Below are 44,402 nucleotides of genomic sequence, written 5' to 3'. Positions count from 1 at the left end.
TCGTTGTCAGGCTCGTCGCCGGGCTCGGTCCGTCGCACGCTAGCCTCGGCCACCGACAACGGCGCGTGCTGTGGACCAAGGGGTGTCATGAGCAGGCTGAACACGACCGACCGCCCGTACGACCTCGTGCTCTTCGGGGCCACCGGCTTCGTCGGCACGCTCACCGCGGAGTACCTGGCCGCGCACGCGCCCGACGGGCTGCGGTGGGCGCTGGCCGGGCGCGACGAACTGCGCCTGCACGCGCTGCGCGAGCGGCTGCCCGGGGGCGCCAGGCCCGGGGTGCTGCGGGCGGACGGGGCGAGCGCCGCGTCGATGCGCGAACTCGCCGGGCACGCGCGCGTGGTGGCCACCACGGTGGGCCCCTACGTGCGGCACGGCGACGCGCTGGTCGCGGCCTGCGCCGACCTCGGCACCGACTACCTCGACCTCTGCGGCGAGCCCGAGTTCGTGGACCTCACCTACGTGCGGCACGACGCACGCGCGCGGGAGACCGGCGCCCGGCTGGTGCACGCCGCCGGCTTCGACTCGGTGCCGCACGACCTGGGCGTGTACTTCACGGTGGGACACCTCCCGGAGGGGGTGCCGCTGACCGTCGACGGGTTCGTCACCGTGGACGCCACCTTCTCCGGCGGCACCCTCGCGTCGGCGCTCTCCCAGGTCGCGCGGGTGCGGGCGATGCGGGCCGCCGCGCGGGACCGCGGGCGCCACGAGCCGCGCCTGGTGGGGCGCCGGGCGACGGCACCCGCGAGCGCGCCCCGGTACGCCCCGGAGGTCGGTGCCTGGGCGCTGCCGCTGCCCACCATCGATCCGCAGGTCGTGGTCAGGTCGGCGCGGGCCCTGGAGCGGTACGGGCCCGACTTCCGCTACCGGCACTACGCGGCCGTACGGCGGCTGCCGGTCGCGGCGGGCGGGGTCGCGGCCGTCGGCGGGATCGTCGCGGCGGCCCAACTGCCGCCCGTGCGGCGGTGGTTGTCGGACCGGGTCAGGCCGGGCGAGGGGCCGGACGCCGAGAAGCGGGCCCGCAGCCGGTTCACCGTCAGGTTCGTGGGCGAGGGGGGCGGCAGGCGCGTGTACACGGAGGTCTCCGGCGGCGACCCGGGCTACGGCGAGACGGCCAAGATGTTCGCCGAGGGCGCCCTGTCGCTGGCGCTGGACGACCTTCCCGTGACGGCGGGCCAGGTCACCACGGCGACCGCGATGGGCGACGCGCTGACCGGACGGCTGCGCGACGCGGGCCTCGCCTTCCGGGTCGCGGCGGTCCGCTGACGGTCCGGGTGCGCGGGTCCTCGGCGGCGGCCGGGGTCAGAGGGTCCAGTCGGCCAGGGTGTAGACCATCCCGGCGATCCAGGCGGCGCCCGCCAGGACGCCGAGGACCAGCGCGGCGGTCACGGCGCGCTCGACGGGGCGGGTCGGGTCGGTGAGGGGCTGCGGGGCGCGGTGGGTGGTCATGACCAAGACTCTGCCCCGTGAATCGCGATGCGCACATCCGTACGGGTACTCAGTTCGTCCTGGTGTCCCGCGGACGCCTCCAGGCCCTCGGCGCGCGCCCCGCCGGAGGCGTCCGCGGGGACCGTCCGGTGTCCGCCGGGGCCGCGAACTCCAGCGCGCCGGCGCGCACTTCGATGGAAGACTGGACGGCATGAGATTCCTCCTCGAAGTCACCCTGGACGACGACGCCTCCGACGCCGACCGGGCGGCCGGGCTGGGCCGGATCCTGCGTTACTGGGGCGGGAACCTGCACCGCTACGCACTGCGTGACGGCACGGGCGAGGCCGTGTACGACTCCGCGTACACCGAGGTCGGTCAGTGGCGGGTGAGCGCCTCCTGAAGGGCCCTGCGGCAGAGCGCGTCGGCCCTGCGGGTGGTCTCCGGGAGCCGGTGGCGCGGGGTGACGGCCAGCACCTGGGCGCAGGCGTCGTCGAGGCCGGTGCGGTGGCCGACGGAGACGAAGACCGGCTTGACGCCGTCCTGGGTGCGCAGCACCCGCCCGACCTCCTCGGTGCCCGCGAGGAGCGGTGAGGTGCTGCCGCGCGCGGCGCCGGGATCGTCGTGGTGGAAGGTGAACGGGTTCTTGGCGACGCCGACGGTGGCGAGCCCCGTCAGCACGCCCAGGTGGCTGGCGAGGCCGAACCGGCGCGGGTGGGCCAGGCCGTAGCCGTCGCAGACCACCAGGCCCGGCGGGCACGGCAGGGCGTCGAGGGCGGCCAGCACGGCGGGCAGCTCGCGGAAGGCGAGCAGGCCGGGCACGTAGGGGAACGGCACGGATCCGACGGCGGTGGCCTCCGCGACGACGTCCAGGGTCGCGCCGTCCAGCACCACGGCCGCGGCGGCGACGAGGTCCCGTCCGTCGTCGTAGGCGACGTCGACGCCGGTCACCCGTCCGGTGCCGGGCGGCGGGCCGCTCCCGCCGGCCTCCACCCGGGCCCGCAGCGCGTCCTGGACGGCGCGGGCCTCCTCCTCGGTCACGGGCCAGCCGTCGGGGATCCGCACGGTCACGGTCACGGTCGTCATGGTGGGACGAGCCTACGGTCCGCCCACCGGACGGCGGGCGCGGGGGCCCGGTGGGCGGGCGGTGACCGGGGGCGGCAGGCGGCGACGGGGGCGCGGCGGGCGGTGACGGACGTCACGCCGGTCCGGTGTGCACGCGGGGGCCGGTTCCTGCGTCTCCCCCTGTGCCCGGACCCATCCGCCCGGACAGACGTCCAGTCGTCACGCACGAGGGAGCAAGGCGTTGTCCACAGTCATCGACCAGCCCGTGGAGGCCCGGCTCGTCGCGGCCGCGCCCCGCCTGTCGAGCATCCCGGCCACCCTGCACTACGACCCGAGCGAACCGTTCGCGGTCCGGATGACCTTCCCCGCCCCGGCCACCCTGGAGGGCGTGGACGTCTGCTGGACGTTCGCGCGCGAGCTGCTGGCGGCCGGGCTGAGCGGATCCGAGGGGGACGGCGACGTCCGGGTGCGGCCCTACGGGTGGGAGCGCACGGTGCTGGAGTTCCGGGCGCCCGAGGGCATCGCCGTGGTGCACGTCCGCTCGGAGGAGGTGCGCCGGTTCCTCGCCGCCACCGCCGAACTCGTGCCCACCGGTTACGAGCACCTCCACCTCGGCCTGGACCACGAGCTGGCCGAGCTGATGCGGGACGCCTGCTAGATGGACTGACCCGCGGGGCCGCTCAGGTGGTCGCGCCGACCCGGGGCCGCAGCTCGGCCAGGACGGCGCGCAGGCCCGGTACCGCGGCCGAGGCCCGCGCGGTGAGCGCCTCCCCGCGCGCGGGGTCGCCCGCGGGCAGCAGGTGCCCGGCGAGCGCGAGGGCGGCCAGCGCAGCGTCCCGGTCGGCCACGTCGGCCACCGGCGGCGGCCCGGCGAGCACCTGCCGGACCTCGTCGCTGAGGACCGCCACCGCGGAGCGGCGGGCGAGCGCGTAGGTGACCGACGGGAAGACCCCCAGGACCCGTCTGCGCTCCGCCGTGAGGAAGCCCTCGGCGGTGAGCTGCTCGCGGGCCGCGTCGAGCGTCACGCGCGCGTGCGTGGTCACCCAGCTCCCCCAGCGGTGCGGACGGGACTCGCGCACCAGCTCCAGCAGACCGTCGAGGACCGCGTCCCCGGTCTCGGTGTCCAGGTCGGCGGGGGTCGCGATGCCGTCGTCGTCGACGAGCAGGCCGCGCCGGGACAGCTCGGCCAGGGCGCCGGACCGCACCAGGGGGCCGTCGGTGACCTCGGACCTCCTGATGTCCCAGGCCAGCAGGTAGAGCCGGGCGGACAGCGAGAGCGAGCCGTCGGGCACGGTGCCTCCTTCGCGCGGGGCTTCGGTGATCACGTTAATGCGTTGACAGCCGGGCGGCCCGTTCGTACGTTGGGACCGCTTCTGCTGCCGTCGATCGGAGAAGGACGTTGCTCGTCTGAGGTCCTGAGCCACCGCGTCACACACCACGGGTGTGGGCGCAGCGTGCGACCTCGGCGTTCGAGCCGTCCCGGGCAGCGGAGCCCTTCCCCCGCTCTCCCCGCGCCTCCTCCCAGCCGTCGGTCGCCGGTGTCTCGATACGCGTTTGCCCCTGACCGCATCAAGCAACCGCGAGGCCCGTATGTCTTCTTCCCTCAGCTGTACCTCCCTGTCGTTCGCCTGGCCCGACGGAACCCCCGTCTTCGAGGGCCTCGACGTGACGTTCGGCTCCGGCCGGACCGGACTCGTCGGCGTCAACGGGAGCGGGAAGTCCACCCTGTTGAAACTCGCCGCCGGTGAACTGACCCCGGCCGAAGGGTCCGTGCGCGCCGCGGGCGACGTCGGACATCTCCCGCAGAACGTCACGCTCGACACGCGGATGCGCGTCGACGAGGCGCTCGGCATCGCCGCCCGGCGGGCCGCGCTGCACGCCATCGAGGCGGGCGACGCGGCCGAGGCGCACTTCGAGACGGTCGGCGACGACTGGGACGTGGAGGAGCGCGCCCTCGCCACCCTCGGCGAACTCGGGCTCGGCCACATCGCGTTGGACCGCACCGTCGGCGAGGTGTCGGGCGGCGAGTCGGTGCTGCTGCGGCTCGCCGCGCTGCTGCTGCGCCGTCCGGACGTCCTGCTCCTGGACGAGCCGACCAACAACCTCGACCTGTACGCGCGCCGCCGCCTGTACGCGGCCGTCGCCGCCTGGCCCGGGGTGCTGGTCGTGGTCAGCCACGACCGCGAACTCCTCGACCTCGTCGACCGGATCGCCGACCTGCGCTCCGGGACGGTCCACTGGTACGGCGGCAACTACTCCGCCTACGAGGAGGCGCTCGCCACCGAACAGGAGGCGGCCGAGCGGATGGTGCGGGTCGCCGAGTCGGATCTGCGCAAGCAGCGGCGCGAACTGGCCGACGCCCAGGTCAAACTGGCCCGCCGCAAGCGGTACGGGCAGAAGATGCAGGACCAGAAGCGCGAGCCGAAGATCGTCATGGGGGCGCGCAAACGGGCGGCGCAGGAGTCCGCGGGCAGACACCGCATCCTGCACCAGGAGCGGGTCGCGGAGGCCAGGGAACGGCTCGACGAGGCGGTGGACGCGGTGCGGGACGACGACGAGATCCGCGTCGACCTGCCCAGCACGACGGTGCCGCCCGGCCGTACCGTGCTGACCCTCCTGGACCTCGAACTCGCCCACGGCGCGCGCGTGGCGGGCGGACTCGACCTGCGCGGCCCGGAGCGGATCGCGCTGGTCGGCCGCAACGGCGCGGGCAAGACGACGCTGCTGCGCACGATCGCCGGAGAGCTGAGGCCGGTCTCGGGCGAGGCGCACGCGCACGTGCCGCTGCGGTTCCTGCCGCAGCGGCTCGACGTCCTCGACGACGATCTCTCGGTCGTCGGGAACGTGGCCAGGTTCGCGCCGGACGCCACCCCCAACCGGATCAGGGCCCGGCTCGCCCGGTTCCTGTTCCGGGGCGCGAAGGCCGACCAGAAGGCGGCCACGCTCTCCGGCGGCGAGCGGTTCAGGGCGGCGCTGGCCGCGCTGATGCTGGCCGAGCCCGCACCGCAGTTGCTGATGCTGGACGAGCCGACCAACAACCTCGACATGGCGAGCGTGCGGCAGCTGACGACCGCGCTGGAGGCGTACCAGGGGGCGCTGATCGTGGCCAGCCACGACCTGCCGTTCCTGGAGTCGATCGGCGTCACCCGCTGGCTGCTGCTGGACGGCGAGCTGACGGAGACGGACCCGGCGGAGATCGGATGACCGGGCGCGCCGCCGCGGGCGCGGGGGACGCGGCTGCGGGGGCCGGGGCGCGTCCCGGGACGGACACAGCCTGACAACAGGGCTTCTGTCGCGGTACGTGCGCATTGCATGATGGCGGACCGGGCCCGCGCCACGGGCACCCGGTCCGCCCTCCCGCCGTTACGGAGACCCTCTGGTGCCCAGCAAGAAGGCTCTCGTCCGCCGCCCCGGCCCGCGCCTCGCCGAGGGCCTCGTCACCCATGTCGAACGCCGGGCCGTCGACGTCGGCCTGGCCGTCGAGCAGTGGGAGGCGTACGTCGGGACGCTGCGCGCGCACGGCTGGGAGACCGTCGAGGTCGAGCCGGTGGACGACTGCCCCGACGCCGTCTTCGTCGAGGACACCGTGGTGATGTACCGGAACGTCGCGCTGATCACCCGGCCGGGCGCCGCGTCCCGGCGGCCGGAGACCCTCGGGGTGGAGGAGGCGGTGGCCGGGCTCGGCTGCTCGGTGCACTGGATCTGGGAACCGGCCACCCTGGAGGGCGGCGACGTCCTGAAGGTCGACGACACCCTGTACGTCGGGCGCGGCGGGCGGACGAACGCGGCCGGTGTGCAGCAGCTCAGGGCCGCGTTCGAGCCGCTGGGGGCGCGGGTGGTGACCGTGCCGGTGAGCACGGTGCTGCATCTGAAGTCGGCAGTGACGGCGCTGCCGGACGGTACGGTCGTCGGGCACCCGCCCGTGGTGGACCACCCGTCGCTCTTCCCGCGGTTCCTGCCCGTGCCCGAGGAGTCCGGCGGGCATGTGGTGCTGCTGGGGGACGGCAAGCTGCTGATGGCGGCGAGCGCGCCCAAGACGGCGGAGCTGCTCGCCGACCTCGGTCACGAGCCGGTCCTGGTCGACATCAGCGAGTTCGAGAAACTCGAAGGCTGTGTGACGTGCCTCTCGGTGCGGGTCCGGGAGCTGTACGCCTGACGGGTGGCCGCGTCACTCTTTCAGTCCCGGGACCTGCGGGTCCCGGGACTTTTCGCATGCCGCGGGACCCGGGCTGATCAGCGCTCTTTACAGCACACTTAACCTACGGCAACGTAACCTACGGTTTCGTAGCCTACGATTCCGTAGGTTGCCGGCACCGCTCGCCGGTGAACCCCGTTCCCTTGTTGTTGCGCGTCCCCCTGGAGTCTCCGTGACGATCACTTCTCCCCACCTCGGCAGCCCGGCCGGCTGGACCGACGCCCGGCTCCTGTACGCCCTGGAGGAAGTGGTCGAGAAGGAACTGAACCGGCACCTCGCGGTCACCAAGGACTGGATGCCGCACGACTACGTGCCGTGGAGCGACGGCCGCAACTTCCCGAAGTTCTTCGACGACGGCGAGGCGTGGAGCAAGGAGCAGTCGCCGGTCACCGACATCGGCAAGATCGCTCTGGTCGTCAACCTCCTCACGGAGGACAACCTGCCGAGCTACCACCACGAGATCGCCTCCCTCTTCGGACGCGACGGCGCCTGGGGCACCTGGGTGCACCGCTGGACGGCCGAGGAGGGCCGCCACGGCATAGTGATGCGCGACTACCTGCTCGCCACGCGCGCGGTGGACCCGGACAAGCTCGAAGAGTTCCGGATGGCCCACATGAGCGAGGGCTTCGAGTCCGACAACCGGCACTCGATGCTGCACTCGGTCGCCTACGTGGCGTTCCAGGAGCTGGCCACCCGCATCTCGCACCGCAACACCGGCCACCAGTCGGGCGACCCGGTCTGCGACCGCATGCTGGCCAGGATCGCGACGGACGAGAACCTGCACATGGTCTTCTACCGCAACCTCCTGAAGGCCGCCTTCGAGCTGGCCCCCGACCTGACCATGCAGGCCGTCCGCGACGTCGTCGTGCAGTTCCGGATGCCGGGACACGGCATGCCCGGCTTCGAGCGGGCCGCCGCGCAGATGGCGATCGGCGAGGTCTACAACCTGCGCATCCACCACGACGACGTGATCCAGCCGGTGCTGCGCTTCCTGAAGGTCATGGACATCGACGGGCTCGGCCCCGAGGGCGTCCAGGCGCAGGAGGAGCTCGGCCTGTACATGGGCGGCCTTGACGCCGAGGCGGCCAAGTTCGACGAGAAGCTCGCGGCGCGCAAGGCGCGGATGGCCGCCCGCGGCGCCTGACCCCGTCCCGCCCGCCCGACCCGTCCGGCACCCGCGGGCACGCACCGGTCTCCCGGTGTCCGCGCGGGTGCTCCGCCCCGCAGGCCGACGTGCCCGCGGGGCGGACGGCTGTCCGGGCCCGCCCGGCACCGAGGCGCGGGGCCGCCGGGGTGCCGGGGGCCGCCGGGGGTGCCGTCGGTCATCGGGGCGCCGGTGCCGCCGGAGTGCCGCTGGGCTCCGGGGCGCAGGGCCACCAGGAATGCCGTTGGGCTCCGGGGCCACCAGGAATGCCGTGGGCCTCCGTGGTGCCGGGGCCGCACGGGGGTCGCGCCGGGCGGAGCGTCGGCCGCGATGATCGGATTCAGCGTGAGGCGCGCCGGATCTCCAGCCTCTCCTTCTCCGACAGGCCGCCCCAGACCCCGAAGCGCTCGTCGTTGGCGAGGGCGTGGTCGAGGCAGGCGGGGCGCGTCTCGCACATGCCGCAGATGCGTTTGGCCTCGCGTACCGAGCTGCCCGGCTCGGGGAAGAAGAAGTCCGCTCCGGTCTGCGCGCAGAGTGCCTGTGCCTGCCATGCCGGTGCGGTCGGCGTCATCGTCTCCAGATGCATGCCCTCATCGTGTCGGGCGGTGCGAAACGTTCGATCAACACCGGATCAACGCCGACGTCCGGGCCCCCGGCCACCCGCATGGTGACGCCCGCAGGGACCCCGCGCACGGCGGCGCGCGGCGCTCGGGCCGCGCTTGTCAGTGGGCGGTGGAAGACTCGGGAGTGCACAGGACGGGACCTCTCGAAGGAGGGCGATCATGCTCACCACCCGTTTCGTCGACGGCGCTCCGAACTGGCTCGACGTCGCCACGACCGACCTCGACGGTGCCATTTCCTTCTACGGCGGTCTCTTCGGCTGGGAGTTCCGCTCCGCCGGGCCCGACGCCGGTGGTTACGGCTTCTTCCAGCAGAACGGGAAGACGGCGGCCGGGGGCATGGCCGCCCCCGACCAGATGCCGCCCGCCTGGACCGTCTACTTCCAGAGCGCGGACGCGCAGGCCACGGCCAAGGCGGCCGAGGGGGCGCGCGGCCGGGTCCTCACCCCGCCCATGGACGTGATGGGCCAGGGCCACATGGCCGTCCTCGCCGACCAGGCGGGCGTGCCGTTCGGGATCTGGCAGCCGGGTCAGATCAAGGGGATCGACGTGGCGAACGAACCGAACGCGCTGGCCTGGGTCGAGCTGTACACGCCGGACGTCGCGGCGGCCGCGGCCTTCTACGGCGCGGCGCTGGGTCTGGAGACGTCGGCGGTGCCGTTCCCCGGCTCCACCTACACCTGCGTCAACGCGGCGGGCGCCGGGGAGAACGCGATGTTCGGCGGCATCGTGCCGCTGGCCGACGATCCCGTGGAGGCGGCGGCGGGAGCGTACTGGCTGCCCTACTTCGAGGTCGCCGACACGGACGTCGTCGTCGCCGACACGCGCAACCTGGGCGGCACGGTCCGGGCCCCCGCGACCGACGTCCCGGGCGTCGGCCGGATGGCCAAACTGGCGGACCCGTACGGCGCCCGTTTCGCGGTGATCAGGAGCGAGCGCCCCGGCGGCTAGGGGCGCAGGTCAGCCGTCCAGGTGCTGAGGCGGTGCGGGGGCGCGGCCGGGCGTCGAGGGGGTCATGCGGTCCGGGGGGTTCGGCCGGGCATCGTGAGACGGGGTGAACGGCCGGGTCGGGCGCCGAGGGCTGCGTGTCCCCCGCGACTGCGGCTTGCGGCTGCGGTTACGACTCCGGCCCGCGACTGCGGCTGCGACTCCGGCCTGCGGCTGCGGTCACGCCGACGCGCGGCGGATCAACGTCGTCGGCAGGATCACGCCCGCCGGTGTCCCGGTGTCCGCCCCGTGCGCGGGCGTGGCGCGGTGGTCGAGGCGGCTGAGCAGCAGGCGGGCCATCAGCCTGCCCATCTCCTCGATGTCCTGGCGGACGGTGGTCAGCGGCGGGTCGGTCTGGTCGGCGACCGGCAGCATGTCGTCGAAGCCGATCACGGCCACGTCCTGCGGCACCCGCAGCCCGCGCTCGCGCAGCACCCGCAGGGCGCCCGCCGCGCTGAGGTCGTTGGCGGCGAACACGGCGTTCAGGTCGGGACGGCGGTCGAGCAGCTCCCGCATGGCCCGCTCGCCCCCGGCCGGGGTGAAGTCGCTCTCCTCGACCAGCCGGGGGTCGGCGTCGACGCGGACGTCGCGGAAGCCGTCGAGCCGGTCCGCCGCCGACGTCTGGTCCAGCGGCCCGGTGATGTGCGCGACCCGGGTGCGGCCGAGGCCGACCAGATGGCGCACGGCGGTGCGGGCGCCGTCGCGGTTGTCGCTGTCGACGTACATCACGCCACCGCCGCCGCCCGCACCCTCGCCCCTGTCGGCGGCGTCCGTGTCCCGCGCGGCCGGGTCCCGGTCGCCGTCCTCGCCGTCGCTCCAGTCCGGGCGGCCGCCGAACACCGTCGGCACCCCGGCCCGGCGGATCAGGCCGGGCAGCGGGTCGTCGAGGTGGAGCGAGAAGACGAGCGCGCCGTCGACGTGTCCGCCCGCGAGGTAGCGGCCGACCCGGGCGTGGTCGTCGCGGCCCTCGGTGAGCAGCAGCACGAGCTGGTTGTCGTGCGCGGTCAACTCCTTGCTGATGCCGCGCAGTTGCAGCGCGAAGAAGGGGTCGGCGAAGACTCTGGTCTCCGGTTCGGCGATGACCACGGCGACCGCGTCGTGGCGCCGGGTCACCAGGCTGCGGGCCGCCTGGTTGGGCACGTAGCCGAGTTCGTCCACTGCGCGCCGCACGCGTTCCACGAGCGGTTCCCGGACGCCGTCGCCGCCGTTCACCACGCGGGAGGCGGTGGCACGGGACACCCCGGCACGGGCGGCCACGGCCTCCAGAGTGGGGCGCGGCGCTGTGTCGGTCACTTCGGGGCTCCTCATCGGCGGGGTGCCGATCAGGATAACTCCGGCGAGTGCCGAGGTGAGGGCGCTCTCGGGTGGGTGCGGGGGCCGCGCGGGCGCCGGTCAGTGGTGGTGGGACCCGGCCGCCGGGTCCGGCCCGGCGGCCTCGCCGGCGCCGCTCGCGGCCTGCCCGTGGTGGGGTTCGTGGCCGGGGATGGTGCCGTCCGTCTTCTTCACCAGGAACAGCCCGACCATCCCCATGTCGGAGTGGCTCTGCACATGGCAGTGGTACATCCAGGCCCCGGCGCCGACGCCCTCCCCCGCGATCACCTGGAACCCGAAGGAGTCCGCCGGGCCGACGATCTTGTTGTCGATGACCTGGCTGGGGTCGTCCGGCCCGGTCAGGGTGCCGGTGCGGTTGTCGGCCCAGCGGTGACCGTGCAGATGGAAGGTGTGGTAGTACTCGCCGTGCGTGATCATGACGAACTCGACGCGGTCGCCGACGGTGGCCTCGAAGTCGGGTCCGGTGTGCGCGGGCCGGTTGTTGATCGTCATGTCGTTGAAGACGATCGTGTGGGTGCGGTCCGGCAGGACGTCGCCCTTGCGGCGGACGATCACCGGCCCGTAGAGGCCCTTGCGGATGCCGCCGGTGCCGTGCTCGGTGCCGACGACATGGTCGTGGTAGTGCCAGTACCCCGCGCTGCCCGACCGCCAGGTGCCGTCGGAGCGGCGGCCGGGCACATGGGTGCGCCAGGTGTAGACGCGGGTGCCGCCCGGTTCGACGTCGCTCCCGTTCATCTTCGTGCCGTCGCTGCTGATCTCGTAGTCGAGGCCGTGGACGTGCAGGCTGACGGGGATGTCCATGGTGTTCTCGAACTCGACGTGCAGGGTGTCGCCCTCGTTGAGTTCGATGAGCGGGCCGGGGACCGAGGCCCGGCCCTTCTCGAAGCCGTAGCCCAACTGCCCGTCGGCGAGCTTCTCGGCGTAGAGCCTGATGCGCCGCACCTCTCCGCCGGCCGGAGCGGTCCGTACCGGTCCCGCCGCGCGGGCGGCCTCCGGCGCGAAGGACAACGATGTCGCGACCGCCGCCCCGCCGAGCAGCACACGTCGGTTGAAGCCCCGTCTGTCCATGCGTAACTCCCCACACTGGTAAGGACTTTGCGCAGGCGTACCTGTGACGAACCTGTGCGACGGTACCGGCCACGCGGTCGTTTATCCACACTCAGGACAAAGTTCATGCCATCACGGTCATAGGTATTGGCGAACCGGGCAAAGCCGTCTAGCTTCCTTGGCGTTCGCTGTGACCGGGGAGGTGCCCATGCACTTACGAGGGTTGAGAACGAGGAGAGCCGGGCGACGACGGATCTGGGCGGCCACCGTGACGGCCGGGGTCGTGGCCGCGGGGCTGCTGTCGGGTCCGGCCGCGAGCGCGCGTCCCGCGCCGCTGCCGTCGTCGACAACGATGTCCATCAAGTCGCCGCCGGGCGGCGCGAACGTACGGGTGCTGATCTTCTACGGCTCCGCCGCGGCCGGCGAGGAGTCCCCGGTGGTGAACGCCGGGATCGAGGCCATCGAGCGGATCGGTCTGAGCGGGCCCGCCGAGCAGCGGTTCGACGTGGTCGCCACCGGCGACGCGGCCGTCTTCACGGACGCGACGCGGCTCGGACGCTTCAACGCGATCGTGTTCCTGACCGGCGGCGGGGACGTCCTGGACCCGGAGCAGGAGGCCGGTCTCGAGGCGTACATGGAGGCGGGCGGCGGGTTCCTCGGCGTCCACGACGCGGCGCGCGCGGAGCCGTACTCGGACTGGTTCACCGGTCTGATCGGCGCCCGGCCCACCGGGTCGAGCCCGACGGCGACGCAGCGCGCGGTCGTCGAGGTGGGCGACCGGCTGCATCCGGCGACCAAGGACCTGCCGGTGCAGTGGAAGCGCTCCGACGTGTGGCCGAACTGGGTCAAGAACCCGTCGGGCGACGTGCACACGGTGGCCCGGGTGCGGGAGTCGACGTACAGCCCGGGAGCGAGCGCCAACGGCGCCGACCACCCGGTGAGCTGGTGCCGCGACTACGACGGCGGGCGCTCCTTCTACACCGGGATGGGCGGCACGGTGTCGTCGTACGACGAGACCGACTTCCGGGCCCATCTGCGCGGCGCGCTGCTGTGGACCACCCGGCTGGTGCGGGCCGACTGCAAGGCCACCATCACCGGCAACTACACGGCGCGGCGGCTGACCGAGCCCAACCAGCCCGGCCGCAACGACCAGATCGGGGAACCGCACGGCCTGGTCACCGCGCCCGACGGGCGGGTCCTCTACATCGGCCGGGGCGGCGCCGACTCCTCGCAGCCGGTGGTCACCGACTGGAACGACCCGGACGTCGGCAAGGGCAAGGGCCAGGTCCACGTCTACGACCCGAAGACCGGGAAGGTCACCCTCGCGGGCGAGTTGAGCGTCTTCGGCAACAAGGGCGGCGGCGACGAGCTGGTCAAGGTCGAGGAGGGGCTGCTCGGCATCGAGCTCGACCCGCGCTTCGAGGAGAACGGCTGGGTGTACCTGCACTACACCCCGCACGCGGGTCTCGACCGGGACCGGAGGATCGCCGAACGGCGCGTCTCCCGCTTCACGCTGGACCGGGCCACCGGCAAGCTGGACCTGGGCAGCGAGAAGGTCGTGCTGAAGTGGCCTGTGCAGGTGCACAGTTGCTGCCACGCGGGCGGCGGGATGGCCTGGGACTCGAAGGGCAACCTGTACATCGCGACCGGTGACAACAACTCCAGCGGGTTCAGCGACGGTTACTCGGGCAACAACCCGGCGCCGAACTACAAGGGCGTCTCGTTCGCCGACGCGCGGCGCACCGCGGGCAACACAAACAACCTCAACGGGAAGATCCTGCGCGTCCATCCGGAGCCCGACGGCACGTACACCCTTCCGGCCGGGAACCTGTTCACGGGCCGGGAGACCGACGAGGGCGGCGGCAAGACCCGCGGCGAGATCTACGTGATGGGCGTGCGCAACCCCTCGCGCATCTTCGTGGACCGCACCACGGACGTCCTCTACGCGGGCTGGGTCGGACCGGACGCGGGAGCGCCGTCCACGACCTGGGGTCCGGCCAAGTACGACACGTTCGCCGTCATCACCAAAGCGGGCAACCGGGGTTGGCCGTACTGCATGGGCAACAAGCAGCCCTACCGGGACCGCAATCTGCCCGACCCGTCGAAGCCGCTCGGCTGGTACGACTGCGACCACCCGAAGAACGAGTCGCCCAACAACGACGGTCTGATGAACCTGCCGCCGGTGACGGGCAACAACATCTGGTACTCGCCCCAGGGCGGCGCGCCCGACTACCCGCGCGACGCGAAGGGCGTGCCCTCCTACAAGCAGGAGGAGGCCACCTATCTGCTGCCGTGGCTCAAGGGCGGCGGGCAGGCCGCGATGAACGGGCCGGTCTACCGGTACGACCCGGCGTCCACCAGCGCGTCCAAGTGGCCCGCGTACTGGGACGGCAAGTGGTTCGTCGGCGACTTCTACGACGCCGACCAGCCGCGCAACGCGGTGATCACCGATCCGAAGACGCAGGGCGACGGCGGGCTCCCGATCCACGCGGAGTCGCTGAAGAAGATCGTGCCGGTCGGCAACGACGGCATCAAGAACCTCATGGACTGGAAGTTCGGTCCCGACGGTTCCCTGTACGTCCTCGACTACGGGCGCGGCTTCTTCACCTCGGACGCCAAGTCGGCGCTGTGGCGCGTCACCTACCGGGGCGGCGAACCGACGCCGTCCGCCGCCCAGTTGGCGAGGGGAGGACAGTGATGAGGAGACACAGAGCCCTGACGGCGCTGCTGGCCGGGCTGTTGCTGGTGCTCGGTCTGCCGTCCGCGGCGGGCGCGCGGACCACCGACCGCGCGCAGCCGGCCGCCGCCCAGGTGCTGACCTGGACGGCGGGCGACGACATCACCGCCTACGGGTCGGCACCGGCGACGGCGGTCGCGGGCCAGGCCACGATCGTCTTCGAGAACAGCGCGGCGACCGGCAACACCAGCGGCATGCCGCACACGCTGACGTTCGCGACGACGGACCCGGAGTACAACGGTGACGTCCAGCTGAACATCCTGGCCAACCCGTTCGACGACCAGGGCGGCCGGCACACCGCCGAGGTCACCCTGACCCCGGGCCGGTACTTCTACCACTGCACGATCCCCGGCCACGGGCAGATGCAGGGCGTCCTGACGGTGACCGAACCGGGCGGCGAGGACACCACCGCGCCGGAGACCTCCGCCGAGGTGAAGGGCGTCCAGAACGCGCAGGGCCAGTACGTCGGTTCGGCGAGCGTGGAGATCACCGCGAGCGACCCGGGCGGCTCCGGCGTCGACCGCGTCGAGTACGCGCTGGGCGACGACGCCTGGCAGCCGTACACCACGCCCGTCCCGGTCGACCGGGTCGGGGACCACACGGTCCGCTACCGGGCCACCGACAAGGCGGGCAACGTCTCCGCGGAGAAGAGCGTCGCCTTCACCGTCGTCGCGCCGCCGTCCGACGACACCACGCCGCCGGAGACCTCGGCGACGGTGAGCGGGGAGCGGGACGCGGACGGCGCGTACCTGGACATGGCGACGGTCACCGTGTCGGCCTCCGACACCGGTTCCGGGGTCAACTCCGTGGAGTACGCGCTCGGTTCCGGTGCCTGGCAGCCGTACGGCGCGCCGGTGATGGTGCATCAGGTCGGCACCCACACCGTGCGCTACCGGGCCACCGACAAGGCGGGCAACGTCGCGGCGGAGAAGAGCGTGACCTTCACCGTCGTCGCGCCGCCCGCGCAGGACACCACCCCGCCGGTGACGGGCGTGACGGTGACCGGCACCCGCAACTCCGACGGCGCGTACGTCGGCGGCGCCAAGGTCACCGTGAGCGCCACCGACGAGGGCGGCTCGGGGGTCGCGGGCATCGCGTACTCGCTCGACGGCGGCCCCTATCTGGCCTACGGCGCTCCCGTCGTCGTCGACCGGGTCGGCCCGCACACCGTCGCCTACCGGGCGACCGACAAGGCGGGCAACACCTCCACCGCGCGCACCGTGAGCTTCACGGTGGTGGCGGGTGGCGGCGTGCCCGCGCCCAACTGCCCGGAGTTCGACGAACGGTTGACGGTGATCGTCGGCACGGTCGACTCCGGTGTGCCCAACCGGGTGACCGACAACCGGTGCCGGATCAACGAGTTGATCGAGGACGAGAAGGAGTGGACGTCGCACGCGCTGTTCCTCAAGCACGTGCGGACGGTCCTCGACGCGCTGCTCAAGGAGGGGGTGGTCGACCGTCGCGAGGTGACCGCCGTCCGGCAGGCGGCCCGGGAGTCCGGCATCGGTACGCCGGGCCAGAACGACGGCTACCGCACCCTCTTCGACGGCAGCGCGGCCTCCTTCGCCCGGTGGCAGCAGGTGGGCGGCGGCTCGTTCGCGCCGAACGGCGACGGGTCGATGACCAGCGGCACCACCAGGGACGGCCTGGGCATGCTGTGGTTCCCGGAGCGCAAGTACGGGGACTTCTCGCTGCGCCTCCAGTGGCGCGACGACGCCCCGGGCACCGGCAACGCCAACTCCGGTGTGTTCGTGCGGTTCCCGTACCCCCACGGGCATCCCGAGGAGTCCCGGCCCGAGTGGGCCGCCATCAAGTACGGGCACGAGGTGCAGGTGTTCGACCGGCCCGACGGCGACCTGTACAAGACCGGTTCGATCTACGGGTTCGACCGGGTGGGGCTCGCCGGGGCCGGTGTCACCCAGAAGGGGACCTGGAACGACTACGAGATCCGGGTGGTCGACCAGCACTACGAGGTGTTCCGCAACGGTGTGCTGATCAACGAGTTCGACAACACCGGCGGCCAGGAGTTCAGTCCGCCGCGCGATGACGACCCGGGCACCGACGGCCGCCGGTTCGCCTCCGGCTACCTCGGGCTCCAGGTGCACAGCACCTCGGACGTGGTGTCGTTCCGGGACGTCCGCGTCAAGGAACTGTAGGACACCGCGGGGCAGTTGCCCCGGGGCCGAGGGCCCGTCCGACGACGCTCCGCCGCCCCGCGGGCAGCGGCGGGAGTCGTCGGGCGGGCCCTACGCCTCGTCCTTCCTGGCCCGGCTCGGCTGTACCCGCTTGGGCTCCCCCGGCATCTTGGGGTACTCGGGCGGGTACGGCAGGTCGCCCAGTCCGTGGTCGTGCTCGTCGCGGCGGGCGAGGTCGAGCAGCGCTTCGAGCGAGAAGGCGTGGTCGTCCATGTCGGCGTGCACGTCGCCGAGTTCGGCGAAGCGCGGCGGCATCGTCGCGAGGTCGAAGTCGCGCGGGTGGGCGTCCCCGACCTCCGCCCAGCGCAGCGGTGCCGAGACCGGCGCGTGCGGACGCGGCCGCACCGAGTAGGCGGAGGCGATGGTGCGGTCCCGCGCGGTCTGGTTGTAGTCGACGAAGATGCGCTCGCCGCGCTCCTCCTTCCACCACTTGGTCGTCACCCGGTCCGGCATCCGGCGCTCCAGCTCCCGGGCCACGGCGATGGCCGCGCGGCGCACCTGGGTGAAGGTCCAGTTCGGCTCGATCGGCACGAAGACGTGCAGGCCCCGGCCGCCCGACGTCTTGGGCCAGCCGCGCAGTCCGCCGAACTCGTCGAGGACGGAACGGAGTTCGTGTGCGGCGCGGACGGCGTCGTCGTAGTCGGTGCCGGGCTGCGGGTCGAGGTCGATGCGCAGTTCGTCGGGGCGGTCGACGTCCGCGCGCCGGACCGGCCAGGGGTGGAAGGTGAGGGTGCCGAACTGGGCGGCCCACAGCACGGCCGCCTCCTCGGTGGGGCACATCTCGTCGGCGCTGCGCCCGCTGGGGAAGGTGATGTGGGCGGTGGGGATCCAGTCGGGCATGTTCTTCGGCGCCCGCTTCTGGAAGAAGTTCTCGCCGGTCACCCCCTCGGGATACCGCTCCAGGGTGGTGGGGCGGTCGCGCAGGGCGCGCAGGATGCCGGGGCCGACGGCGATGTAGTACCGGGCGAGGTCCAGCTTGGTGAATCCGCGCTCGGGGAAGAAGACCTTGCCGGGACTGGACAGCCGGACGGTGCGCCCGCCCGCTTCGAGTTCCACCGCTTCGCCCATGCGGCCACGGTAGGACCGGCGGCGGTGACGCGCATGTGCGGCAGCGCCAGCCCCGCGCCCCGCCCCCACCGGTGCTCGACAGGCAGCCGTCCCCGGCCGCTCCTAGAGTCGGTGTATGGATCTCCCGGTGATGCCGCCCGTGAAGCCGATGCTCGCCAAGTCGGTCGCGCGCATCCCGCCGGGCATGCAGTACGAGGCGAAGTGGGACGGGTTCCGGGCGATCGTGTTCCGCGACGGCGCCGACGTCGTCCTGGGCAGCCGCACCGGCAAGCCCCTGACCAGGTACTTCCCGGAGCTGGTGGCGGCCCTGCGGGAGCGGTTGCCGGAGCGCTGCGTGGTGGACGGGGAGATCGTGATCGCCCGGGAGGGGCGGCTCGACTTCGACGCGCTGACCGAGCGGATCCACCCGGCGGAGTCCCGGGTGCGGACGCTGGCCGAGCGCAACCCGTCGTCGTTCGTCGCCTTCGACCTGCTGGCCCTGGCCGACGAGTCGGTCCTTGACGTGGAGCTGGCCGACCGGCGGGCGCTGCTGGAAAGGGCGCTGGCGGGGGTCACGGCGCCGGTGCACCTGGCCCCGGCGACCACCGACGTCGACGTCGCGCACGAGTGGTTCGAGCGGTACGAGGGCGCCGGGCTCGACGGCGTCGTCGCCAAGCCGCTCACCCTGCCCTACCGCCAGGACCAGCGGGCCATGTACAAGATCAAGCACGAGCGCACCGCGGACGTCGTGGTGGCGGGGTACCGGCCGCACAAGAGCGGACCGGTGGTCGGCTCGCTGCTGCTCGGACTGCACGACGACCGGGGCGTCCTCCAGCACGTGGGCGTGTCGGCCGCGTTCACCATGGCCCGGCGCGCGGAACTGGTGGCGGAGCTCGAACCGCTGCGGATGGACGACGTCGGCGGGCATCCGTGGGCGGCCTGGTCCGAGGAGGCGGCGCACGAGTCGGCCCGGCTGCCCGGCGCCCCCAGCCGCTGGTCGGGCAAGAAGGACCTGTCCTGGGTGCCGCTCAGGCCGGAGCGGGTGGCCGAGGTGGCGTACGACCACCTGGAGAACGGCGCGCGGTTCCGGCACACCACCCGCTTCCGCCGCTGGCGCCCGGACCGCACCCCGGAGAGCTGCACCTACGCGCAGCTGGAGGAGCCGGTCCGCTACGACCTCGCGGAGATCCTGGGCACGGCGGAGTGACCCGCCCGCCGCGCTGAGGCGCCCCACCCGCCTCTCCCCCGCCCCGCCGCACCCCGTCACCTGGCCGCTCCGCCGTCCGCGCTGCCGCCGTCGCCCGCGGGCGACGGGAGGGGCGTCGTCCGTGCGGCGGTGTGCTCCTGCGCCGTCCGGGGGACTCGTCCACCCGTTCGGTCGTCTCCGCCGCGCCCTCCGGGGACGGCGGGGGTAGGGCCACCGATGAACTGATGAGCGCACAATCGAACGACACGGACTGGGTGGCAACGGTGGGCATGGGACACAGGGCGCGCGGACGGCACGCGACGACGACGGCGGCGCTGCTGGCCGCGACGGTGACGGTCACGCTGGCGGCGGGGTGCGCGGGCGGTCCGCGCACCCCGGTGGACGACGGCCGGGGCCGCCCGGTCGGCACACCGGCGCTCCCGTCGCCGAACACGCCGACCCCGCAGCGGCCCGCCACCGCGCCCGCGCCGCTCGCCGTGAAGATCGACAACGTGCGGGCGGCCCGCCCGCAGACCGGCCTGCGCGCCGCCGACGTCGTCTACGCCGAGCAGGTCGAGGGCGGTCTGAGCCGTCTGATGGCGGTCTTCGCGACCAAGCTGCCGAAGGTCGTCGGACCGGTGCGCAGCGCCCGCGAGTCGGATCTGGAGCTGCTGCGCCAGTACGACCGGCCGACGCTCGCCTTCTCGGGCGCGCAGCACAAGCTGCTGCCGCTGATCGGCCAGGCGCGGCTGCGGCCCGAGCAGCCCGGCAACGTGGAGGGCGCCTTCTTCCGCAACTCCGACAAGTCGGCCCCGCACAACCTCTACCTGCGTCCGGCCCGGCTGATGCCGACGGCGCCCACGTCGGCCGCGCTGACCAACGGCTTCCGGTTCGGCGCGGCGCCCGACGGGGGCACCCCGCAGACCACGCGGACGGTGCGTTACCCGTCCGCCTCGTTCACCTTCGACTGGTCGGCGGAGCGCGGCCGCTGGCTGGTGTCGACGGACGGTTCGCCGACCGTGACCAGCGACGGGCAGCGGGTCACCCCGGCCACGGTGGTCGTGCAGTACGTGAAGATGCGGTCGTCGCGGTTCCACGACTTCCTCGGCAACACCACGCCATACACCGAGACCGTGGGGTCGGGGACGGCGGACGTGCTGCGCGACGGGCGCGTCTACGGGGTGAAGTGGAAGCGGCCGAGGGCGGCGGACGGGACGGACTTCACGACGGCCGCCGGGCAGCCGGTGAACTTCGCCGACGGCCAGGTGTGGGTGGTGTTCGCGCGGGCGTCCTGACCGGGCTCAGCGCGGTGCGGCGAGGGGCTCCGCGGGGTTGCGGAGCCCCTCGGCCGCGTCCGCGACCCGGCGGATGAGGGCGAAGAACGTCTGCTGTTCGTCGGCGGAGAGCGGGGCCAGGAAGACCTGGTTCATCCGGGCGGTGCGCACGGCCAGCTTGCGGTGGACGCGCCGCCCGTCGTCCGTGAGGCGCAGCAGGAAGCGGCGGCCGTCCGCGGGGTCGCGCACCTTGCCGAGGAGTCCGCGGCGGTCGAGACGGCTGATCACCTCGGCGACGGTGGACCGGTCGAGCCCCACCCGCTCCCCCACGGTCCGCTGGTCGAGGCCGGGTTCGGCGACCAGGGCGTTGAGGACGGCGAACTGCGGCGAGGTGGTCTCCTCCGAGACCATCGTGTTCCACAGCAGGTAGTGCGCCTGCTGGAGCCGCCGGGCCAGGTGCCCGGGGTGGGTGGTGAGGTCCACCGCGGCCATGGTGTGCTCCCGAGGTCGTGGACGGCGGCGCGGCGGCGCGGGGGCGGCGGCGCACCGGGGAGGTCGCGGGTGGAACGCGCCGGGGTCGCGTGGGCGCGTTCGTCGCCGCGTTTCGTCTAGCTGCATTTCGTCGGTGCACGGAACGATACCCGGCCACCGGCGGGCTGTCTGCGGCCTGCGAGCGCTTGGAACCCTTGTCGGTACGCGACCTTGACGGCCGCACCGTCCGGTGGCAGCGTGAAAGAAACTTCACCGAAATGCTCAGTGCCCTGACGGTCTGGGGCCTGGTCCGGGACGAGAGGGGCCTTCGCGGATGGACAAGGTGGTGGCCACGGCCGGTGCGGCGGTGGCCGACGTGCCCGAGGGCGCGTCCCTCGCGGTGGGCGGATTCGGGCTGAGCGGGGTGCCGAACGTCCTGATCGAGGCGCTGCACGCACGGGGCGTCGGCGGACTCTCGGTGGTGTCGAACAACTGCGGGGCGATGGAGTCCGGCCTCGCGGTGCTGCTGGCGGCCGGACGGATCGCCCGGGTCACGGGGTCCTACATCGGGGCGAACAAGGAGTTCGCGCGCCAGTACCTGGCCGGTGAGCTGGAGGTGGAGCTGATCCCGCAGGGCACGCTGGCCGAGCGGCTGCGGGCGGGCGGCGCGGGCATCCCCGCCTTCTACACCCCGGCGGGCGTGGGCACCCAGGTCGCCGACGGCGGGCTGCCGTGGCGCTACGACGGGTCGGGCGGGGTCGCGCTCGCCTCGCCGCCGAAGGAGGTCCGGGCGTTCGACGGCACGGAGTACGTCCTGGAGCGCTCCATCCGCACCGACTTCGCGCTGGTGCGGGCGGCCCGCGGGGACCGGCACGGCAACCTCGTCTTCAACAGGTCCACCCGCAACTTCAACCCGCTCGCGGCGATGGCGGGACGGGTGACGATCGCCGAGGTCGAGGAGCTGGTGGAGCCCGGCGCGATCGACCCGGACGCCGTCCATCTGCCGGGCGTCTTCGTGCAGCGGGTGGTGGCCCTGACCCCGGAGCAGGCCGCCGACAAGCGGATCGAGCGGCGGACGGTGAGCGGCTGATGGCCTGGACGCGGCAGGAGATGGCGGCCCGCGCGGCCCGCGAACTCAGCGACGGGCAGTACGTCAACCTCGGCATCGGCCTGCCGACGCTGATCCCCAACCATCTGCCGCCCGGCGTGGAGGTGGTCCTGGAGTCGGAGAACGGCATCCTGGGCACCGGCCCCTACCCGACCGAGGACCAGGTCGACCCGGATCTGATCAACGCGGGCAAGGAGACCGTCACGGTGCTGCCGGGGGCGTCCTTCTTCGACTCCGCGCTCTCCTTCTCGATGATCAGGGGCGGGCACATCGACGTGGCGGTGCTCGGCGCCATGCAGGTCTCCGCCCGCGGCGACCTGGCGAACTGGGCGGTCCCGGGGAAGCTGGTGACCGGCATCGGCGGGGCGATGGACCTGGTGCACGGGGCCCGCACCGTCATCGTGGTGATGACCCATACCACCAGGGACGGCGCGCCGAAGATCCTGGCCGAGTGCGCGCTGCCGCTGACCGGCAGGGCGTGCGTGGACCGGATCATCACCGACCTGGGCGTCCTGGACGTCACCCCGGACGGCCTGGTCCTGGTGGAGACCGCGCCCGGCGTCACCACCGACGAGATCGCGTCCGCGACGGCCGCCCCGCTCCGCGTCACCGGACCGCCGCCGCCGTGAGGTCCGCCATGGAACGGCTGGACAATGCGGTGCGAACGGCCGTCGCCGTGCGGAACGCCGTGGATGGGCGGGCCGACGGCCGTCCGAAGCGGCCCGAACGGTGGCCGCCGTACGGATCGCCGGCGTCGCCCGATCCGCTCCCGTCGGCGGCCGGTCCTGCCGCGCCCGCCGCGTGCCGTGCCCAGGAACCGGAAGGAAGCCATGCCCCTCACCCAGCAGGACATCGACGCCGAGATCGCGGCCGAGCACGCCGCCTACGCGCGGCGCGTCGCCGACGGCGCCCCGGTCGAGCACCATCCGCGCCGCGACTACGCCCCCTACCGCTCGTCCGCGCTGCGCCATCCGCGGCAGCCGCCGGTCACCATCGACGTGCGGCGGGACCCGGAGCTGGTGGAGCTGCGCTCGCCCGCGTTCGGCGAACGGGACCTCTCCGCGGTCGACGACGACCTCACCCGGCACCACCACGGCGAGCCCATCGGCGAGCGCATCACCGTCTCGGGCCGCCTCCTCGACCGTCAAGGACGTCCCGTCCGGGGCCAGTTGGTGGAGATCTGGCAGGCCAACGCGGCGGGCCGGTACGCCCACCGGCGCGAGCAGCACGACGCGCCCCTCGACCCGAACTTCACCGGGGTCGGCCGCACCCTCACCGGCCCCGACGGCTCGTACCGCTTCACGACCGTGCGGCCCGGTCCCTACCCGTGGCGCAACCACGTGGGCGCGTGGCGGCCCGCGCACATCCACTTCTCGCTGTTCGGCCCGGCGTTCACGCAGCGGCTCGTGACGCAGATGTACTTCCCGAACGACCCGCTGTTCCGCTACGACCCGATCCTCCAGTCGGTCACCGACGACGCGGCGAGGCAGCGGCTGGTCGCGGTGTACGACCACGGCCTCTCGGTACCGGAGTTCTCGCTCGGCTACCGGTGGGACATCGTGCTGGACGGCCCGGACGCCACCTGGATCGAGGAAGGACGCTGATCCGCATGACGACGACCGACCCCGGCGGCCCGGGGACCGCGCTGCCCACGCCGTCGCACACCGTGGGGCCGTTCTACGGGTACGCGCTGCCGTTCCCCGGCGGCGGTGACATCGCGCCCCTCGGCCACCCGGACACCCTCACCCTGCGCGGGTACGTGTACGACGGCGCGGGCGACCCGCTGCCCGACGCCTTCCTCGAACTCTGGGGGCCCGACCCCGCGGGCAACGTGCCGGACGTCGACGGCTCCCTGCGGCGCGACCAGGCGACCGGCGGCCATCTGGGGCGCAACGGCGTGGAGTTCACCGGCTGGGGCCGGGTCCAGACCGACGCCGACGGCCACTGGTACGCGCGGACGCTGCGGCCCGGGGCGCGCGGGCGCAGCGCGCCGTACGTGAGCGTGTGCGTGTTCGCGCGGGGGCTGCTCACGCACCTGTTCACCCGGATCTACCTGCCGGACGACGAGGCCGCGCTCGCCGCCGACCCGCTGCTGTCGCGGCTGCCGGACGCGCGGCGCGACACGCTGGTCGCGGCCCGGGAGAGGGACGGCGTCTACCGTTTCGACATCCGCCTTCAGGGCGAAGGCGAGACGGTCTTCCTGGAGTTCGCATGAGCGCTGACCCGTCAGGTCCCGGCCTGCTCGCCCCCGGCCTGGCCGGATCCCCCGTCGCGGCGGCGACCGGCGACACCGCGCAGCTCCAGGCGCTGCTGGACGCGGAGGCCGCCCTGACCCGGGCGCAGGCCGCGCTGGGTCTCGCCCCGGCCGAGGCCGCGGCGGCGGTGACCGGGGCGGCCGACGCCGGACGGTTCGACGCCGCCTCGCTCGCCCTGCGCGCGCGGGCCGCGGGCAACCCGGTGGTCCCGCTGGTGGCGGACCTGACGGAGGCGGTCGGCCCGGAGTCGGGTCCGTACGTGCACCGGGGCGCCACCAGCCAGGACATCATGGACACGGCGACGATGCTGGTCGCCGTCCGCGCCCTCGGCCCGGTCCTGGCCGACCTCGGCCGCGTCGAGCGGGCGCTCGCCCGGCTGGCCGCGGCGCACCGGGACACGCCCATGCCGGGCCGGACGCTCACCCAGCACGCCGTCCCGACGACGTTCGGGCTCAAGGCGGCCGGGTGGCGGTCCCTGGTGCTCGACGCCCGCGACCGGGTCACCGCGGTCCGGGACGCGCTGCCCGCGCAACTCGGCGGCGCGGCAGGCACGTTGGCCGCGTTCGAGGCGTACGGCGCCGAGGACCCGCCGGCGCTGACGGCCGCCTTCGCGCGGGAGACGGGGCTGCGGGAGCCCGCGCTGCCCTGGCACACCCTGCGCACGCCGGTCGCCGACCTCGCCGGGGCGCTCGCCTTCACGGCCGGGGCGCTGGGGAAGACGGCCGCCGACGTGCTCACCCTCACCAGGACGGAGATCGGCGAGGTCGCCGAGGGCGGCGGTGGCACCTCCTCGGCCATGCCGCACAAGGCGAACCCGGTCGGGTCCACCCTGGTCCTGGCCGCCGCCCGGCGGGCCCCGCAGCTCGCGGCGACGCTGTACGGCGCGCTGGTCGCCGAGGACGAGCGTCCGGCCGGTGCCTGGCACGCCGAGTGGGAGCCGCTGCGCGATCTGCTGCGGCTGGTCGGCGGGGCGGCCGGGTGCGCGGCCGACCTCACCGAGAACCTCCGGGTGGACGCGGACGCCATGCGCGAACACCTCTTCCTCACCCACGGGTTGATCGTGTCGGAGCGGCTCTCCGCCTTCCTCGCCCCGCTCCTGGGCCGGGCCCGCGCCAGGGCGCTGCTGTCGGAACTCGCCGCCCGCACCCGTACCGAGGGCCGCTCGCTGACCGACCTGCTGGCCGAACAACCGGAGTTGTCCGGCGTCGATCTCACCGAGGTCACCGACCCCGCCCGCGCCACCGGCGCCGCCGGGACCCTCACCGACCGTGCCCTGGAGCGACGTTGACCGGGAACCTGCTCGCCCACCGGGACGAGGGCGCCGCCGGGGCGCCCCCGCTGCTGCTCGGCCCCTCGCTGGGCACCTCGTCCGCCCTCTGGGACCGGGTGGCGCCCGAACTGTCGGTCACCCACCGGGTGGTGCGCTGGGACCTGCCGGGCCACGGCGGCTCCCCGGCCGGTCTGATCGGACCCGGCGCCACCGTCGCCGACCTCGCGGACCTGGTGCTCGCGCTCGCCGACGCGCTCGGCGTCGAGCGGTTCGGGTACGCGGGCGTCTCCCTCGGCGGCGCGGTGGGCCTGCACCTCGCGGTCCACCACCCCGGACGGCTGACCTCCCTCACCGCGATCTGCTCCTCCGCGCACTTCGGCGGCGAGGCCCCCTGGCGGGAGCGGGCCGAGCAGGTCAGGCGGGAGGGGCTCGGACGGCTGGTGGAGAGCGCGCAAGCCCGTTGGTTCGCCGGTGACTTCACCGTGCCCGGCCTGCTGCGGGACCACGCGGCGGCCGACCCGGCCGGGTACGCGGCCTGCTGCGACGCGCTCGCCGCCTTCGACCTGCGCGACCGGCTGGACACCGTGCGGACGCCGACCCTGCTGATCGCCGGACGCGAGGACCCCGCGACCCCGCCCGCGCACCTGCGGGAGATCGCCGACGCCGTGCCGGGCGCGGCCCTGGTGGAGATCCCGGGCGCCTCACACCTGGCGCCCGCGCAGTGCCCGGAGGCCGTCGTCGCCGCCCTGCGCGGCCACCTCGACGGGGTGGCCGGGCTCGGCACGCGGGTCAGGCGCGAGGTGCTCGGGGACGAGCGCGTGGACCGGGCGCGGGCCCGGCAGACGCCGTTCACCGCCCGCTTCCAGGACTTCATCTCCCGCTACGCCTGGGGCGAGATCTGGACCGACCCGACGCTGAGCCGCCGCGAGCGCAGCATGATCACGCTGACCGCCCTGGTCGCGCACGGCCACCACGACGAACTGGTCCTGCACGTACGGGCCGCGCTGCGCAACGGCCTCACGCCCGAGGAGATCGGCGCCGTCCTGCTCCAGACGGCCGTGTACTGCGGCGTCCCGGCGGCCAACGCGGCGTTCGCGACGGCCCAGCGGGTACTGGCCGAGGAACTGCGGGAGGACGACGGCGGGTGAGCCGGGGGCGGGGTGCCCGCGGTGCCGGAGGGTCGGGTCCGGGTCTGTCGGCCGCCCGTGTTGCCGGAGGGTCGGGTCCCGGTCCGTCGGCCGCCTGCGGTACCGGACGGTCGGCTCCCGGCCCATCAGCCACCAGCGGTACTGGACGGTCGGGTCCCGGACCGTCCGCCGCCGGCCACGCCGGACGGTCGGGTCCCGGTCCGTCGGTCGCCCGCCGCCCAGGACGCGCCACTCACCGGTCCGCCCTCCGGTGTCAGTCGGTCGGCTCCGTGTCCTCCAGGAGGCGGCGGGCCTGGGCGACCAGGCCGTCCGCGCCGCAGGAGCGGGCCAGGGTGAGGGCGCGGTTGATCTCGGCGACCGAGCGGGAGGCGATGCCGTACTCCAGGCGGGCCGCCGCGTGCTCGTACTGGCACGGTGACGATTCGAGGTAGGTGGCCGCCTGCGCGGCGAGCCGCACCGCGCGGGGTCCGGTCTCCAGGGCGGCGGCGCAGCGCAGTGCCTCGCCGATGGCGGTGTCCGTGCCGAACCGCTCGGCCCTGGCGCGCAGTTCGGTGGTGAGCCGGGCGGCGCGGACCGGGTCCACGGTGGCCAGCGCCTTGGCGAGGTCGGCGGCCCAGGGCACCAGCACCGGGTTGTGGTGACCGCGGGCGGTGGCCGCCTTCTCCGCCGCCTCCAGTTCGTTGACGGCCTCCTGGGTCCTGCCGACGGCGAGCAGCAGGCGGCCGCGGACCGAACGCGGGTCGGGCAGCACGATCGTCGACGGGTAGGGCGGGGCGAAGCCGTACCGTTCGGCGACCGTCCACGCCTCCTCGACGTGGCCGCGCGCCAGCAGGACGTCGACCAGGTTGCACGTCGCCGACCAGTACAACGGCAGTCCGCGACCGACGCGTTCGGCGAGCCGCAGGGATTCGCGCAGCGACGCCTCGGCCTCCCTGAGCCTGCCCCGCCTGCGGTGGCCGAGGCCCAGATAGGCGTGGGCCAGGGCGAGATGGCCGCCGCTCCAGCCCGCGGACTCGTAGGAGCGCAGGCTCTCGTTGAAGAGGGCCTCGGCGCGGTCGAGCCGGTCGGTGTAGGCGTAGGAGCTGGCGAGCATCATCAGCAGCTCGATGCCCCACTCGGTGTCGATCTAGCCGAGGCCGGGCGCGAGGCGGCCGTTGACGAGGGAGCGGTCGCAGAGTTCGACGACCTCCTCGGCGTTCTCGCCGTGGGTCATGGCGTCGAAGCCGCGCAGGATGAGCAGGGCGCGCTCGGAGTTGTCCCGTCCGGTGCAGGTGTCGGCGAGCCGGGCGAGCCGTTCGGAGCGGCCCGGGGTGCTGTTGTCGCCCGCGAACAGGCCCTCCCACATGAACTGCACGGCCTGGAGCCGCATCCGGTACGGGCCCTCCCCGTGCCGGGCGGCCTCCGCCTCGACGGTGTGCACGGCCTCGTCCAACTGGTCGTTGTGCAGCAGCGCCTGGGAGAGGCGGACCACGGCGTCGACCCGGGTCTCGGTGTCGAGGCCCGGCATGGCGAGCGCGGTCTGGAGGTGGCCGATGGTCCTGGCGGGCGCGGTGAGCAGGGTGGCGCAGCCGAGTTCGAACAGGACGAGGGCGTGCACCTCGTCGCGCGGCGGTTCCCGCAGGGCGCGTTCCAGGCAGCGCCTGGCGGCGTCCGGGGCGCCGACGGCGAGGTGTTCGCGGGCGGCCTCGCGGAGCTGCTCGACGAGTTCCTCGTCGTCGTCCGGGTGCACCTGGAGGAGGTGGCGGGAGGCCATCGCGGCGCCGAGCCCCGACTCGGTGACGACCTGGGCGGCGATGCCGTGCATCGCGGTGCGCAGGGCGTCCGGTATGGAGTTGTAGACGGCGCTGGCGATCAGCGGGTGCACGAACTCCAGTTCGCTGCCGACGGGTTGCTGGCTGGATTCGCTGACCTCGGTCAGGATGCGCGCGTTGCGCAGGAGTTCGGCGCAGCGCACGGCGGTCTCGTCGTCCAGGGTGGCGAGTTTGGCCACGAGGTCGACGGAGATGCCGTGGCCGAGGATGGCGGCGGCCCAGGCGAACCGGGTCGCGTCGATGCCGAGTTCCTCCAGGCGGGCGACGAGTCCGCCGCCGCGGGCCGCGCGGTTGAGGGCGCGCAGTTCGCAGGCGGAGCTCTCGGTCGGCTGCAACTCGCTCTCGCTGACCCGCGCCAGGAGTTCGACGGTGTCGTACGGGTTGCCGCCGGTGACGGCCCAGACCTCGCGGCAGAACGGCGCGTCGGCGTGGTCGCCCAGGGTGGCGCGGGTGAGTCCGGCGGTGGCGGCCGGGGTGAGGGCGCTCAGGACGGCGGTCGGAGCGTCCGCGGCGGCGGCGACGGAGTCGAGGTAGCGGGCGCCGTCGCCGCTGATCTCGCCGGGGCGGCGGGCGACCACGACCAGTACGGAGACGTCCTCCAGGCGCTCGCAGAACGCGGCGAGCCAGCGCAGCGTCTCCTCGTCGGCCCACTGCGCGTCGTCGATGAGCAGGACCAGCGGCCAGTCGCGCCGGGCGAGCCTGCGGACGGCGGCGACCAGGCCGTCGCAGACGCCCTGCGGGTCGGCCTGCCGGTCGCCGGGCTCGGCAATGCCGAGGGCGGGTCCCGCGATGTCGTACCAGTCGCCGAAGTACTCGCGGGCCTCCTCGGGCAGCAGCGAGACCAGCGCGGGCTGGAGCAGTTGGCGGACGACGTTGAACGGCACGGACCTGAGCGTCTCGCCGCCGCGGGCCGACCAGACCATGCAGCCCTGTCGTTCGGCCAGTCGGCGGACCTCGCCGAGGAGGGCGGTCTTGCCGATGCCCGCCTCACCGCGGATCAGCAGAAGACTGCCGGAGGTGGACTTGTCGGCGCACAGGTTCTCGATGGCCTGTACGACGGCGGCGACCTCCTCGTCGCGCTCCCACAGGGAGGCCGAGGCTGCCTCCGTGGGCCGTACCTCCGTCATCCCGTCACCTCCCGAAGTCGCCCGTTCGACGTACAGACCTTGAGCGTAGCCGCATGAATGCCGAAGTGGTGCCTGGTCCGGGTACCTGTTGCCGTGACGGGTGACGACGGTGTAGAGGCGGTCGGCGCCCGTGCCGACGGGCCGCCCGGCCGTGGGTGACACACCGTCAGGAGGTCCTGGTATGGCGTTGATTTCCGGACAGCGCGGGAGCGCGCGACGGTCCGGGGCGGTGCGGGCGCTGGCCGCGGGTTCGGTGGGCAACTTCGTCGAGTGGTACGAGTTCGGCGTCTACGGCTCCTTCGCGACGGTGATCGCGGAGCGCTTCTTCACGCCGGACGGCGGGAGCGCCGCGGAGGCGCTGGTGCGCACCTACGCGTCGTTCGGGCTCGCGTTCTTCTTCCGGCCGGTCGGGGCGGCCCTGTTCGGTCGTCTTGGCGACCGGATCGGCCGCCGCCCGGTGCTGATCCTGGTGATCTCGCTGATGACGGCGGCGACGGCGCTGATCGGCGTGCTGCCGACCTACGCGACGGCCGGAGCGGCGGCGCCGTGGCTGCTCACCTTCCTGCGGATCGTCCAAGGGCTCAGCGCCGGGGGCGAGTTCGGCGGCGCGGTGGCGGTGATGACGGAGTTCGCACCGCCCGGACGGCGCGGTCTGTACGGGTCGTGGCAGTCGTTCACCGTGGCGCTCGGGCTGCTCGCGGGCGCGGGGGTGGCGGCGCTGCTGGCCACGACCCTCACCCCGGCCCAACTCGGCGACTGGGGCTGGCGGGTGCCGTTCCTGCTGGCGCTGCCGGCGGGGTCGGCGGCGCTCCTGCTGCGGCTGCGGCTCGACGAGACCCCGGCCTTCAGGAAGGAGGCGGCGCTGACGAGGCCGTCGCGGCGGGCGCTGGCGGGCGCGATCGCGCTGGGCGCCGGGCGGGTCATGGGCTGGGCGGCGGCCGGGTACACCTTCCTCGTCGTGCTGCCCGGGTACCTCCAGGGCACGCTGGGCGCGAGCTTCCGCGCGGCGCTGCTCGCGACGGTCCTGGCCAACCTGGGGTTCGCGGCGGCGATCGTCCCCGCCGGGGCGCTCAGCGACCGGTTCGGGCGCAGGCCGGTGATGCTGACGGGCGCGCTCGGGGTGGTGGTCCTGGCCCTGCCGCTGCTGCGCCTCCTCCAGGACGACGGGACCCCGGCGGCGGTCAGGGGCGCGGCGGTGTGCGCGGCGGGCGCGGTGGTCGGCCTGATGGCGGGTCCCGGGCCCGCGATGCTGGCGGAACTCTTCCCGACCACCGTGCGCCACACCGGGCTCGGGCTCGCCTACGCCCTGTCGAACGCGGTCTTCTCGGGCTGCGCGGGCCTCGTCATCACGGAGGCGGTCCGCCGGACCGGGGACCCGGACATCCCGGCGTACTACGCGGCGGCGGCCTGCGCGGTGAGCGCGCTGGCCCTGCTCAAGCCTGGTGCAGGGAAGTCGAGTTGAGGAGGCGGACATGGAGTCGCGCAGGACGGTGGCCGAGGGACGGAAGGGCGGGGCGGGCGGGTGCGGGTGATCGGTCTGATGTCCGGGACGTCCTGTGACGGTGTCGACGCGGCGGCGGCCGACCTCGAACTGGTCGGGGACAGCCTGCTGCTGGAGCCGCTGGGCGCGTGGAGCGAGCCGTACGGGGACGAGGTGCGCACGTCGCTGGCCGCGGCGCTGCCGCCGGGGGCGGTCCCGCTGGGCCGGGTGTGCGCGCTCGACACGCTGATCGGGCAGGCGTTCGCGGCCGCCGCCGTCCGCGCCGACCGGGAACTGTGCGCGTCCGGGGCCGAGTTGGTGGCCTCGCACGGGCAGACGGTGTTCCACTGGGTGGAGTCGGGGCGGGTGCGCGGCACGCTCCAGCTCGGGCAGCCCGCCTGGATCGCCGAGGCGACCGGGCTGCCGGTGGTCGCCGACTTCCGGCCCCGGGACGTCGCGGCGGGCGGCCAGGGCGCCCCGCTGGTGAGCCTCGTCGACCGGCTGTGGCTGCGCGGGCGTCCCGGTGTCCCCGTCGCCCTCAACATCGGCGGGATCGCCAACCTGACCGCCCCGGACGGCACGGCCTTCGACACCGGGCCGGGGTGCGCGCTGACGGACGCGGCCGCGCGGCACTTCAGCGGTGGACGGGACGGCTGTGACGCGGAGGGCGCGCTGGCCGCCCGCGGCCGGGTCGACCCGGTGCTGCTGGAACGGCTGCTGGCGGAGCCCTACTACCGGCTCCCGGCGCCGCGGACGACCGGCAAGGAGCTGTTCCACCCGGGCTATCTGCGCGCGGCGCTCGCCGGTCACGGGGCGCTGCCGCCCGAGGACGTCCTCGCCACCCTCACCCGGCTGACGGCGGTGACGGTCGCGGACGCGGTCCTGGGCCTGCGGGCCACCGAGGTGATCGCGTCCGGCGGCGGCACCCGCAACCCCGTCCTCATGAGGGAGTTGGCGGGACTGCTGCCGGGGGTCGCCCTGCGCTCCTCGGACGAGCTGGGGCTCCCGTCCGACGCGAAGGAGGCGTACGCGTTCGCCGTCCTCGGCTTCCTGACCGCGCACGGCCTGCCGGGCACGGACCCGGCGAGCACCGGGGCACGCCACCCGAGCGTGCTGGGGTCGCTGACCCCGGGGCGGGACGGCCTGCGGCTGCCGCCCCGCCCCGAACGGGCGCCGGTACGGCTGGTGGTGGGAGGGGGCGCGAAGGCGGGACGCGACGGCGACCGCTCCTGAACCGACCGGCGCCCCGGCCGGGGACGGCGGGGTGGCCCCGGGGTCGGGTAGCGGGCGTGCGGTCAGGACCCCGGGGTCGGGTCGGCCGGGGCCGCACGCGAGGCTTCGATGCCGGATGCCAGATGCCGGATGCCGAAAGCGCGAAGCCGGATACGCGATGCCGGATGCGAGGTGCCTGATGTGAGGTGCCGGATACGAGATGCCTGATGCGAGGTGCCGGATGTCGGTCAGGGGGCGGGCGGGCCGGGGCGGAGGCGTTCGTGGAGGGCGCGCACGATCTCGTCCCTGGTGCCGTCGGGCACCCGGAGGTGTTGCGGCTGCCTCAGCAGCCCGAAGACGCGGGGGCCGCGCAGCTCCGCGGGCAGGTCCGCCGTCCGGGGCACCACGTGGAAGTGGACATGGGCGAACCCCTCGGCCTCGGCGAACTGCGCGACGTAGGTGGCGAGGGGCCGCGGACGGGAGCCACGGGCCGGGCCCGCGGGCGGCACGGGTGGCCGACCCGGGGGGGGCTCTCATCCCCCTTTCACAGACGCCTCATACGGTGGGGCCATGACGCAGGAGACTCCTCCCGGGTGGTATCCCGACCCCGGGCAGACGGATGACGGTCCCGCCGCCGAGCGCTGGTGGGACGGCAGGGCGTGGACGGAGCGGACCCGTCCGGCGGGTTCGGCCGCCGCATGGGGTCCCCCCGCGCAGGCGCAGGGCAAGGGCGAGGACCCGGCGGTCCCCTCCCCGGCCGACGGACCGCCGCCGGGTGACCGTCCGGCGACCGGACAGGGCACGGCCGCGGACCCGGCGGGCGGCGCCCCGGCGGCCGGACACGGCGCGTACGGCAATCCGGCCGACGGGTACCCGGCCGGTCCCCAACAGCCGCCGGGACAGGGCGCGTACGGGTATCCGGCGGCCGGGCAGGGCGCGTACGGGAACCCGGCGCCCGGACCCGGCGCGTACGGGGCTCCGGCGGGCGCGCAGGGTGCCTACGGGTACCCCTCGGGACACCCGGGCTACCCCGCGTACCCGGCGCAGCCGCCGGCCGCGCCCCGGCGCGGGCTGCGGACCGGGATCGCCGTCGGCGCCGCCGTGGTGGTGCTGGCCTGCATAGGCGTGGGGGTGTACGCGCTGACCGACGGCAACGGCTCGGGCGGCGACACCTCCTCCTCGCGGCCCGGCTCCGGCGGGCAGGGCGGCAGGCCCGGTGGACCGGAGGGCGGGCAGGGCGGCCCGTTCGGCGGTGACGGGGGCGCCGGTGGCGGCTCCGGTTCGGGCGGCGGGGACGGCGAGTCGCCCGTGCCCGGCCAGTCCGAGGCGCCGAAGATCGAGAGCGGCTCGGTGACCGACGCCGTCAGCGGCATCAGCATCCCGATCCCGGACGGCTGGTACGGGCAGCAGCTGAGCGTGGGCGCGCAGGTCAGCTCCAACGACACCTACAAGTGTCCCGGCGACACCTCCAAGTCCTGCACCAAGGGCGGCGCCTACTCCGCGCCCGCGCAGGCGCTGGGCACCGACGGCTCGACGGCCGAGGAGGTCGCCAAGGCCGACATCGCGGGCAACGCCGAGGACTCCTACGGCGGCAAGACGTACGGCGCGATCACCTCGCACGACGTCCTCGCGTCGAAGGCCGTCACGGTCGCCGGGCAGAAGGGGTACCTGGTCCGCTGGAAGGCCGTCACCAGCAAGGGCGACGACGGCTTCGTCCAGTCGCTGGCCTTCCCCGCGCCGTCGAACCCGCGGCTGATCGTGGTGGTGCGGTTCGGTGTCGACGCGAGCGAGAAGCAGAGCGTGATCGACGAGATCACCAAGGGCATCAAGGTGTCCTCGGGCGGCGGCGACGGCAAGACCGTCTGAGCCCCTTCGCGCGCCCCGCACGGCAGTCGGCCGGGCGGGGCGCCCCTCCGCTCAAGGGGAGCCCCACCCGGCCGGTGGGTGCGCGCCGCCCCCGTCCCCACGGTGCGGCGCGGCCGGGCCTCCGTCCAGTCATCCCGTGGACGGCGACCCGGGTCTTCAGGTGAGGCCGAGCGCCGGGAGCACGGCGGCCTCCACGAAGCGGACCAGGTACTCCGGATCGGCGTACTCGCCCTCCAGGACCGGCCTGACCCGCAGGACTCCGAACATCTGCGCGGGGACGTACTCCAGCGCCGGATGGTCGGCGGCCACCTCGCCGCGCTCCACGCCGCGCCGCAGGATCTCCCTGAGCGCCGCGATCTCCGGGTCGACGAGGGCCTCGCGCAGCGCCTGCTGCAACTCCCGGTCCTGCATGACGGCGTGACCGAGCGCCTGGAGCAGCCGGGTGTCCTTGCCCGACCACTCCCCCGCCGCCCGTGCCGCGCCGCGCAGGTCGTCCGCGAGCGAGCCGGTGTCGATGCCGGTGAAGCGGGCCTGCCGGGCCGAGCGCAGGGCGGCCGCGACGAACTGCGGCTTGGTCTTCCACTGGCGGTAGAGCGTCGACTTGCTGCACCTGGTGCTGGCGGCGACGCCCTCCATGGTGACGGAGTCGTATCCGCACTCGCGGACCTGTTCGAGCACGGCGTCGAAGAACTCCCGCTCACGCTCCGGCGTGATCTTGGAGCGGCGCGTGGCGGTGACCGTGTCCGGTCCGTCCGCAGCCTGCGACGTCATCGTGTCGTCTCCTCGCCGGTCTCAGGGGCCGGGGCCCGCCGTGCTGGTCCGCCGTCGGTCCATCGATACGCAAGTGTACCGGTACTGAATCGTATCGGTACACTCGCGTATCGGTACACTGTCGTATCGGAACGACGTCGTATCGATGCCCCGCGCACCGCCGACGCCCCCGCGGCACCACGGACCACCTGCACGACCACCCGCACAACCAGCAGCACCAGCAGCACCAGCAGCACCAGCAGCCGAACGATCAGCAACAGCCGCGCCACGTGCACACCCGCACGAGCAGCACCACACGCACCACCCGCACCACCATCAGCACCACGTCAGCGAAGGGGCCGGGGGATGAATGCCCGAACCGAGCCTGCAGAAGCGGGGTCCGGCGCGATAGCGCGGCCCCCGCTCGTCCGTGAACTCCTCCTGGTAGCAGGGCTGTTCCTCGTCTACAAGGTCGGCAGGCAGCTCGCCGCCGACCACACGGGCGAGGCGTTCCGCAACGCGCGCCACGTGTGGGACCTGGAACGCGCCCTGCGCCTGCCGGGCGAGGGCTCGGTCCAGTCGCTGCTGCTGCACGGCGTCCCTCTGACGCAGTCCGCGAACGTCTACTACGCCACCGTCCACTTCCCGGCGACCGTCGCCTTCCTGGTCTGGCTCTACCTGCGCCGCCCGGCGCACTACGTCTGGGCCCGCCGGGTGCTGGCCGCCGTCACCGCCGTCGCCCTGGTGCTGCATCTCACGTTCCCGCTCGCGCCGCCCCGGATGCTCGGGGCCACCGGTCTGATCGACACCGGGGCGGTCTTCGGACCGTCCGTCTACGGGCCCCCGAAGACCGATCACCTCGCCAACCAGTTCGCGGCGATGCCGTCGCTGCACTTCGGGTGGGCCCTGATGGTGGCGATCGGCCTGGTCCTGGCGACCCGTTCCCGGCTGCGCTGGCTGTGGCTGCTGCATCCGCTGCTCACGCTCGTGGTGATCGTCGGCACGGCGAACCACTACTGGCTCGACTGCCTCGCGGCGGCGGCCCTGCTCGGTCTGGCGCTCGCGGTGATCCGCGCGCCCGCCGCCGCGGTGACGGCTCCCCCGTCGCCGCCGGCCCGGCGCGGTCGGGGCGATCGCCGACCGGCCGACGCGGGCGTCCTGGTCGGGGCGGGCCGATGAGCGCCACCCTGGTCGCCGTCGCCCTCTCGCTCTGCTCGGCCGTCGCCTACGCGGCCGCGGCGGTCGCGCAGGAGCGGCTCGCCTCCCGCAACCCCGGCTCGGGACTGCTCGCGCTGCTCGGCTCCGCCGCCTGGTGGGGTTCGGTGCTGCTGAACGGCTCGGCCGCGCTGCTGCACGTGGTGGCGCTCAAGTACGGTCCGCTGACCGTGGTGCAGCCGCTGGGCGCGCTGACGCTGGTGGCCGCCGTGCCGCTGGGCGCGCGGATCGCCGGGCGGCGGGTCAGCAGCGTGGAGTGGCGGGGCACGGCGTTCACGCTGGCCGGGCTGGCGGCGATCCTGGTGACGGCGTCCGGCGCGGCGCCCGACGAGGTGCTTGGCACGCCGGAGGCGCTGATCCTGGCGGGCGCGACGGCGACCCTGATCGGCATGCTGGCCTGGCCGGGAGCCAAGCCGGGGCTGCGGCACGCGACCGGCTCGGGGGTCGCCTCCGGCGTCGCGTCGGCGCTCACCCAGACCGTGACGGTGGCCGCGACGGACCGCACGGGTCCGCTCATGACCTGGCAGGTGGTCGGGGTGACGCTGCTGGTGGCGGCGTTCGCGGCCGGCGGGCTGCTGCTGTCGCAGACCGCCTACCGGGGCGGTCTCGGCGCCCCGCTGGCCGTGGTGACGCTGGCCAACCCGGTCGCCGCCGCCGTGATCGGCCTGACCCTGCTCGGGGAGCGGCTGCGCGACGGCGCGGCGGGCGTCCTGCTCGCGCTGGTCGGCGCGGGACTGGCGACCTGGGGCGTACTGCTGCTGACCCGGGCGGCACCGGCGCCCGCCGGGGTCATGGGCGTCACGGACGACACGGGAGTCACGGACGTCACGGGAGTCACCGGGGGCACGGCGGTGGACGACGAGCACCCGGTGGCCGCCGTCCTGGCCCTGCGTCCCGGCTCGGCCTCCGCCGAACCGGCGCTGGCCCCCCGGCCCCAGGAACCCGGCCACCTCACACCGCTCTAGACACGACGGCCGGACCCGGGACCGCTTCTCGCGCGGAGGGGGGAGGAGAGTGCGGGGCACGGCGGCACCGGTCCCCGATCCGCCGCGCGGACCACGGACCGCGACCCGCCGTCCGACGGGACCACGGACCGCGCACCGCAGCCCGCCGTCCGACGCCCCCGGTGCGCCGCGCCGCCCACCTCTCGCGGCGCGCCCGCGTCCGCCCCCGTTCCGCCCCGCCCCGCCCCGCCCCGCCGTCAGGCTCAGCCGAAGCCGCGCGAGTCCTGCTTGAGGGCCGTGTCGACGGTCAGCGCCGTGGCGACGACCAGGCTCAGCAGCGGCTCGGGGAGCTGGTAGTGGATCTGCAGGACGTAGTTGTCCGCCGTGGTGAACATCGTCTTGGCGAGGCCCTCCCAGGTCTTGGTGATCCGGGCGACCTCGTTCTCGTCGTGGTCGACGATGGCGAAGTTCCAGGCCCGCCAGTTCTCCGCCTTGATCGCGCCGACCTGGCGGCCGTCCACGTTCATAGCGAAGTTGATCTTCCCGATCATGTTCTGCTGGACGATCTCGCCGACCGGCGTCCCGTCCGGACGGGTCACGACCACACGGGACTTGAAGAACTTCGCGGGGCGGGTCAGCAGCAGTTGCGGAGTGCCGTGGACGTCGCGGATCTCCAGCCGGTGGGTGAGGAACTGGTCGAGGCTGGAGACGAAGCGCAGCACCTTGCGCAGCGCGCTCTGGCCGACCTCGGTGACCGAGCCGATCGGGTTGCCGTTCTGATCCATGACCTTGTACTCGTTGGTCAGCTCGATCAGTTTGGCCTTCTGGTTGACCACCAGGACCGGTTCGGTGAAGACGGTGCCGCCGCCGGGGCCGCTGGGCGCGACCCCGGCCTGCCGCTGCACCTGTCCCTGCACCCGGGGGTCGGCCGCCGCGGGCTGCCGCGGGGGTATCTGCGGGGGCTGCTGGCCCGGCTGTTCGGGACTGGTGTGGTCGGTCCAGGCGGAGCCGTCCCAGTAACGCAAGGTCTTCGCGGCGCCGTGCGGGTCCGCGTACCAGCCTGCGGGAGTGTTCGATTGCGTGGTCACCGGCGCACACTACCCCGACACCATCGGTTTCCGGCCACCCCCGCAGATACGGCATTCATCACCCTTTACCGCGTGATGATCGCCGGATCGCTCACGCCGGGACGCCCGTTGTCGACATGTCCGGCGAATCGCCGCAGGTACCCGGCGTCGGCGTCGGAGGTGACGCTCAGGTCGTACCAGCGGTGGCTCGCCGTGAGGTCCACGGTGTGCCGGACGGTGGCGCCCGGCCGCACGGTGATGGTGCGCGACGGCAGTCCGTAGCCGCCGGTGAGGCGCAGAGTCGCCGTGCCGGAGCCCTTGTTGACGAGGGTGAGTTCGACGTCGTCGCCGAGGTGGCGGGCGGTGACCTCGGGCCCGGCGACCTTGTTCGGGCCCTTGAAGACGCGCAGGAACCCGTTGGGGCCGTGCACGGAGAGGTCGTAGGAGCCGCCGGAGTAGGCCGAGTTCCAGGCGTCCGCGAGGGTCTTGCCGGCCTCGGTCGTGTAGGTCCACGGCCCGTCGCCCCGGTTGCCCGAGGTGACCAGGAAGGCGGCGCCCGCCTGCGGTCCCGAGGCGAAGGAAAGGGTGAACTTGCCAGTGCCGGTGTCGGCCGAACCGTCCACGTACGGGGCGTACTTGAGGGCGCGGGCCGGTCGGCTGCCGGGTTCCTGGACGGGCAGGGCGCCGCGGGCGGGCGGGGTGGGGCGGTAGTCCGGGTGGCGGTCGCCGTCCGGCGGGCGGTAGCCGTCGGTGGCGGGCAGGGTGACCTTCCCGGTGTCGGCGCGGGAGAAGTCGAAGGCCGCCGTCAGGTCGCCGCAGACCGCCCGCCGCCAGGGCGAGATGTTCGGCTCGCGGACGCCGAAGCGGCGCTCCATGAACCGGATGATCGAGGTGTGGTCGAGGGTCTCGGACAGGACGTGGCCGCCCCTGGTCCACGGCGAGACGACGAGCATCGGCACCCGCTGGCCCAGTCCGTAGGGTCCGGCGACGGTGCTGCCCGCGCCCTTGAACACGTCGAGCCCGGCGTCGACCGTGGAGAGGCCCTGCGCGGCCGAGGCGGGCGGGAACGGCGGGATCTGGTGGTCGAAGAAGCCGTCGTTCTCGTCGTAGGTGATGAACAGGGCCGTCTTCGCCCACACCTTCGGGTCGGAGGTCAGCACGTCCAGGACCTGGGAGATGTACCAGGCGCCGTAGTTCGCGGGCCAGTTGGGGTGTTCGGTGAACGCCTCGGGGGCGGCGATCCACGAGATCTGCGGCAGGGTGCCGGCCGTGACGTCCGCCTTCAGCCGGTCGAAGTAGCCATCGCCCCGGCGGGCGTCCGTGCCGGTGCGGGCCTTGTCGTACAGCGGGTCGCCGGGCTTCGCGTTCCGGTACTGGTTGAAGTAGAGCAGCGAGTTGTCGCCGTAGTTGCCCCGGTAGGCGTCGGAGATCCAGCCCCAGCCGCCGGCCGCGTCGAGGCCGTCGCCGACGTCCTGGTAGATCTTCCAGGAGACGCCCGCCGCCTCCAGCCGCTCCGGGTACGTCGTCCAGCCGTACCCCGCCTCGTCGTTGCCCAGGACCGGGCCGCCGCCCTTGCCGTCGTTGCCGGTGTGCCCCGTCCACAGGTAGTAGCGGTTGGGGTCGGTGGAGCCGATGAACGAGCAGTGGTAGGAGTCGCAGACGGTGAAGGAGTCGGCGAGCGCGTAGTGGAACGGGATGTCGTCGCGGGTCAGGTGGGCCATCGTCGTGGAGCCCTTGGCGGGCACCCAGCGGTCGTACTTGCCGCCGTTGAAGGCCGCGTGGCCGTCGTTCCAGCCGTGCGGGAGGTCCTGGATGAAGGCCAGGCCGAGGTCGTCGGCGTCCGGGTGGAAGGGCAGGACGTCCTTCGCGCCGTCGGACTGGTGCCAGACCGAGGTGCCGTCGGGCCGGGTCACCGGGCGCGGGTCGCCGAAGCCGCGGACTCCGCGCAGCGAGCCGAAGTAGTGATCGAAGGAACGGTTCTCCTGCATCAGCACGACGATGTGCTCGACGTCCTCGATCGACCCCGTGCGGTGGTTCGCGGGGAGGGCGGCGGCGCGTTCGATGCTGCTGGACAGGGCCGTGAACGCCGTCGTCGCTCCCGCGAGTTGGAGAAAACGGCGCCGGTTGACCTCGGACATGGGCGGGTGCCTCTCATCCTGGGGGGAGGGATGGTCGGATCATGACGGAAGGTGCGCGGAGCGAGTGTTGCAAGAGCAACGAACGTCAGGGAAGGGCCGGGTGGCGCCGGTGTGAAACTCGTCGGTACGCGGGGTGTCCGCGACGGTCGCGCACGGACGCGGGACCCGGCCGTCCCGGGGCGTGCGCGGCGGCGTCCCGCCCGGTGCGGGGCCGGTCGGGACACGGCTCCCGGGGGGGCGCTCCGCCCGGCCCGGGGGCGGCCTGTCCACGCGCGTGGAGTGCATCACGTGACGACCGCCCGACTCACCCGTACACAAGGGCTTCGCTTCGGCTTACCCTGATTTTTCCGCACGGCTGACGAGGGGGACGACGTGGGGACTCGGAATGCCGCTGCCTCCGTGCCGCCGGGCGCGGCCACCTGGCGGGCCCGGATCCACGGCCGGGACGGCGGGGGCGTCGCGGGAGCCGGACTGCTGCTGACCGACCGTACGGTGCTCACCTGCGCGCACGTCGTCGAGGCCGCCCTCGGCCGGACGGAGGCCGACCGGGTGCCGGAGGGCACGCTGCGGGTGGGCTTCCCGGCCGCCGGGACCGGCGGCGAGGTCACGGCCCGGGTGGCGGCGGACGGCTGGCTGCGGCTGCCGCCCGCCCTCGACCTCGCGGTGCTGCGGCTGGCGGAGCCGCCACCGGGGTCCGTCACGGCCGCGCCGGTCGGCACCGGCGGCGCCGCGACCGGCACACCGGTCACCCTGTTCGGGCATCCGGCGTCCGTGCCGCACGGGCTGTGGGCGAGCGGACGGGTGACCGGACCGGGCGGGGCGCACCCGCGGTGGCGGCAGATCGACGGCCTGGACCTGGTCGGCGCGGCGGTGGAACGCGGCTTCAGCGGCGCCGGGGTGTGGGACCTCGACCGGGGCCTGGTGATCGGGGTCCTCGCCACCGTGCTGCTCGGCCGCCGCACCGGCCAGGCGGACGGCCCGCGGGTCTCCTGGATGATCCCGCTCGACGTCCTCGACCCGGCCCTGCTGCCGCCCGCCGCACCCGCCCGGAGCGCGGAACCCGCCGACGGCTGGACGGCGCCGCCGAGTGCGCTGTGGCCGCTGGTGGACCGGCTGCTGGCGATGGAGTCGTTCCGGCTGGACGCCGGGCCGCTGCTGCTCGGCCAGCTCCCCGCCGAGGTGGCCGCGGGCGTCACCCGCTCCGCCCATCCCCGGGTGCAGCTCTACCATCTGGTGGGCCGCTGCGGGGAGTTCGCGCAGGGTCCGGCCGCGCTGGTCCGCGCGGTGCGCTGGCTGGAGGGGGACACCCGCGCCGTCACGGAGTTCGTGGCGCAGGCCAGAGAGACCTGGCCGGACCGGCTGGCCGACGATGACTGAACCCCCCGTGCCCGATCCGGAGGCCTCCGCCGCGCTCGCGGACGCCCTGATGCGGGTCACGGTCCTGGACACGCTGGACGCCCGCAGGCTCTGTGTGCACGACGCCATGGACCGGCTTCGACTGCGCCTGTCCGTACCGGAGTTCGACAACAAGAAGATGCACATCGTGGCGATGCTGCGGGCCTTCGCCGAGGTGCCCGGGGGTCAGTGGCGGCTGGCTCTTGCGGTCGACCACCTCGCCCACCACGACCTGAACTCCCAGTACGCCCTCTCCCTCGTCGAACCGGTGCTGCCGCCGGTCCTCGACGACCCCGCCCGCGACGGCCTGCGGACCCTGCTCACCGGGCTGGACCGCACGACGGTCCCGCAGCTCCCGGCCGTCTACCAGCAGGCCGCGGGCGACCACTTCGGCCCGCTGCCGGAGACCGTGCACAGCGCCTGGGACGCGTATCAGCGGCTCGCCCTCACCAACCGCCCGGCCGAGGGCGCGCCGCGCACCGTGCTCTTCCTCCAGGGGCTGGCGATGGTCCTCGCACCGGAGCGCGGGGACGCGCTGCGCGCCTGGGTGAGCCGTCAGGTTCGCGGCACGGCGGCCGACCACCTCCAGGCGCAGCGGATCCTCGACGACTCCCGTGCGCACGCGGGCGGTTCGCCTCCCAAGTCGGTGCGCCCCGCCTACCTCCTGATCCGGCTGGCCCCGGCCACGGCGTCACCCGACCGGGTCGACATCAGCTGCTGGGCGAGCAGCGGGACGTCCTGGGAGCCGCGCAGGCGCGAGCAGTGCTCGGTCCCCGCGGCGGCCGTGCGTGCCCGGGTGGCGACGCTGATCGACCGCGAGGAGGCCCGGCTGCGCACCCATCGCGGCAGTCTCGTACTGGAGTTCATACTGCCGCTGTCGATGATGAACGAGCCGGTCGAGGAGTGGTCGCGGCACAGCGCCTTCGGTGAGAACCCGGTGTGGAGCGGCGGCCTGGGCGGTCCCCCGATCGGAGTGGACTACCGGGTGGTGGTGCGCAGCAAGGAGCGCATCGACGCACAGCAGTTGCACCGGATCTGGAACGCGCGCTGGGACGTGCTGTCGTCGGCCGGGCCGGGGGCCGCGACGCACCGGTGCGCCCGGGGTGACGGGGCGCGGGCCGAGTCGCTGTACGAACAGCTCAGCCGGGCCCCGCGGGTGGTCCTGATGACGCTGGGTTCCGCGCCCGACGACCACCACGGCAGACGGGAACTGCTGGTGGGTCTCCAGGCCGGTCTTCCGCTGCTGCTGTGGAGCCGCGGCGGCGGGTCCGCGGGGGCGTCCGCCGCGCTCCACGAGGACGTGTTGCAGGGGGACTTGGAGGAGGTTCTGGGGAGGCTGACGTCCTTGCGCTCCGCTCCCCATCCGGGGGACGATGACGCCGGGGGCTGCGGCCCCCGGCTCGCCGTGTTGTGGGACGACCCGAACCGGCTCCCGGAGATTCCGGAGCCTGTTGCCTGAGTGTGTGCGGACGCGGTTCCGAGCGGTCGGGGAGCGGTCGCCCGGTGGACCCCGCCAGGGTTTTGTGGGAGAGGGGGGTGGCTATGAGCGGCGGCGCATCGCGGGAGCCTCGGGGTGCCGAGGGCGCGTCCCGTCCCACGGGCCGGTCGGACGGCTGGTGGATCTACCGGGGTACCGGTGAACCCGACCTGGACGACCGCCTCATCGACCAGTTGCCGCCCCCGCCGCCGTGGCGGGACTTCGACGGCGGCCCCGTCGCGCCCGACCCCGTCCCGCGGGACGACGCGGAGATCCGCCGGCGTCTGGGCGCCCCCGGCGCGGGGGTGCGCGCGTCGTCCGCCGAGGAGACCGACCTGGTCAACGCGGCGCTGTTCCTGCGGCGTCCGCTGCTGGTCACCGGCCCGCCCGGGGTGGGCAAGTCCAGCCTGGCGCACCGGGTGAGCCGGGAGCTGGGCCTCGGCCGGGTGCTGCGCTGGACGGTCACCAGCAAGTCCACGCTGCGGGAGGGCCTGTACGCCTACGACGCGATCGGCCGGGTGCAGGAGGCGTCCGCCCGGGAGGCGCTGGACGCGGCGGACCCGTCCGGCGGCCCGAAACCGGGCACCGACCCGCACTCCCTCGGCGACTTCATCCAACTCGGGCCGCTGGGAACGGCGTTGCTGCCCCGCGAGACACCCCGGGTGCTGCTCGTGGACGAGTTCGACAAGGCCGACACCGACCTCGCGAACGACCTCCTCGGCGCGTTCGAGGACGGCGAGTTCCGCATCCCCGAACTGTCCCGGGTGCGGGCCAGGATGCCCGAGGTGGCGGTGCACACCGACGACCCGGACGGCACGCACGTGGTGCGCCACGGCCGGGTGCGCTGCCGCGCCTTCCCGTTCGTGGTGATCACCAGCAACGGCGAGCGCGCGCTGCCGCCCGCGTTCCTGCGGCGCTGTCTGACGCTGGAGATGCCGCCGCCCGACGCGGACCGGCTGGCGGAGATGCTGGCGGCGCAGTTCGCCGACGGGGACGGCGACGAACGCGCCCTGATGATCAGGGACTTCCTGTCCCGGGCGCTGACCGGCGGGACCTTGGCGGCGGACCAGTTGCTGAACGCCGAGTACCTGCGGCTGTCCCCGGGCGGCCCGGACGAGAGCGCGCTGAACGGTCTCCTGCACGCGCTGTGGCAACGGCTCGACGAAGTTGGTTCTGCATGACCTTGCCGCCCTCCCGCCGCGGCAGGGCGAGCAACGGCGGCGCGCCGACCGTCGCCTCGCGCGGGGAGGGCTGGGCGGAGCTGACCGCGCACGCGGCGGGTGAGGTGGTCTGGCTCGCCGTCCAGATCGACCGCAGGACCCGGGCCGCGCGCGCGGAGCGTCCGGGCGCCGCCGACCCGCCCGAGGAGGACCGGGCGGCCCCCCGCCCGTCCGGCGTCGGCCGCACCGCCGCC

Annotated in this window: 38 protein-coding genes and 1 pseudogene; 26 read left to right on the top strand and 13 right to left on the bottom strand. The window is 74.0% G+C overall.

What is annotated here, in order from left to right; genetic code table 11:
* Positions 1 to 87 precede the first annotated feature (87 nt).
* Complete coding sequence (locus tag GA0115242_RS23430) at positions 88 to 1,266, top strand: saccharopine dehydrogenase family protein (RefSeq protein ID WP_093831619.1); 1,179 nt, start codon at positions 88 to 90, stop codon at positions 1,264 to 1,266.
* Between the two features lie 36 nt (positions 1,267 to 1,302).
* Here the strand turns inward: GA0115242_RS23430 and mmpA are convergent, their stop codons facing one another.
* Positions 1,303 to 1,449, bottom strand: coding sequence for a morphogenic membrane protein MmpA (mmpA, locus tag GA0115242_RS40865; protein ID WP_093831617.1), 147 nt, complete (start codon positions 1,447 to 1,449; stop codon positions 1,303 to 1,305).
* A 190-nt stretch (positions 1,450 to 1,639) separates the two neighbouring features.
* Here mmpA and GA0115242_RS23420 point away from each other — a divergent pair, with 190 nt between their 5' ends.
* Positions 1,640 to 1,828 carry a hypothetical protein gene (locus GA0115242_RS23420; RefSeq protein WP_093831615.1) on the top strand — a complete coding sequence of 63 codons (189 nt, stop codon included), beginning with the start codon at positions 1,640 to 1,642 and terminating at the stop codon, positions 1,826 to 1,828.
* Here the strand turns inward: GA0115242_RS23420 and GA0115242_RS23415 are convergent.
* Complete coding sequence (locus tag GA0115242_RS23415; protein ID WP_093831613.1) at positions 1,804 to 2,511, bottom strand: endonuclease V; 708 nt, start codon at positions 2,509 to 2,511, stop codon at positions 1,804 to 1,806. The genes GA0115242_RS23420 and GA0115242_RS23415 overlap by 25 nt on opposite strands.
* A gap of 220 nt (positions 2,512 to 2,731) precedes the next feature.
* On the opposite strand from GA0115242_RS23415, the gene GA0115242_RS23410 reads away from it, so the two are divergent.
* Entirely contained in the window at positions 2,732 to 3,148 is a 417-nt protein-coding gene (locus tag GA0115242_RS23410; protein WP_093831611.1) for an SsgA family sporulation/cell division regulator, read from the top strand.
* A gap of 22 nt (positions 3,149 to 3,170) precedes the next feature.
* On the opposite strand, the gene GA0115242_RS23405 is transcribed toward GA0115242_RS23410, so the two are convergent.
* On the bottom strand, positions 3,171 to 3,782 hold the full coding sequence (locus GA0115242_RS23405; protein ID WP_093831609.1) for a GOLPH3/VPS74 family protein: 612 nt from the start codon (positions 3,780 to 3,782) through the stop codon (positions 3,171 to 3,173).
* Positions 3,783 to 4,080: 298 nt separating this feature from the next.
* On the opposite strand from GA0115242_RS23405, the gene GA0115242_RS23400 reads away from it, so the two are divergent.
* The 3 genes from GA0115242_RS23400 to GA0115242_RS23390 all read left to right on the top strand — a co-directional run bounded on the left by GA0115242_RS23400 (position 4,081) and on the right by GA0115242_RS23390 (position 7,829).
* Complete coding sequence (locus tag GA0115242_RS23400; protein WP_093831607.1) at positions 4,081 to 5,694, top strand: ABC-F family ATP-binding cassette domain-containing protein; 1,614 nt, start codon at positions 4,081 to 4,083, stop codon at positions 5,692 to 5,694.
* 175 nt (positions 5,695 to 5,869) lie between these two features.
* The gene (gene ddaH, locus GA0115242_RS23395) at positions 5,870 to 6,646 is read left to right on the top strand and encodes a dimethylargininase (protein ID WP_093831605.1); all 777 of its coding nucleotides are present in this window, start codon (positions 5,870 to 5,872) and stop codon (positions 6,644 to 6,646) included.
* A 211-nt stretch (positions 6,647 to 6,857) separates the two neighbouring features.
* Positions 6,858 to 7,829 carry an acyl-ACP desaturase gene (locus tag GA0115242_RS23390; RefSeq protein ID WP_093831603.1) on the top strand — a complete coding sequence of 324 codons (972 nt, stop codon included), beginning with the start codon at positions 6,858 to 6,860 and terminating at the stop codon, positions 7,827 to 7,829.
* 340 nt (positions 7,830 to 8,169) lie between these two features.
* On the opposite strand, the gene GA0115242_RS23385 is transcribed toward GA0115242_RS23390, so the two are convergent.
* The gene (locus tag GA0115242_RS23385; protein ID WP_093831601.1) at positions 8,170 to 8,415 is read right to left on the bottom strand and encodes a WhiB family transcriptional regulator; all 246 of its coding nucleotides are present in this window, start codon (positions 8,413 to 8,415) and stop codon (positions 8,170 to 8,172) included.
* Between the two features lie 196 nt (positions 8,416 to 8,611).
* Between GA0115242_RS23385 and GA0115242_RS23380 the strand changes: the two genes are divergently transcribed.
* On the top strand, positions 8,612 to 9,400 hold the full coding sequence (locus tag GA0115242_RS23380; protein ID WP_093831599.1) for a VOC family protein: 789 nt from the start codon (positions 8,612 to 8,614) through the stop codon (positions 9,398 to 9,400).
* A 216-nt stretch (positions 9,401 to 9,616) separates the two neighbouring features.
* Here the strand turns inward: GA0115242_RS23380 and GA0115242_RS23375 are convergent, their stop codons facing one another.
* Together GA0115242_RS23375 and GA0115242_RS23370 are read right to left on the bottom strand one after the other, a co-directional pair.
* Positions 9,617 to 10,729: a LacI family DNA-binding transcriptional regulator gene (locus GA0115242_RS23375; RefSeq protein ID WP_093831597.1), complete on the bottom strand. Its 1,113-nt coding sequence runs from the start codon at positions 10,727 to 10,729 to the stop codon at positions 9,617 to 9,619.
* A 99-nt stretch (positions 10,730 to 10,828) separates the two neighbouring features.
* A complete protein-coding gene (locus tag GA0115242_RS23370; protein WP_093831595.1) occupies positions 10,829 to 11,836 on the bottom strand; it encodes a multicopper oxidase domain-containing protein in 1,008 nt (335 codons plus the stop codon).
* A gap of 187 nt (positions 11,837 to 12,023) precedes the next feature.
* On the opposite strand from GA0115242_RS23370, the gene GA0115242_RS23365 reads away from it, so the two are divergent.
* Positions 12,024 to 14,513 carry a ThuA domain-containing protein gene (locus GA0115242_RS23365; RefSeq protein WP_176729896.1) on the top strand — a complete coding sequence of 830 codons (2,490 nt, stop codon included), beginning with the start codon at positions 12,024 to 12,026 and terminating at the stop codon, positions 14,511 to 14,513.
* A complete protein-coding gene (locus GA0115242_RS23360; protein WP_093831591.1) occupies positions 14,513 to 16,708 on the top strand; it encodes an OmpL47-type beta-barrel domain-containing protein in 2,196 nt (731 codons plus the stop codon). The genes GA0115242_RS23365 and GA0115242_RS23360 overlap by 1 nt, the downstream gene beginning before the upstream one ends.
* Before the next feature lie 90 nt (positions 16,709 to 16,798).
* Here the strand turns inward: GA0115242_RS23360 and ligD are convergent, their stop codons facing one another.
* The gene (gene ligD, locus GA0115242_RS23355; RefSeq protein WP_093831589.1) at positions 16,799 to 17,815 is read right to left on the bottom strand and encodes a non-homologous end-joining DNA ligase; all 1,017 of its coding nucleotides are present in this window, start codon (positions 17,813 to 17,815) and stop codon (positions 16,799 to 16,801) included.
* A gap of 115 nt (positions 17,816 to 17,930) precedes the next feature.
* Here ligD and GA0115242_RS23350 point away from each other — a divergent pair, with 115 nt between their 5' ends.
* Positions 17,931 to 19,001 (top strand): ATP-dependent DNA ligase, encoded by a 1,071-nt coding sequence (locus GA0115242_RS23350; RefSeq protein WP_093831587.1) that lies wholly within the window; start codon positions 17,931 to 17,933, stop codon positions 18,999 to 19,001.
* A 224-nt stretch (positions 19,002 to 19,225) separates the two neighbouring features.
* A complete protein-coding gene (locus GA0115242_RS23345; RefSeq protein WP_370672317.1) occupies positions 19,226 to 20,275 on the top strand; it encodes a DUF3048 domain-containing protein in 1,050 nt (349 codons plus the stop codon).
* A gap of 6 nt (positions 20,276 to 20,281) precedes the next feature.
* Here the strand turns inward: GA0115242_RS23345 and GA0115242_RS23340 are convergent, their stop codons facing one another.
* The gene (locus GA0115242_RS23340; protein WP_093831583.1) at positions 20,282 to 20,746 is read right to left on the bottom strand and encodes a MarR family winged helix-turn-helix transcriptional regulator; all 465 of its coding nucleotides are present in this window, start codon (positions 20,744 to 20,746) and stop codon (positions 20,282 to 20,284) included.
* Between the two features lie 313 nt (positions 20,747 to 21,059).
* Between GA0115242_RS23340 and GA0115242_RS23335 the strand changes: the two genes are divergently transcribed.
* The 6 genes from GA0115242_RS23335 (at position 21,060) to pcaD (ending at position 26,506) form a co-directional block, all read left to right on the top strand.
* Positions 21,060 to 21,815 carry a CoA transferase subunit A gene (locus GA0115242_RS23335; RefSeq protein ID WP_093831581.1) on the top strand — a complete coding sequence of 252 codons (756 nt, stop codon included), beginning with the start codon at positions 21,060 to 21,062 and terminating at the stop codon, positions 21,813 to 21,815.
* Positions 21,815 to 22,462 carry a CoA transferase subunit B gene (locus GA0115242_RS23330; RefSeq protein ID WP_093831579.1) on the top strand — a complete coding sequence of 216 codons (648 nt, stop codon included), beginning with the start codon at positions 21,815 to 21,817 and terminating at the stop codon, positions 22,460 to 22,462. The genes GA0115242_RS23335 and GA0115242_RS23330 overlap by 1 nt, the downstream gene beginning before the upstream one ends.
* A gap of 201 nt (positions 22,463 to 22,663) precedes the next feature.
* Positions 22,664 to 23,437 (top strand): protocatechuate 3,4-dioxygenase subunit beta, encoded by a 774-nt coding sequence (pcaH, locus tag GA0115242_RS23325; protein ID WP_093831577.1) that lies wholly within the window; start codon positions 22,664 to 22,666, stop codon positions 23,435 to 23,437.
* Positions 23,438 to 23,442: 5 nt separating this feature from the next.
* Positions 23,443 to 24,048, top strand: coding sequence for a protocatechuate 3,4-dioxygenase subunit alpha (pcaG, locus tag GA0115242_RS23320; RefSeq protein ID WP_093831575.1), 606 nt, complete (start codon positions 23,443 to 23,445; stop codon positions 24,046 to 24,048).
* Positions 24,045 to 25,376 carry a 3-carboxy-cis,cis-muconate cycloisomerase gene (gene pcaB, locus GA0115242_RS23315; RefSeq protein ID WP_093831573.1) on the top strand — a complete coding sequence of 444 codons (1,332 nt, stop codon included), beginning with the start codon at positions 24,045 to 24,047 and terminating at the stop codon, positions 25,374 to 25,376. Before pcaG ends, pcaB begins: the two co-directional genes overlap by 4 nt.
* Positions 25,373 to 26,506, top strand: a complete 1,134-nt coding sequence (pcaD, locus tag GA0115242_RS23310) for a bifunctional 3-oxoadipate enol-lactonase/4-carboxymuconolactone decarboxylase PcaDC (protein ID WP_093831571.1) — start codon at positions 25,373 to 25,375, stop codon at positions 26,504 to 26,506. Before pcaB ends, pcaD begins: the two co-directional genes overlap by 4 nt.
* Before the next feature lie 253 nt (positions 26,507 to 26,759).
* On the opposite strand, the pseudogene GA0115242_RS23305 reads toward pcaD, so the two are convergent.
* Positions 26,760 to 29,444 (bottom strand): annotated as a pseudogene (locus GA0115242_RS23305) (AAA family ATPase).
* A gap of 181 nt (positions 29,445 to 29,625) precedes the next feature.
* Here GA0115242_RS23305 and GA0115242_RS23300 point away from each other — a divergent pair.
* Both GA0115242_RS23300 and GA0115242_RS23295 read left to right on the top strand, forming a co-directional pair.
* Positions 29,626 to 30,906 carry an MFS transporter gene (locus GA0115242_RS23300; protein ID WP_093831569.1) on the top strand — a complete coding sequence of 427 codons (1,281 nt, stop codon included), beginning with the start codon at positions 29,626 to 29,628 and terminating at the stop codon, positions 30,904 to 30,906.
* Between the two features lie 60 nt (positions 30,907 to 30,966).
* Positions 30,967 to 32,157, top strand: a complete 1,191-nt coding sequence (locus GA0115242_RS23295) for an anhydro-N-acetylmuramic acid kinase (protein WP_093831567.1) — start codon at positions 30,967 to 30,969, stop codon at positions 32,155 to 32,157.
* A gap of 227 nt (positions 32,158 to 32,384) precedes the next feature.
* On the opposite strand, the gene GA0115242_RS41830 is transcribed toward GA0115242_RS23295, so the two are convergent.
* On the bottom strand, positions 32,385 to 32,645 hold the full coding sequence (locus GA0115242_RS41830; protein ID WP_237549259.1) for a hypothetical protein: 261 nt from the start codon (positions 32,643 to 32,645) through the stop codon (positions 32,385 to 32,387).
* 61 nt (positions 32,646 to 32,706) lie between these two features.
* On the opposite strand from GA0115242_RS41830, the gene GA0115242_RS23285 reads away from it, so the two are divergent.
* Positions 32,707 to 34,002, top strand: a complete 1,296-nt coding sequence (locus GA0115242_RS23285; protein WP_093831565.1) for a DUF2510 domain-containing protein — start codon at positions 32,707 to 32,709, stop codon at positions 34,000 to 34,002.
* 156 nt (positions 34,003 to 34,158) lie between these two features.
* Here GA0115242_RS23285 and GA0115242_RS23280 read toward each other — a convergent pair whose 3' ends face one another.
* The gene (locus tag GA0115242_RS23280; RefSeq protein WP_093831563.1) at positions 34,159 to 34,773 is read right to left on the bottom strand and encodes a TetR/AcrR family transcriptional regulator; all 615 of its coding nucleotides are present in this window, start codon (positions 34,771 to 34,773) and stop codon (positions 34,159 to 34,161) included.
* 345 nt (positions 34,774 to 35,118) lie between these two features.
* Between GA0115242_RS23280 and GA0115242_RS23275 the strand changes: the two genes are divergently transcribed.
* Positions 35,119 to 35,931, top strand: a complete 813-nt coding sequence (locus GA0115242_RS23275; protein ID WP_093831561.1) for a phosphatase PAP2 family protein — start codon at positions 35,119 to 35,121, stop codon at positions 35,929 to 35,931.
* The gene (locus GA0115242_RS23270) at positions 35,928 to 36,932 is read left to right on the top strand and encodes a hypothetical protein (RefSeq protein ID WP_093831559.1); all 1,005 of its coding nucleotides are present in this window, start codon (positions 35,928 to 35,930) and stop codon (positions 36,930 to 36,932) included. Before GA0115242_RS23275 ends, GA0115242_RS23270 begins: the two co-directional genes overlap by 4 nt.
* Positions 36,933 to 37,174: 242 nt before the next feature.
* Here the strand turns inward: GA0115242_RS23270 and GA0115242_RS23265 are convergent, their stop codons facing one another.
* Both GA0115242_RS23265 and GA0115242_RS23260 read right to left on the bottom strand, forming a co-directional pair.
* Complete coding sequence (locus tag GA0115242_RS23265; RefSeq protein ID WP_093831557.1) at positions 37,175 to 37,999, bottom strand: phospholipid scramblase-related protein; 825 nt, start codon at positions 37,997 to 37,999, stop codon at positions 37,175 to 37,177.
* A gap of 65 nt (positions 38,000 to 38,064) precedes the next feature.
* Entirely contained in the window at positions 38,065 to 40,116 is a 2,052-nt protein-coding gene (locus tag GA0115242_RS23260) for a phosphocholine-specific phospholipase C (RefSeq protein WP_093831555.1), read from the bottom strand.
* Positions 40,117 to 40,488: 372 nt separating this feature from the next.
* Between GA0115242_RS23260 and GA0115242_RS23255 the strand changes: the two genes are divergently transcribed.
* From GA0115242_RS23255 to GA0115242_RS23240, 4 genes are all read left to right on the top strand, one after another.
* A complete protein-coding gene (locus tag GA0115242_RS23255; RefSeq protein ID WP_093831553.1) occupies positions 40,489 to 41,493 on the top strand; it encodes a trypsin-like peptidase domain-containing protein in 1,005 nt (334 codons plus the stop codon).
* A 7-nt stretch (positions 41,494 to 41,500) separates the two neighbouring features.
* Positions 41,501 to 42,970 carry a VMAP-C domain-containing protein gene (locus GA0115242_RS23250; protein ID WP_093831551.1) on the top strand — a complete coding sequence of 490 codons (1,470 nt, stop codon included), beginning with the start codon at positions 41,501 to 41,503 and terminating at the stop codon, positions 42,968 to 42,970.
* Between the two features lie 83 nt (positions 42,971 to 43,053).
* Positions 43,054 to 44,169, top strand: coding sequence for a MoxR family ATPase (locus tag GA0115242_RS23245; protein ID WP_093831549.1), 1,116 nt, complete (start codon positions 43,054 to 43,056; stop codon positions 44,167 to 44,169).
* A partial coding sequence (locus tag GA0115242_RS23240; RefSeq protein ID WP_141721727.1) for a hypothetical protein occupies positions 44,166 to 44,402 on the top strand: 237 nt, incomplete at its 3' end. The genes GA0115242_RS23245 and GA0115242_RS23240, both read left to right, overlap by 4 nt.

Origin of the sequence: Streptomyces sp. SolWspMP-5a-2 (genome assembly GCF_900091845.1) — a bacterium.
Classification (GTDB): Bacteria; Actinomycetota; Actinomycetes; order Streptomycetales; family Streptomycetaceae; genus Streptomyces; species Streptomyces doudnae.
Note: the sequence above shows the minus strand (reverse complement) of the source record. Positions and strands in the feature narration are given on the sequence as shown.

What these genes read in the sequence shown, in the direction of transcription:
- GA0115242_RS23430 (WP_093831619.1), top strand. Translation starts at nt 88, where the DNA reads ATGAGCAGGCTGAACACGACCGACCGCCCGTACGACCTCGTGCTCTTC.
- mmpA (WP_093831617.1), bottom strand. Translation starts at nt 1,449, where the DNA reads ATGACCACCCACCGCGCCCCGCAGCCCCTCACCGACCCGACCCGCCCC.
- GA0115242_RS23420 (WP_093831615.1), top strand. Translation starts at nt 1,640, where the DNA reads ATGAGATTCCTCCTCGAAGTCACCCTGGACGACGACGCCTCCGACGCC.
- GA0115242_RS23415 (WP_093831613.1), bottom strand. Translation starts at nt 2,511, where the DNA reads ATGACGACCGTGACCGTGACCGTGCGGATCCCCGACGGCTGGCCCGTG.
- GA0115242_RS23400 (WP_093831607.1), top strand. Translation starts at nt 4,081, where the DNA reads ATGTCTTCTTCCCTCAGCTGTACCTCCCTGTCGTTCGCCTGGCCCGAC.
- GA0115242_RS23385 (WP_093831601.1), bottom strand. Translation starts at nt 8,415, where the DNA reads ATGCATCTGGAGACGATGACGCCGACCGCACCGGCATGGCAGGCACAG.
- GA0115242_RS23380 (WP_093831599.1), top strand. Translation starts at nt 8,612, where the DNA reads ATGCTCACCACCCGTTTCGTCGACGGCGCTCCGAACTGGCTCGACGTC.
- GA0115242_RS23370 (WP_093831595.1), bottom strand. Translation starts at nt 11,836, where the DNA reads ATGGACAGACGGGGCTTCAACCGACGTGTGCTGCTCGGCGGGGCGGCG.
- GA0115242_RS23365 (WP_176729896.1), top strand. Translation starts at nt 12,024, where the DNA reads ATGCACTTACGAGGGTTGAGAACGAGGAGAGCCGGGCGACGACGGATC.
- GA0115242_RS23360 (WP_093831591.1), top strand. Translation starts at nt 14,513, where the DNA reads ATGAGGAGACACAGAGCCCTGACGGCGCTGCTGGCCGGGCTGTTGCTG.
- ligD (WP_093831589.1), bottom strand. Translation starts at nt 17,815, where the DNA reads ATGGGCGAAGCGGTGGAACTCGAAGCGGGCGGGCGCACCGTCCGGCTG.
- GA0115242_RS23350 (WP_093831587.1), top strand. Translation starts at nt 17,931, where the DNA reads ATGGATCTCCCGGTGATGCCGCCCGTGAAGCCGATGCTCGCCAAGTCG.
- GA0115242_RS23345 (WP_370672317.1), top strand. Translation starts at nt 19,226, where the DNA reads ATGAGCGCACAATCGAACGACACGGACTGGGTGGCAACGGTGGGCATG.
- GA0115242_RS23340 (WP_093831583.1), bottom strand. Translation starts at nt 20,746, where the DNA reads ATGGCCGCGGTGGACCTCACCACCCACCCCGGGCACCTGGCCCGGCGG.
- GA0115242_RS23335 (WP_093831581.1), top strand. Translation starts at nt 21,060, where the DNA reads ATGGACAAGGTGGTGGCCACGGCCGGTGCGGCGGTGGCCGACGTGCCC.
- GA0115242_RS23330 (WP_093831579.1), top strand. Translation starts at nt 21,815, where the DNA reads ATGGCCTGGACGCGGCAGGAGATGGCGGCCCGCGCGGCCCGCGAACTC.
- pcaH (WP_093831577.1), top strand. Translation starts at nt 22,664, where the DNA reads ATGCCCCTCACCCAGCAGGACATCGACGCCGAGATCGCGGCCGAGCAC.
- pcaG (WP_093831575.1), top strand. Translation starts at nt 23,443, where the DNA reads ATGACGACGACCGACCCCGGCGGCCCGGGGACCGCGCTGCCCACGCCG.
- pcaB (WP_093831573.1), top strand. Translation starts at nt 24,045, where the DNA reads ATGAGCGCTGACCCGTCAGGTCCCGGCCTGCTCGCCCCCGGCCTGGCC.
- GA0115242_RS23300 (WP_093831569.1), top strand. Translation starts at nt 29,626, where the DNA reads ATGGCGTTGATTTCCGGACAGCGCGGGAGCGCGCGACGGTCCGGGGCG.
- GA0115242_RS23285 (WP_093831565.1), top strand. Translation starts at nt 32,707, where the DNA reads ATGACGCAGGAGACTCCTCCCGGGTGGTATCCCGACCCCGGGCAGACG.
- GA0115242_RS23280 (WP_093831563.1), bottom strand. Translation starts at nt 34,773, where the DNA reads ATGACGTCGCAGGCTGCGGACGGACCGGACACGGTCACCGCCACGCGC.
- GA0115242_RS23275 (WP_093831561.1), top strand. Translation starts at nt 35,119, where the DNA reads ATGAATGCCCGAACCGAGCCTGCAGAAGCGGGGTCCGGCGCGATAGCG.
- GA0115242_RS23270 (WP_093831559.1), top strand. Translation starts at nt 35,928, where the DNA reads ATGAGCGCCACCCTGGTCGCCGTCGCCCTCTCGCTCTGCTCGGCCGTC.
- GA0115242_RS23260 (WP_093831555.1), bottom strand. Translation starts at nt 40,116, where the DNA reads ATGTCCGAGGTCAACCGGCGCCGTTTTCTCCAACTCGCGGGAGCGACG.
- GA0115242_RS23245 (WP_093831549.1), top strand. Translation starts at nt 43,054, where the DNA reads ATGAGCGGCGGCGCATCGCGGGAGCCTCGGGGTGCCGAGGGCGCGTCC.